Annotated in this window: 9 protein-coding genes; all 9 read left to right on the forward strand. The window is 40.8% G+C overall.

Features of this window, described 5'->3' with window-relative positions; all coding sequences use genetic code 11:
* Positions 1-593 precede the first annotated feature (593 nt).
* Positions 594-6,122 carry a T9SS type A sorting domain-containing protein gene (locus KIH23_RS13185; protein WP_213213973.1) on the forward strand — a complete coding sequence of 1,843 codons (5,529 nt, stop codon included), beginning with the start codon at positions 594-596 and terminating at the stop codon, positions 6,120-6,122.
* A 289-nt stretch (positions 6,123-6,411) separates the two neighbouring features.
* On the forward strand, positions 6,412-8,352 hold the full coding sequence (locus KIH23_RS13190; RefSeq protein ID WP_213213974.1) for a MopE-related protein: 1,941 nt from the start codon (positions 6,412-6,414) through the stop codon (positions 8,350-8,352).
* 525 nt (positions 8,353-8,877) lie between these two features.
* The gene (locus KIH23_RS13195; RefSeq protein WP_213213975.1) at positions 8,878-9,207 is read left to right on the forward strand and encodes a hypothetical protein; all 330 of its coding nucleotides are present in this window, start codon (positions 8,878-8,880) and stop codon (positions 9,205-9,207) included.
* A gap of 351 nt (positions 9,208-9,558) precedes the next feature.
* Entirely contained in the window at positions 9,559-14,448 is a 4,890-nt protein-coding gene (locus tag KIH23_RS13200) for a T9SS sorting signal type C domain-containing protein (RefSeq protein WP_213213976.1), read from the forward strand.
* Between the two features lie 318 nt (positions 14,449-14,766).
* Complete coding sequence (locus tag KIH23_RS13205; RefSeq protein WP_213213977.1) at positions 14,767-19,992, forward strand: T9SS sorting signal type C domain-containing protein; 5,226 nt, start codon at positions 14,767-14,769, stop codon at positions 19,990-19,992.
* A gap of 438 nt (positions 19,993-20,430) precedes the next feature.
* Positions 20,431-25,368 carry a hypothetical protein gene (locus tag KIH23_RS13210; RefSeq protein WP_213213978.1) on the forward strand — a complete coding sequence of 1,646 codons (4,938 nt, stop codon included), beginning with the start codon at positions 20,431-20,433 and terminating at the stop codon, positions 25,366-25,368.
* 517 nt (positions 25,369-25,885) lie between these two features.
* Entirely contained in the window at positions 25,886-26,215 is a 330-nt protein-coding gene (locus KIH23_RS13215; RefSeq protein WP_213213975.1) for a hypothetical protein, read from the forward strand.
* Between the two features lie 370 nt (positions 26,216-26,585).
* Positions 26,586-31,994, forward strand: a complete 5,409-nt coding sequence (locus tag KIH23_RS13220; protein WP_213213979.1) for a GEVED domain-containing protein — start codon at positions 26,586-26,588, stop codon at positions 31,992-31,994.
* Between the two features lie 178 nt (positions 31,995-32,172).
* A partial coding sequence (locus tag KIH23_RS13225) for a beta strand repeat-containing protein (protein WP_213213980.1) occupies positions 32,173-41,446 on the forward strand: 9,274 nt, incomplete at its 3' end.

The raw sequence follows: 41,446 nt of genomic DNA on the forward strand, positions 1-41,446 counted from the left end.
TCAAACAATTTTGCGTTTGGAGTTTTTGCTACAGATTTGAACGGAGATGGATTAGTTGATAGCTCAGATTATGTAATCTGGGAGGCCAACTCAAACAACTTCATTTTTGCGTTCTATCCGTTTTAATAATATTATTCAAAATTCACATAAAAGCCCGCTCATTTGAGCGGGCTTTTATGTTGTTGATAATTAATATATTGCATTGAGCGCTGGTGTTTTTAAAAAAGAGCTCTAGTTCAAAAGCATAAAAAAGCAGATAAAAAGCAAACTCCTGTTTTTTAATCGAGTTTTTGGCGCTTTTATCGGTTTTCTTTTCAAGAGTCATTAAACTGATTCAAATTTGTAAGGTAGATTATCATTTAAAGTTAATACGTTCAACCTAGAATACTAAATCGCCCCTTAACCAAATCACTAAAAAGCAAAAGCGTATGACAAAAATTTACTTTCAAAAACTACAACATTTTAGGTTGCTCTCTCTGACCTAAAATAATTCCCTTAAATAAAATATCCGGCTTCACATGCATGAGCATCGTGACGTTTCATTTTATTGCCCAAAATCAAGCAATCAATAATAATCCCAAAACAAAAAGAGCATGAACACAAAAACTAAATTATTAACACAAAACAGTCAGCTGAAAGAGTTGTTCTTTTTCGGGCTGTTTTTTATGGTGCTGATGAACTTTTCATCGGTGCAGGCACAGACGCTGTTTTCGCAAGATTTCAGTTCGTCTACATCGCTGTCAAACTACATCAACAGTTCGGCGCCAGATGCCGGGCAGTTCAATGCCATTACCACAGCAGGTACGAGCACGGCAACGATTACCTCTGGTGCACTTCGCTTTACACGCGGCAACAGCACCACTAGTTTTACCCGATCAACCAACTTTAGCACGACCCCAACGGCTTTGGTTTATGAGTTTGATTTGACGGTAAGCGGAACACCAAGCGGTAACACGGCAACAACTGCCCGATGGCAAATAGGCAGCGGCTACAATGCTGCAACCAACGGTATTGAGTCTGACGCGAACACATATGCCCAAATGGCCATTGATTTTAGAGGAACTACAAGTTTTAGGTTTAACGATGTTTCAAATGCAAATACGTCAAGCAACTTTACAGTAGGAACTACTTATGCCATTACTTGGGTGATGAATAATTCCGGAGGTACGCTTTCTTATCTTGCTCCAAACGGAAATACTGAAACTATAGCCAATGATCGTATAGATTTTTGGGTGGGAACTACACGCGTATACAACGACGTTGTAGTAGAAACAACAAACGGAACCTTATCGGATATGAAGTTTGCTTATGTCGGAAGTACCGGAAGCATTACCCTAGATAATATTTCCGTAAAAGGAATGGCTACGCCCCAAGTATCCGCTTTTTCAGGAAATACAATTTGCTCAGGCGGAACAGGTCAGTTGACCGTTACAACTAGTGCAGGCGCTGGACCATTCACCGTAGTATACAATGATGGAACTGCCGATAGAACAGCGACCAATGTTACTTCAGGAACAGCTTTTAATGCTTTTGCAAACCCATCAACCACCACCAATTATACTTTGGTGAGCATTGCCGAAGCTTCCGGAACCATGAGAACTTCATCGTTTACCGATGGTTCAGCTACAATTACGGTTAATGCCCCAACGGTAAGTGTAGGCTCAGCTTTAAGCGCCATTTGTATAGGTGGAACTTCATCAGCCTTGGGCGGCTCTGTTGGTGGAACCGCTACAGGCGGAACTTGGAGCGATGGTGGTATCGGAGGAACTTTTAATCCAAATGATACAACACTCAATGCAACTTGGACACCACCGGCCAATTATTCAGGTTCGGCTACTTTAACTTTGACAACCTCAGGAGGTTCATGCGGAACCACTTCGGCTGCCAAAACGCAAGTTGTTAATGCACAACCTACAGCCATTGCCGGAGGTGCACAAACCATATGTTTCGGAAGTACAGCTACCGTGAGCGGAGCATCTTCATCAAACGGAACCATTTCATGGACCGAAAACGGAGCCGGATCAATCACTTCGGGTGCCGGTACACTGACGCCGGTTTATACCCCAGCGGCAGGTGATATTGGCAATACAGTGACTTTAACGATGACAGTATCTAATAGTCCGTGTGCATCAGCAACAGCAACCTATTCTGTTACGGTTAACCCTGCGGCTACAGTTAGTGCCGGCGGTGATCAAACGGTTTGCGCGACAAATCCTAATGTAACATTAGCAGGCTCAATAGGCGGAAGTGCTACTTCAGGAACTTGGTCGGGTGGTTCAGGAACTTTTAGTCCTGATAACAATACCTTAAACGCAGTTTACACACCCTCAGCTACAGAATTAAATTCTGGCGGAAATATAACCCTAACATTAACCACAAATGACCCTGACGGACCTTGTAATGCAGTATCAGATTCGATGATTGTTACCATCAAGTTGGCGCCTACCGCTTCAGCAGGTGGAACACAAACTATTTGCCCCGGAACAGCAGCTACCGTTAGCGGTGCTTCTGCTTCAAACGGAACGATTTCTTGGACAGAAAATGGAGCGGGCTCAATTACCTCTGGAGGTACCGGACTCACACCTACTTATACATCAGCAGCCGGTGATGCCGGTAATACAGTTACTTTAACCATGACCGTTACCAATAGTCCGTGTAGTGTGGCCACAGCAACTTATACCATTGTGGTGAGCCCTGCGGCTCCGGCAGCTCCCGGAAACATTACCGGTGCTACAACGGTTTGTACAGGCGAGACAACAACCTATAGTGTGGCAGCAGTTGCCAACGCTACTACTTATACATGGACGGTTCCTTCTGGATGGACAATTACCGACGGACAAGGAACTACTTCAATTGATGTTGTGGCAGGTTCTGCCGGAACCGGAAATATTTCAGTGGTGGCCAGCAATTCATGCGGAAGCACGAGCCCAACTCAAAGCATCAACATCAATCCAATATCAGGAACCAACAATACCGGATTTACATCCAGCAGTACAAAAACCAGCGGAAACATTACGTGTAATTCTGGTTCATTGCGCGGATACATTAAATTTCCTTTGAGTTCATTGCCTGCAGGGGCTAGCATTAGTTCAGCTACGCTAACTTTGGTGAATAACAATTCGGCCACGGTGAGCGGTGCTACCAATAATGTGCGTGCTTTAGGAAATACTGACCCAACTTCGGCTACAGCCAGTAGTTTATACAATGCCAGCGGAAGCGGGACCAGTTATAGCGCTGCTACATGGAGCAATACCGGTTCGGTTGTATTGACATTAAATTCATCTGCCAGAACTGATATTCAAAATAGAATTTCATCACCGGGATATTTAGCGGTTGGTTTACACCGAGGCGGTACAGCTGATTACAACTTCTTTGGCTTTGGAAACGGAAGTAATTCACCAACGTTGGCTGTTGATTATGTAGCTCCACGCATGTTGACCGTAACGGCCAATTTAAGCGCAACGGTTGATGCAGGAAGTTCTGTTGCTGCGGTTTGCCAAGGCGATACAACAGCTGCTCTTGGTGGTTCATTTGGCGGAAGTGCCACAGCAGCTATTTGGGATGATGCAGGTGCCGGAGGTACTTTTACCAATAATTCAGGTGCAACACCCGGTACAACAACTTATACAGCTGCAAGCAATGCTCCGGCTTCGGTAACTTTGACTTTAACCACTAGTGGTGGTTTGTGTCAAGCAGTTTCGGCCAGTAAAACTTTGGTCGTAAATGCCAACAGAATTGTTGATGCCGGAGGGGCTATTAGTGCAATTTGTCAAGGTGAAACAACAACTGTGTTAGGCGGTTCATTTGGCGGTAGTGCCACTTCAGCTATTTGGAACGATGGCGGAGCAGGAGGAACTTTCAGCAACAATTCTGGTACTACGCCTGAGACTGCTACTTATACGGCTGCGGCTAATGCACCTGCACTTGTCAATTTAACTTTGGTGGCTGCCGGAGGTTCGTGTGGGCCAACCACAGTGAGTAAACTATTGGCGGTTAATCAAAAAGTTGTTCCGGCTTTTGTTCCGGTTAGCCCAATCTGTGTTGGAGCTGTATTGTCAGAGTTGCCAACGGTTTCTGATAACGGCATTTCAGGAACCTGGTCGCCGGCACTTGATAATTTGCAAACTACAACCTATACGTTTACGCCTAACGCCGGCGAATGTGCTTTGCCAACAACCATGCAAATAGTTGTTCATCCTATTGTTACACCTACTTTTAATCAAGTAAATCCGATATGCGAAGGAGCTTCTTTGGCCGCTTTGCCAACGAGTTCTTTAAATGGGGTCAGCGGAAGTTGGTCACCGGCACTAAATAATACAGCAACAACGGTGTATACATTTACGCCAAATGTGGGCGAATGCGCTGTGTCAACCACCATGGAAATCACCGTTTATCCGGCCATTACGCCAACCTTTGATCCGGTGGCAGCAATTTGTTCGGGCGATGTTTTATCGGCTTTGCCAACAACTTCATTAAACGGAATTACCGGTTATTGGACCCCCGAATTAAACAATACCACCACAACAACTTATACTTTTATTCCGGATTCTGGTCAATGTGTGAGTAATATTGCCACTACATTAACAATCGTAGTCAATAACAATACAACTTATTATGCAGATGCTGATAACGACGGTTTTGGCGATGCTGCTGTATCTGTTCAAACTTGTTTGGGTACACCAACAGGCTATGTAACCAATAACACAGATTGCGATGCTGCCAACGGTAGTATCTGGAGAACCGGTATGTTTTATATTGATGCCGATGGTGATGGATACAACAACGGATTTCCGCAAGTTATGTTGTGTTATGGCTCGGCTACTCCGGCGGGTTATACCAAAACCAACATCGGAACTGATTGTGATGATTCACTCGCAACAGTAAACCCTAACGCCTCTGAGGTTATGGGTAACAATATTGATGATAATTGTGATGGAATTATTGATGAGGACATGCCAACTTCATACTTGACTTCATCAAGTTGCGGTGCTACCCTTCAACATATTTCAAATACCCTTTTTGCCTACAATTTGGCAGGACATGTACATCATACCGGTCCGGTTCAAGGATATCGTTTTAAAGTTTCAAATGCCAATGTTGATCGTCAGATTGAAACTTCGGGCAATAGTTTTGGCTTGCTTAATTTGCCGGGCGGAGCTGCTTTTGCCACCACATACACGGTGCGTGTTTCAGTTAAGTTAGGTGGTTTCTGGAGAGCTTATGGCTTGCCGTGTTCGGTAACCACTCCGGCTGTGCCGCATGGTTCTTATGTGACGCTTCCGGCTTGTGGAGCTACGTTAAGCAATATCTCAAATTCAATATTTTGTAATCAAGTGGCAGGAGCTTCTGCGTACAGATTTAGAGTTAGAAATGGTGCCACAGTTGTGGGTACTTATGATAGTCCTGTTAACCGATTCAGTTTGGTAAATCTTGGTGTTTCAAATATTTCATTTGCCACAACCTATACCATTGATGTATTGATTAAAATAGATGGACAATGGCGACCAGACACCGAATACGGAAACGTTTGTACTATTTCAACACCGCCAACACCAGCCTTGTCTAGAGTAATCAACCCTTCTTGTGGAGCAACCATCAATCGCAAATGGACGTCTATTTTTGCCCAACAAGTCATTGGTGCGCAAGGATATAAATTTGTAGTTACTTCAACAGATCCGGTTAGCTCACGTGAATATATTACGCCAAATAGTGTTTTTAGCTTAATGAATTTACCCGGAGGCGCAACATCAGGAGTTACTTATACCATTCGTGTTGATGTGCTTTACAACGGTAGCTATGTTCAAGGGGTACAGACCTGTGATATCACGGTTTCGCCATCGGCAACAGTAGCCAGACAAACCGATCAAATTGTTCAAGAGTTTGATGTAAAAGCTTATCCGAATCCGTTTACAGACAGTTTTAAATTCGATGTAAAATCAACCGACAGTAACTCAATCCAGTTAACGGTATATGATTTATTAGGCAGACAGGTTGAGGCACAAACAACTAGTTTGAATTTGTTGTCTGAATTAAACATCGGTTCAAAATACCCTTCTGGCGTATACAATGTTGTAGTCACGCAAGGAGAAAATGTCAAAACCTTACGACTTGTCAAAAGGTAATTATTGATTATTGGTTTTTAAAAAGCCTTCTCTTTTGGGAAGGCTTTTTTTAACATTTTTTAATGCCTGCTCTTTGGGTTTTTCCAGCTGATGTTGTTAAGACTTGCTATTGTAGGTTATTTTAAATAAAAGAAGAATTTTTTTTCTTGCCTTAGCGTTTTTGAAATTGTTAATAAGTTGCTTTTTTTTGATCATCAATTATGATCTGATAAAAAAATAATCTACTAGATTTGAGTAGGTTAAAATAGTTTTAATCTGTTTAAATCAGGGTTCTGTAACTGTTTCCCCAATGAATTCATCAGTGATGACAAATATTGATAAATTGATTTACTTGTTTGATATCTGCAACAAGTTCAATGACCAAAATAGAAAAAACAATCATTTTCAAAGATTAATTATCTTTCTCATTTTGGGTTTGCCTTTTCTGGTCAAGGCACAAGTTTCGCAAAATTTAGCGGTAAATCTTGCTTGTGTAGTTCCATCATCTATGAGTTATACCGTCAACAGTGCCTTTTATTGCACCGGACTTCCAATTGCCCCCAATATTTTAACGTACAATGGTACCGCGGCCACTTCGTACAATATTAATCCTGATTTGCCCGATGGTTTGAATTTTGACATCTCAAACGGAACCATATCAGGAACACCTACGGCTTCTGTTTCTGGCAACTACACGGTAACCATTATTAACCCTTGTGGTTTTACTGCCAAAACGATTTATATTTCTGTAAGCACCGGAACCAATTATTATGCTGACTCAGACGGCGATGGTTACGGAACCGGCGTTGCTTCAGTATCATGTACCGGACAGCCCGCAGGAACTTCAACCAATGATACTGATTGTGCTCCTTCCGATAGCACAAAGTGGAGAACTGCACTCTTGTTTACAGATGCTGACTCTGACGGATATGACAATGGTATGCCCAGAGTAAATGTATGTTACGGAGCTTCAATTCCCAGTGGATATTTAATTAGTTATATAGGTGCTGATTGTGATGATACCAATCCGAAAATAAATCCCAATGCTGTAGAAATAATGGGCAATGGCAAAGATGATAACTGCGACGGACAAATTGATGAAGTTATGTCAACGACCAAGTTATCAAGTGGAAGTTGCGGGGTTACTTTGGCTAATTTAAGCAACACCCTTTTTGCAAATCAAATAGCGGGAGCTCAGGGATATCGATTTGAGGTAACCAATAACAACAGAGTATCAACTTATGATGCAACCAGTAATCAATTTAATTTACTCAATTTATCACCCGGAGTTAGCTATTCATCAACCAATACCCATAATACGGTTCGAGTTGCTGCTAAATTAGGCGGCTATTGGCGTGCATACGGGCAAACATGTTCAGTCACAACTCCGCCTGTTCCCAATTCAACATCCATAAGTAATCCGGCATGTGGAACAGTTTTGACCAATATATGGAACACCATATTTTGTTATAACATTCCCGGTGCAACGGCCTACCGATTTAGAGTTAAACAAGGTTCTACTTTGGTGGGTACCTTTGACAGCCCGGTCAATAATTTTAATTTGGTCAATTTGGGCGCTGCTAGTTTGAGCTTCGGAGTTACCTATACCATTGATGTTTTATTGCAAATGTATGGCACTTGGTTGCCGGATTCTGATTACGGAACCCCCTGCAATATTATAACACCGCCAACGCCCGGGGTTTCAAGAGTAACGTCGCCCAGTTGTGGCAGTAGCACCAATAATTTGTGGACCAGTATTTTTATCCTACCGGTTGTAGGTGCTCAAGGATATAAATTTGTGCTGAACAATGGTGTTCAATCACGAGAGATTATTTCAACTTCAACTCAGTTCAGTATTCACGATATTCCGGGCGGACCCATGCCGGGAACCAATTATACGATTAGAATTGATGTTTTGTATAATAATAGTTATGTGCCCGGCAGAGAAATCTGTACTTTAAACATTCTGCCCACCGCAACAAGGCTTACTCGGGCTGATTCAGATTTAAGCGATGTTAAGTTGTTTCCGAATCCGTTTGAAGATCATTTTGAACTGCAGATAACCGAAGAAGTTTTAGATCCTATCTATATATATGTATACGATATGTTAGGTAGAGAAATGCAAAACTTAACTGTGTCAAATAATAACGATCACAATATTCATATCGGACAAAATTATCCTTCGGGTGTTTATCAGGTTGTCATGAAGCAGTCTGATCAAGTAAAAACAATTCGAATGATTAAGAGATGATGTTGTAAAACCTTTTAAAAAAGCCTGAAATTAAAATCAGGCTTTTTTTTTGAAATAGATACTGAGTTGCTGTTGTATTTGGTTTTTATTGCAACAGAATTCTGTGACAAAAAATAAGTTTTGTTTTATTTTGTCACAAAAGTTGTGACAAATTTTTTTCTCAAGTCATTTTTGTCACAAGTTCTGTGGCATTTTTTTTTCTTCGATGCATTTTGCCACAGAATACATTATTAAATAGAGAATAGAAATATTACAGCCCAAAACCCCATCTTATTTTATATCATTATTGAATCTAAAGGTAATTTTGCGCTTTTTTTTGTCTTAAAAAGTATAAAAGAGTGCGATTAAGTGCATTAGAATCATAAAAGGGTCTATAAACTGCACGTTTTTTTGGGCGAATGGCACGAGATTTTGATTTTTTGCTGCTTTAACGAGTTTTGGTGTTGTTGACCGAAAATATTTCAGTAGCCGGCGTGTTGGTCATAAGTTTGTCATGTACAAATGAAACAACAAACACACAGAATTATGAAATCAATCATCAACACCATCGCCGCTTCAGTAAACGTGAAAATGTTATTGGTAGTTGCCGTTATGTTGGTTTCATCTTCAAATGCATTTGCACAAACTACCATTGAAGTTCCTGCACAAACTACTGCATCAACTTCAGCAGTTGAGTCAAACAGCAACATGAACATGGTTTCATGGTTTATGATGACCAAACAAACTGCCAACGGTGTAATCACCAAAGAGAACACCGCTAAAAAACAAATGATTACTTCAGGAATTGCTCCAAATCGTTTGTTGATTAAAGTATTGTTGAAAAAAGCTTCACAATACGGTTCAAACATCGCATAGTTTTATTTTTAACATAGTTAGGTTAACTCAGAGAGCCTCCTTCGTCAAGGGAGGCTTTCACTTTTTATTTCAAGACTGTTTGTGCTTAATTTCAGCGAGTTATTTTTTGGACAAGCGCGAGAATCTGTTGTGAAATTTTTGTTTTTTTTGTCTATTTCTTAAAAACATTGTTCTTTTTTTGTTTTTATTCTTGTTAAAAGCAACAGCTGGTCGGGTTTTATGTGGATTTTCATAATTTTAAAAATCTTCATTAAAAATTCTATTGTTTGCTTTAACTTTGCGAGTCCAACCCAACCCTTTCAATTCAACCTTAATCGCATTAATTAAGAGAAAATATTTAAAACCCAAACTATGAAAAAACTATTACAAAAATCAAAGCTAATTGACATGGCTCTGAATGTTCAATGGGTAGTTGTCATGATTCTTCTTATGACTTTTCAAACGACAAACGCACAGTCACCCGTTTATTTTTCAAGTGGAAACTATGCCAATCCGAACAATTGGTCACAAGGAAGTGCAGCATCATTCGGAACCATTGTCGGGACCAATATTCATACGACAACTCCAAATGGTACTGGGAATCAGTATTTTCGTATGTATAGTGCTACATCAGGAGGTACTACTTATGAACCTAATGGTGCTTCGGATATTTTGCTAACTACAGGAGCAGTAACAACGCTTCAAGTAACTGGTTCAGGAAAAGCCTATTATTTGAACATTGCCAATGCTTCAAGTAATGTGGTTTTCAAAACCAGAGGTTCAGGAGCTCCGGGTTCATCTACCATTGTAGCTTATGAAATTCAAGGAGCTATTCAAACAATTACAGGGGTTTCTCAGTCTCCAATTGCGTCTGCGGTCAACTCAATTAGTTCGGTTACAGTTACTGCAACATTAAGCGGGTCGTTGGCTACAGGACAAGGTATTTGGATGCGTTATACCACTAACAATTATTCAACTTCTACAGTAGTACAGCTAACCGGTTCTGGAACTACATATACCGGAACCATTCCTGCACAAGCAGCAGGAGCCAACGTTTCATATTATGTATTTTCATCAGGAACGCCAGCTTCGATTACCGGAGCTGATGCTGACTTAGCCACCATCAACATCAACAACAACGGCGGTAGCAATTACACCTACACCGTTTTGCCTACACAATATACTTGGAACCAAACCGGAACCGCTTCATGGGCCACGGCGGCCAACTGGACACCCACCAGAACTACACCGGCAGCCACCGATGTACTTTTGTTTAACAACGGAGCGACTACAACGGTTAATAGTGTTCCAACAACACAAACCATTGGTGGTTTGTTGATTTCTAACAACACCAATGTGACATTTGCTACTTCGACAGCTGCTGCATTAACTATTGGTAATAATGTAACAGGCGCAGATTTATCTGTAGCTGCCGGTTCATCACTGAATGTTTTGAGTAATGCGGTTCAAAGTATCAACGTAGCTACTGGAGCTACTGGAGCCATTTCTGGTTCAATGACGTTTGCTGGTGTTTCTGTAAATACTGCCCACGTATTGACTGCAGCAGATGCATCAGGGATTACCTTTGCATCAGGCGCATCTTTTACTCAAAACACCTTCAACAATGGAAATGTATTCGGAAATGGCACAGCAAATAGTGTTGTTTTTGCTAACGGATCTACATTTAATCACTTTGCTGGTTCAAATCCTTTTCAGAAAACTCAACCAGCGTCAGTTGTAGTTTTTAATTCAGGAAGCAATTATGTAAATAATCAGGCTAACGGTAATGGATTTTCGTTTTCAGGGAGGACTTACGGAAATATTACATTTTCTGGAACAGGAACTGTAAATGCAACTGGAACTGCTGGGTTAACCGTTTATGATTTGACGATTAATTCAGGTACATTTAATCTAGGTATGACCACAGTTGTCGCAAGTATAAAAGGAAATATTTCGGTGGGTAACGGTGCGGCGTTAGTGATAAATCCGTCATCAACTAATACTAATATAAATGGAACAGGAATTCAGACTATTTCAACCGCAGGTACAGGGAGCATATCTGTTGCCTCTAGTAGTACGCTAACGGTTGTTTCAGGTTCTACTGTAGATATGGGAACTTCATTTATAACTGGAGCAGGAACTTTCACTGTGGCCAGTGGCGGAACACTTAGAACCGCAAATGCAGATGGAATTTACTCCTCAACAGCTACAGGTTCCATCAGAACAACTACAAGAAATTTCAACACGGGTGCCAACTACGTATATAATGGTACAGCCAACCAAACTACCGGTACCGGTTTGCCTGCTACGGTAGCTAGTTTGACCATAAACAATTCAGGAACTTCTCCAGCCAATGTGGTAACTTTAACCAACAACTGTACAACAGCCAGCGTGGTGCTTACTGCGGGTAAATTAGATTTGAATTCTAAAACATTAACTGTGTCATCGGGCGGTACAGTTGCTGCAACCTCAGGTGATTTTACGGCTACGGCTGGTCCGGTAGCTTTTGCAGGAACTGGAACAGTCTCAGGAACTGTTAACTTCCCAACGGTCACTCTGGCGGGTGGAGTTAATTTTGGTTCGGCTTCAAATATTGTCACCTCATTGCAAATTAATTCAGGTGGTTTTGTGAATACTAATGCGCCAACTTATGGTTCTTCTTCTACCTTAATATACAACTCAGGCGGAACTTATGGTCGCGGAACCGAATGGAGCGCTACCAGCGGAGCGGGTTATCCGAACAACGTTCAAATACAAAACGGTACTACGGTAGATTTATCAGCCAACGGTTTTGCTGATAGAGCTATTTCCGGAAACTTAAACTTAGGTGTTGTGGGTGCAGCCAGTGCAGGTTCATTGACCATGGGTGCCACGACCAATAAATTAACGGTGGGCGGAAACTTAGTCATTGGCGGAAATACATCAGGAACCAGTGTTTTAACTTTGTCATCGGCCATTGGTGGTGATATATACTTAAACGGTAACTGGGATACCAAAACCAATGGTTCATATGCTTCTAACACCAGAGCCGTATTCTTTCAAGGTTCAGGAACTTCAACAGTAACTACCATTGGAGCTGCTACTTTTGATTATTTATTTGTAAATAAAACAAGTGGCGGAACGGTGAGTTTGGCCAATGATATGACTGTAAACAACAACTTGACGTTGAATGCACAGTTGGTAACAAACTCTTTTAAATTAATTATTCCTACCGGTAATAATGTTACCGCTAATCCGAGCGGATGGGTAAGAGGTAACCTCCAAAAAAACATCCCAACCGGAACCAATTCAAGAACTTTTGAAATTGGCGACAGTTCAAACTATACTCCGGTAACTTTAGATTATTCTGGAGTAACTGGCGCGGGTAATGTAGTTGCTTATACAACGGCCGGAGATCACGCACAAATTAGTTCTTCAGATATTGATCCTTCTTTTTCAGTAAACAGAACTTATACATTAACCAATTCAGGTGTTACCGGCGGAAGCTATGATGCTACTTTTAACTTTGTGGCCGGTGATGTGGATAGTGGTGCTATTACTGCTGCTTTTGGAGTGAGTAGTTATGTAAATCCAACTTGGACCAGCGCAACGGTAAGCACCAGAACCAGCACTTCTACTAAAGCAACTGGCTTGACCGGTTATGGTGATTTTCAATTAGGCGAAACCGCAACTACTTGGACAGCTGGTGCATCAACCACTGATTGGGCAACTTCGGGCAACTGGTCAAAAGGTGTTCCGAGTGCAAGTATCAATGCGATTATTCCATCAGCTAGTTTGTATCCTGAAATTTCAGCTACGGCTGCTGCCAACAGAATGTCGGTAGCTTCAGGTGCTTCGGTAACTGTAAAATCAGGTTACAACTTAACCGTTACAGATGCCATTGCCAACAGCGGAACTATTACCGTTGAAAACAACGCCAACTTAAAACAAACCAATAATGTTTCAAATACCGGAAGCGGAACTGCTGTTGTAAAACGCAATACTGCTACTTTGATGCGTCAAGATTATGTAATGTGGTCATCACCGGTTGATGGGCAACAATTGCAAGCGTTTTCACCGCAAACATTGTCAACTCGTTTTTATACTTTTGATGGTTCAGCCGGAACAGCCGGTCAATATGTGGCTACTTCAGCAACCGGAAATTTTGCCGATGCAACGGGTTATTTGATTCGTTTGCCGAACAATCATCCGGCTACTCCAACCGTTTGGAATGGTACCTTTACCGGAACCGCTATGCACAATGGTAACTACAGTTTAACCAGCTTAAATAATAATCAGTATTATGCTGTGGGTAATCCGTATCCGTCAACCATTGATGCTGATTTGTTCATTGCCGGAAACAGTTTAGCTGATGCGATGTATTTCTGGAGAAAAACCAACAACAGCGCTAATCCATCATATGCTACTTATACGTTAGCAGGTGGAGTTGGAACACCGGGTTCTGGTGATCCGCTTGGTTTAACGCCAAATGGGGTGATTAATGTTGGTCAAGGTTTTATTGTTAAAACATCTGGGTCAGGAACTTCACTCAACTTTACCAATGGAATGCGTATTACCAACAACGGGAATCTTTTCTTTAGAACCAACGAGATTGAGCGCAACCGCATTTGGTTAAATATGAGTAACACTTCGGGTATTGCTTGTCAAACGATGGTTTCATACATGGAGAATGCTACTTCCGGAGTTGACAACATGATTGATGGTCTTTTCTTGAATGACAGTCAAAACGCATTAACGAGTTTGATCAACGGTGCTGAGTATGCTATTCAAGGACGTGCTTTACCATTTGAATCAACTGATAGTGTTGCTTTAGGATTTAAATCAGAATTGCCGGGTGACTACAGTATAGCACTTGATCATGTAGATGGCTTCTTTATTAATGAGCACAATATCTTCTTGAAAGATAATTTAACGGCTACCGTTCACGATTTAAGAACCGGAGCTTATACATTTACAACTGCAGGCGGAGTTGATAATACTCGTTTTGAATTGGTGTTTGAAAATTTACTCAATGTGAATCCTCATGATTTAGCAGCCAATCAAGTTATTGCCTACACCCACAACAATCAATTGAATATTGATTCTGGAGCTATTAAAATGGCTCAAGTTGAGGTGTTTGATATCAGAGGAAGATTAATTGCTCAGTCTTCTTCTATTAACGCTTCTAAGGCTGTTTTGAATATTCCTTCAACACACCAAGTGTTATTGGTCAAAATTACTTCTGAAAACGGACAATCTGTTACTAAGAAAGTAATGAATTAAATCGCTTTTATTTTTAAACATACAGAAGCCTCTGCCTCAAGCAGAGGCTTTTTTGATGCAATCAAATCAAAGAGGGATACATTTTTATTTTGTAGTCTTTAACTTTAATTAATCTCCTTGATTGTGTATTTTGTCGATTATTTGTGTGTTTTAATCGGATTTTTATTTAAATAAGCATAGGTTTGATGGTTAAAATGGTTTTCATCGTTTTGAGGCTCAAATTGACTTTTATCGGATTTATCGGTCTGTATAACTAATTAATTTGCAAGGCTTAAAATGGTGAACATACCTTTGTTCAATCCTATTGTTAGAAAACTTATGAAAACAAAAGCCAATCTTTTTTTATTTAAAATCACATTATTTTTGCTTGTATTGCTTTCAATGCAAGCTGCTAAAGCCCAAGCTACTTTTAATTCTCAAGCTACCGGTAACTGGTCAGCGTCAGGAAGCTGGACAAGAGTTAGTGGTACAGATGCTGATGGTGTTCCTGATTCAAATGATACCGTAGTTATTGTTTCTGGTCACACCATTACAGTCAACGGAACTTTTGCATGTTCTTCAATTACCGTTGGGCCTGTGAGCAATACCGTTAGTACTTTGAGCTTTAATAGCGGCTCATCATTGACCGTGTCTGGAACCGTTAGTTTAGGAAATTCCGGTAATGCAAACCGCAGAGGTTCAATTGTTATGACCAATGGCGGAACACTTAGTTGTACCGGTTTTGTGTTGAACAATGCAGGAGCCAATACTTTTACCACCGGAACGGGCTTGGTAGTATTGACAGCAACTAATACCTTACCAGCTACAGTTTTTACAGCTTTTAATGATTTGCAGATATCATCGGGAACAACCAAGCTAGGTGCCAACACAACCATCAGCGGAGTTCTTGATTTGACTTCAGGGAATTTAGATGTTAATTCATTTACAGCTTCAGCTGCTGAGTTGACAGGTTCAGGAAATTTAATCAATTCTTCAACGGCAGATATTTTTACTGTAGGTAGCGGTAACACGGACAATTCATACTCTGGGGTTATGTCTGCTACTACAGCGGCCAACTTGGCCATCACCAAAACAGGAACGGGTAAACTTACCATTTCAGGGAATAACACCTATACGGGAACTACAACACTTAGTGGTGGTACGTTAGAAATTGCCGCCGCTGATAGAATTGCCAATGGTTCGCCCATCAACTTCAACGGAGGAACTTTCAGCACTGGGGCCACTACCGGATTCAATGAAACCTTGGGTGTGGCTAGTTTAAATGCCAATTCATCGATTAAATTGGGAACAGGTGTTCATACTTTAACCTTTGCTAACAGTAGTGCTGCCACTTGGGGTACTTTTATACTAACCATTGATGGTTGGTCCGGAACCGGAGGTTCAACCGGAACAGCTTCTGAGGGTAAAATTCAGGTGGGAACCGGTGGTTTGATTGCAGCTCAATTGCTCAAAGTTCAGTTTACTGGTTTTCCGTTAGGAGCTACCATTACTGCTTCTGGTGAATTAGTTCCATCCAAAAATATATTCTATTCTAAAGGAAGTTTAGCTTCGCAAACGGCTGCTAATTGGAACTCTAAACGAGATGGTTCAGGAACCGATGCAACGGCTGCTGATTTTACAGCAGGAACCTTCTTTGTGATTCAAAATGGTCACACCATGACCAATAGTGGTGCTTGGTCTTTATCAGGAACTAGTTCAAAATTGCAAATTGAGAGTGGCGGAACATTAGTGGCTCCTACAGCAGTTACTCTGGCGGGTGCAACTACTTTTCAAATAGATAACGGTGCAACTTATATACACCAAAACACAAGTTCGTGGGCTTCGACCATTTTTGCCGGAACTGAAGTTTTCGGAAACAGCAGTACCATTGAAATCAACAGAACCAATACTACTTTGCCAATCAATAATGCATATGGTAATTTAACCATTAATCTTACAACTGACCCGGGTGCTAACATCAGTTTTGCCAATTTACTCACTACTATAAACGGAAATTTAAGCATTCAAAATACACAAAGCAGAGAAGTCAGGTTGTTAGCCAATACTACAGCTACCCTTAATATTGCCGGTGATTTAACCATTTCTGGCGCCACTTCAAATTTTGTATTTACTTCGGGTTCAGGGATAGCTACTGTTAACGTTGCCGGAAACACCACCATCAGTGGAGGAACCCTGAACTTAAGCGGTGGTTCGGCTAATGGATTGTTAAACTGTACCGGTAACTTTACCCATACCGGCGGAACAGTCACTGAAACCGGAACTGCTACAGGTTGTTTGATCAGCATGGTGGGAAACACAGCCAAAGTAATTGAGAGTACCGGTTTTGCCAATACAGTCAATTTTACGATAACTCCAAACGGTTCAGGAACTGTTGAAGTGGCAACCGGAAAAACATTTGTTGTTGCCGGGACTACAGTTTTTAATATTCTTAGTTCATCTTCGGGTATTGAATTAACGGTAAACGGCACACTAAATAGAACTTCTTCAGGAGCTATTACAGCATCCGGAGATTTGAGTTTTGCTTCAGGCGGAAAATACATTTCAAATTTTGCTACAGCAACCATTCCAACCGCAACTTGGAATGCCAATTCAACTTTGCAAATTGATGCTTCAATTGCCAGCAATGAATTTACAGAAAGCTTTGGTCATGTTGTGATTAATGGAGCGTCAGCCTTTAATATGGTAACAGGTGCAACTAATCCGACCATTCAAGGAAATTTAACCATATCAACAACCGGTACTGTTGGCTTGTCAAACTCGACTACTTCGGCTTCAACATTAACGGTTAATGGTGATTTAATTATTGATACAAACGGTACGTTAATTATTGACAACTCAAACGGTACTTCAAACATATCAAAGAAAATTGTTGTTAATGGTAATTATAACCAAAGCACCGGAACTTTGAATTTCTGTAACTCTACCGGAGCAATTACACCCGCCACGCGGAATGCTCAGTTAGACGTTTATGGTGATTTCTCTCATACCGGAGGATTATTAACAGAAACGGCAAGCGATACAGATATGATCACACGCATCAACTTGCTCGGAACTGCCTCAAAAAACTTTGAAACTACCGGACAAACCGGACTAGTTGAATTAGTCATCAACAAATCAGGCACAATAGGAAATGATTTTGCTTCATTGTCTGCAAGTTCAGCTATTAGTCATAAGCTTACTTTAACCGACGGATTATTGGTCTTAGGAAGCAACCATTTAACCATGGCAGCTGCTGCTACTATTACTTCGCCGGGTTCAACAACCTCTATGATTGTTGCTGACGGTTCGGGGGAGCTCAGAAAAACATATACCGCAACGGGTTCTTTTGTTTATCCGATAGGTGATAACACATCAACACTTGAGTACAGCCCGGTAACTGTAAATGTTACAGCTGCAAGCGGTTTTTCATCTGCTTATGTAGGCGTGAATTTAGAAGACAAAAAACACGATGATAACAGCAGTACGACGCATTATTTGACTCGTTCTTGGAAAGTTTCTCAATCTGGTATTACCGGTTGCACAGCTACCGTTACCGGAACTTATTTGAATACAGTTGCAGATGTTACCGGAACATTGGGTAGCATTAAAGCTGCACAACTCAATGGTTCATTTAATCAAGCAACCAATCCTTGGGTTAAAACCGGGGGAAGTGTTTTATCGGGTACAACCTTAACTTACACGGGTGCTAATATAACGGCAGGACAAGTATCAACTTTTACCGGAATAACTTCGGCTGACCCTACAGTAAGTATCAGTGGCGGAGGAATTTCAATCTGTAAAGATGCTTCAGCTCCAACACTTGTTGCGAATCCTTCTGGAGATGGTGCTTTTACCTACGCATGGTCGGGCGCTATTTCCGGTAGTACAACATCGGCATCAGTATTGGCTGATACAAGTGTATCGGGTGCTAATGCATATACAGTTGTGGTGAAAGATGCAAACGGAATTAGTTCAGCTACCAGCAGTGCTGTGACGGTAACGGTTGGTCCAACTACAACTTGGTCAGGTACTGCATGGGACAACAGTGCTCCTGTTGCAACATCAACTGTTGTTTTTGACGGAGATTATGTTGCATCAAGTAATATTAACGCTTGTAAAATTACAGTCAACAGTGGTGTGGTTAATATTCCTAGTGGTTACAATGTAACTATTGATGGAGCTTTAACAGTAACCGGTGGTAGCTTTACACTTGAGAATAATGCCAATTTGATTCAAAATACAACAACGGCCAATTCTGGTAATATCATTGTTAAAAGAAACAGTTCTGCTTTGCTCAGACAAGATTATACCTTGTGGTCATCACCGGTTTCAGGGCAAAATTTATTGAGTTTTTCACCGCAAACCTTAACGAATCGTTTTTATACTTATGCTACCTCGCCAAGTAATGTTTTTGTTGCGGTGCCAAGCCCGTTAACGACCAACTTTGCTGATGCAAAAGGATATTTAATTCGTATGCCCAACAACTGGACACCATCAATACCAACGGCATATAATGGTTCTTTTACAGGTGTCCCGCACAACGGAACCTACAATGTAACTATGGATGATTTTGGAGCGGGTAATCGATTTAACTTGGTGGGTAATCCATATCCTTCGCCTATTTCTATGTCTACTTTTGTGAGTGAGAACAGCAACATTACCGGAACTTTGTATTTCTGGAGAAAAACCAATAATGCGGCCAGTCCGACCTATTGTTCATGGGCGGGCGGTGTTTTTGTATCGAACGGTGAAGCTCAAGTATTTAATCCAAACGGAATTATTCAAACCGGTCAAGGGTTTTTTGTTGAAGCCAATGGCTCAGGAACTTCGTTAGCGTTTAACAATTCACAGCGAGTATCTAATTTCAACAATCAGTTTTTCAGAAATGCCAGTACTGATGAGCACCATGTAGTATGGCTTAATGCCACTAATGCTTCAGGAGCCTTTTCACAGATGGCTTTAGGATATCATTCAGGAGCAACTGCCGGAATTGATTTATACGATGGTAAATACTTGAACGATGGTCCAATTGCGTTGAATAGTGTGGTTAATCAAGTTGATTACACCATTCAGGGAAGATCTTTTCCGTTGGACCCTTCAGATGTTGTTCCTTTGAGTTTTAACGCAACCACAGCAGGAGATTACACGATTGCTATTGATCATGCTGAAGGTGTTTTTGCTACTACGCAAGACATTTTCTTGAAAGACAACCTAAACAATACCATTCATGATTTAAAAACAGGCGGATATAGTTTTACAACTCCCGCCGGATATGTTAATAATCGTTTTGAAATCGTATATGTGAATTTGCTTAAAACCGATGCACCGGCATTTAATGCCAATTCTATTGTTGCATACAAACAAAATCAGCAATTGATTATTAACTCTGGTAAGGTTTTAATGCGTCAAGTTAAGCTTTATGATTTGCGCGGAAGATTGATTCTTGAAAAGGATAAAATTAATGCCCATGAGATTCAACTCAATACAGGTTCTCAAACGCAAGTATTCATTGCCAAAATTACATCAGATAATGATCAAACTGTAACCCTCAAGGTTGCTAACTAATACACTTCTACTTATTATAAATGAGCCCTGTTTTGACGCAGGGCTTTTTTTTATATCAATGTTTAATTGTAAGTTATAACTTATAATAAAGTTAATAATAATGCATTTCATCGATAAAATTGCGCATTTTATCGGATTTTTCGTTTCGCTTTTTAATTTCGTAATCGATTGTTCAAGTCAAAAGTTGGTTTTTGAATGACAATTGGATATTTAATGTCTACTTGATTTTGTCGGATTTTTTATTTTTTAAAAAACCAAAGAGTTTAGATTAAATATTTGATTTTAAGAAAGTTAAAAATGTTTGTAAGTATTTTAATAACTTTTTTATATGTCTTTCATCGGATTTTTGATTTGAATTTCCTTTGCAGCGGCGAAAGTGTCAATTCGCTGTTCAGAGTAGAGCAACAAAACAAAAAATTAAATCAAACTCAATTACAGATGAAAACAATTTGTGATGACCAGACAATGCGCAATGTTTCATACCTATATATAGGTATGAGTAATTTCCAAAAATGGCTGTTGTGTGTGATGTTACTTTTAGGAGGTACTGTATCAGCAGCTACCATTACCAGTACAACTACTGGTGGGACTTGGTCAACGGGCTCTACTTGGGTAGGAGGCGTTGTTCCCGGAACTGCCGATACGGTTATTATTGCTAGTGGTGCTACTGTTACTTTAACAGCGGCCAGAACAGTTGTCAACGTTACCATTAATACTGGAGGAATATTAAATATTGGCTCGGTCAATGCACTCACTGTGTCTGGGAATTTTGTAAATAACGGAACCTTCAGTGCTACAACCGGTAGGCTCTATTTGACCGGAACAACCGGAAGTTTTACCAATGCCGGAAGTTTTACTATGGGCGCGGGAAGGCTTTACTTAGCAGGAAATTTAACGAGTGCCGGGACACATACTTTAACCGGAACTCAAGTCCGTCTTACCGGAAATGCAACACAAAGCTTAGCTGGTTTCACAACCACAGGTTTGTTCAATATGCAAAAAACTGGTGGGACTGCTACTTTAATCGGAAACGTAAGTTCTGGAGGAATTACTGTCAATGGATCTGGAGGCTCAGTACTTAATTTAGGTTCGGGTCTTACGCATACTACAACCAACGTGGTTACCTTAACGTCAGGAACTATGAACGGTGGTTCAAGTACACTGAACATTAGTGTGATCAGCACCGGAGCATGGGCAGGTACGGGTACTGTGTTTGTAGCCGGAACCGGTAAAGTTGTTTTTAATGCTGCGGGTAATCAAACCCTCTCGGCTACCACAACAAATTTTAATAACCTGACCTTTGCAGGGTCGGGAACCAAAACAGTTACCACAACCCGATGTATTGTTAATGGTATTCTTTCTATGGAAGGAACTTCAACTATGTCAGCAGCGCCAACATACGGTACTGCGGCATCATTGATTTATAATACAGCAACAGCCAGAACTGCCGGTGCAGAGTGGTTGGCTACTTTTGCAGCAAGCGGTGGGGTAACCATATCAAATACCGGGGCTATAACAGCTAATGCTGCTAAAGTATTCAATGCTTCAGTGCCTTTGACCGTTAATGCAGGAGCAACTTTAAATTCCAATAATTTTCAGTTTACATTTGGAGGTAATTTTAATAAATCCGGAACATTCAATGCCGGAAGTTCACCTATTGTAATTGCCAATACAATGGCAGCTCAATCTATATCAGGATTCACTACCACAGGGTTAATGAGTATGACCAAAACAGCAGGAACGGCAACCTTAACGGGTAATGTTTCATGTAATGGAATCACCATCAACGGAACCGGTGGGACACTCAATTTAGGGGCGGCTTTAACACATACAACTTCGGGCGTGGTTACTTTAACGGCCGGAGCTTTGAATGCATCTTCATGTACTTTAAATGTTAATCCGATCAGTGCTACTGCCTGGAACGGAACCGGAACCGTTTTTACAGCCGGAACCAGTACCGTTAATTTTGGCGCTGCCGGAAATCAGACTTTATCGGCATCAGCAACTACTTTCAACAACTTGACTTTTTCAAATTCAGGAATCAAGACATTAACCACGGCCAACTGTACCGTTAGCGGGATTCTTTCTATGGAAGGAACGGCTACCGTATCAGCAACGCCAACCTACGGAGCTTCAGCAACACTTAGATATAACACAACTACAGCAAGAACTGCCGGAGTTGAATGGATTACACCATTTGCCGCTACAGGTGGTGTAAATATTGTCGGCTCTGGTGTGATTACGATGAATGCGGCTAAGGTTTTTAATGCTTCAGTACCGTTGACTATTAATTCAGGAGCTTCGATGGCTACTAATAATTTACAGCTCAATTTGGGAGGAAACTTCACCAATTCAGGAACCTTTACAGCAGGAAGTTCGCCAATTGTTATTGATAATACCATGGCAACTCAAAGTATAGCCGGATTTGCAACCACAGGTTTGGTAACTTTTGGCAAAGCATCCGGAACCGCTACCTTAACCGGAAATATTTCAGGCTCTGGTTTGACTGTAAATGCAACAGCTGGAACATTGAATCTCGGGTCGGCTTTAACGCATACTTTTTCAGGAAATTTAACGCGAACTGCAGGAACCTTAAACTTAGGGTCGAGTACCCTTAGAATTGCGGGTTCTGTGAGTGGAACTGGAGGAACTTTTACCGCGAGCACTGGTACTGTTGAATACAATGGTGCGGCGCAAAGTATTGTTAATTTGGCTTATTACGAATTAAGCTTAAGTGGTTCTGGAACCAAAACTTTTGCAGCAGCGACAACTGTTTCAAATGTCATTGCTATTGCATCTGGAGTTAACGCTAATTTAGGGACTGGATTCACTCATACGTCTAACGGTTTATCTTTTGCGGGTACACTACAAGTTATTGGCTCATGGGGAGGAACCGGATCAGGAGCTGCCAATGTCAATACAACTTATTTTGCTGCTGCAAGCGGACGAATCAATAACAATTGTAGTATTCCAACCATAACTGTTCAGCCTACTACACCAACAGCTACTTGCTCAGGATCGGGTGTTCAAAATATATCAGTAACTGCAAGCGGTTCGGGATTAACTTATTCATGGAGAAGAGGCGGAGTTGCGCTGACCAATGGCGGTGTCATATCAGGACAAGGAACAGCCACCTTAACGCTCACGGCCCCAACTGCTGCTGAAGCCGGAAGTTATGATGTTGTGGTTACAGGTACCTGTTCAACATCGGTAACCTCTACTGCGGTAACAGTAACAGTAAATGCTACACCAGCCCTCACCACACAGCCCTCGGCACAAGCGGTTTGTCAAGCCGGTTCAGGTTCGTTTGCTGTTGCTACTTCGGCCACAAGCCCAACTTACCAATGGCAATATTCAACCAATCCGGTGACTAGCTGGACCAATACCAATGGTTTAACCGGTTTTACCGGACATACGACAGCCACTTTGTCTTTTACCAATATTGCTTTAGCTAGAGACAATACCAACTTTAGATGTGTGGTTACCGGAACCAACACTTGTGCTACAAATTCAAATGTAGCTTTGCTTACCGTTTCACCAACGGCGGCTGTTGGAACCATTACGGGTAATCAATCAATTTGCAGCGGCTATGAGCCCAATGACGATATTACGCTTTCAAGTGCTTCGGGAAATATTCAATGGCAAAGTGCCGATGATGCTGGTTTTACTGTAAATGTAGCCGGTCTTGGTACAAATTCAACCACTTTGACTTCAGCAGAAATAGGTGTTTTAACACAAACCAAATATTTTAGAGCCCAAGTAAGTAGTGGTGCTTGTTCACCGGTATTCTCTTCAGTAGTGGCTGTAACCATCAGCAGTACTACTTGGACTTCAGCAGCCGGCGGATCATGGACCAACGGAGAGCCAACTGCAACAACCGCGGCGATTATTTCATACAACTATGCAACAACACATGATTTGTCAGCATGTACATTAACGGTCAATAATAATGCGGTAGTTACTGTAAACAGTGGTGATAGTATAGTTTTGAATGGCGCTCTCACAGTGGTTTCAGGTTCGTCATTTACTTTGAGCAACAATGCTAATTTGGTTCAAAATGCTGATGTTGCTAACTCGGGTAATATTGTGGTAAACCGATCAACGGCAGCACTCATGCGACAAGATTATGTTTTATGGTCTTCGCCGGTAAGCGGACAGCAATTACAGGCTTTTTCGCCCAATACTTTGTCAAATCGCTTTTATACTTATAATCCGAGTACAAACAATTATGCAGCTGTGGCATCACCGTCAACCACTAACTTTGCCGATGGGCAAGGATATCTGATTCGTTTGCCTAATACACATCCGGCTGCACCAACGGTATGGACCGGAACTTTTACAGGTGTTCCGCATACCGGACCTTATAGCGTTTCGGTCACTTCAGGAACTTATAACGCAGTCGGAAATCCGTATCCATCTACTATTGATGCAGATGCTTTTATTGCCGAAAACAGTCTAACTGAAGCGCTATATTTCTGGAGAAAAACCAATAACGCAGCTACCTCGTCTTATGCTACTTATACTTTGGCAGGTGGTGTTTCAAACTCGGCTGGAGATCCATTGGGATTAATTCCAAATGGCGCCATTCAAGTAGGGCAGGGCTTTATTGCTCAAGCAACTTCGTCAAGTCTAGATTTTACCAATGCCATGAGGATCAACAACAGTGACAATCAGTTTTTACGATTATCATCGGCCAATCGAAGCCGAATTTGGTTGAATTTGACTAATGATGCGGGCTATTTCGGGCAAACTATGGTGTCTTATATGCCAGATGCTACTGTAGATGTTGATGCGGCTATTGATGGTCGATATATCAATGATTGTCAAACGGCCTTGACTTCAATCATTAATAATGAAGAGTTTTCTATTCAAGGCAGACCACTTCCGTTAGCGCTTACAGATGTTGTTCAGCTCGGTTTTAAATGTGTCGATGCCGGTAATTTTAGTATTGCTATTGGTCAAACCGATGGAATGTTTGCTGCTGATGAAGAAAACTTGCCGGTTTATTTAAAAGATAACTTGACCGGAACAATTCACGATCTCAAAGCCGGAGCTTATAGTTTTGCTGCGCAGTCTGGAGTTGACAATACACGTTTTGAATTGGTTTATGAAAATTTACTTTCAACACAAAATCCGGCTTTTAATAATCAATCAGTGATTGTGTACAAACAAAGCAATAATCAATGGGTCATCAATTCAGGAGCTGTTAAAATCAAATCATATCAAGTATATGATGTTCAAGGACGTGTTTTGATCTCACAAGATCATATTTTTGCTTCTGAAGCCAAATTCACTGCCGCTGCAACCCGCGAAGTTTTGATTGTAAAAATTACTTCAGTTGATGGGCAAATCGTTACGCAAAAAATTATGAATTAAGTATACTATATATAGGTATAAAGTCTGCTCGGTGAGCAGACTTTTTTTTTGAAACAAATGTCGGGTTTTGATTGTTTTTTGTGCAACAGATTTCTGTGACAAAAAATAAGTTTTGTTTTATTTTGTCACAAAAGTTGTGACAAATTTTTTTCTCAAGTCATTTTTGTCACAAGTTTTGTGGCATTTTTTTTTCTTCGATGCATTTTGCCACAGAATACATTATTAAATAGAGAATAGAAATATTACAGCCCAAAACCCGATCTTATTTTATATCATTATTGAATCTAAAGGTAATTTTGCGCTTTTTTTTGTTTTAAAAAGTATAAAAGAGTGCGATTAAGTGCATTAGAATCATAAAAGGGTCTATAAACTGCACGTTTTTTTGGGCGAATGGCACGAGATTTTGATTTTTTGCAGCTTTAACGAGTTTTGGTGTTGTTGACCGAAAATATTTCAGTAGCCGGTGTGTTGGTCATAAGTTTGTCATGTACAAATGAAACAACAAACACACAGAATTATGAAATCAATCATCAACACCATCGCCGCTTCAGTAAACGTGAAAATGTTATTGGTAGTTGCCGTTATGTTGGTTTCATCTTCAAATGCATTTGCACAAACTACCATTGAAGTTCCTGCACAAACTACTGCATCAACTTCAGCAGTTGAGTCAAACAGCAACATGAACATGGTTTCATGGTTTATGATGACCAAACAAACTGCCAACGGTGTAATCACCAAAGAGAACACCGCTAAAAAACAAATGATTACTTCAGGAATTGCTCCAAATCGTTTGTTGATTAAAGTATTGTTGAAAAAAGCTTCACAATACGGTTCAAACATCGCATAGTTTTATTTTTAACATAGTTAGGTTAACTCAGAGAGCCTCCTTCGTCAAGGGAGGCTTTCACTTTTTTAGAACAACATTATATATAGGTATAGAGTTTTTATAATTGATTTTAATCCTCATATTATATATAGGTATAAAATTGAACTCAAATTCAATCAAAGTAATTGCAAAAAAATATGTTTGATGTTTGATACTGATTGTGTTAAAATGTTCAAAGCATATTATTTTTTTTAAATTAACATAATGATAATTTTAAAATTTAATTAACTTTGTTTTTGTATGCTAGATATTTTGTTTGCTTTTGACTTTTATTCATGTAAACACTTATCAAACAATACCAACCATCACCCACTAAAAAAACTATTAAGTTATGATTCAAAAACTACATGATTTTCTAACCGCAAAAAACGAAGCAGCCTCAACTTCGGAATTTGGTTTTGTAAAAATCCTGGGGTATGCATGTTTGTTGTTGCTTTCATTTCAGCAAACGATACAAGCGCAAACCGTAAGTGCAGATTATTCATTTTCTGAAACAACATCGGGTGCGGCCTATTCAGCCATAACCGGTGGTTCTGTTGTAGCTGGTTCTACCGCAGATTTTGTTAACCTAACCAATGTCAATGTGTCGATTGGTTTTAACTTTGTTTTTAATAATGTCTCTTACAACTCGGTTACCATTTCCGATAACGGCTTTATAACTTTTGGAGCAACCTCACCGGGAACTACGGTAACTCCTATTTCGGCAGCTACGGCATACAGCGGAGCGATTTCGGCTTATGGAGCCGCACTAGCCGGTTTGGCGGCTGATGGTTGTGAAATACGTTATGAAACCCTTGGAAGCGCAGGAAGTCGTGTTTTTGTGGTTCAATATAAAAATTTAAAAAGACGACCTATTGCTACCTATATAGATGGTTTGATGAATATTCAAATTCGTTTGTACGAAGCAGATATGCATATTGAGACTCAATGGAAAGATTTTACATCAACCAATGCGACCAGTTATACAGGGCAGATTGGTTTGAGAGGAGCTGCGAATACAGATTTTTTGAATAGAACTAATACGGCGCCTTCAGGTGTTACTACTTTTTATCCAAGCGCTGCCGGAACACTTAACACCTCAAACATGCCGACACGTCAGCCTGTAGCTGGAGTTTATGTTGGGCCGCCGGCTAATGTTACACACATCTGGACCCCGATTTGTTTTAACCCAACAGCTTTGGTGACCAATTTGCAAGTTGATAACACCACTGTAAATTTCTACTGGAATAATGCTGCTTTCCATACAGCTGCTTTTACCAATTATGTTTGGGAGGTGAGAAGTTCGGGAACCGCATTTAGTGGTCCGGGTGCAGGCTATTTTGCATCGGGTACTGCTGCCTCGGCTACCATAGGTTCGCCTATGAGTGTTACCGGTTTACTTTCGGGGGTTACTTATACTTTTTATGTGCGATCTAATTGTAAGCCTACTACTGTTTTTATTTCAGGAACTGTTACGCCAAGTTGTTCTACTCCGGTGTTTCCGTACAATGAAACTTTTGAAGGAATTACACCTCCGGCTATACCCAACTGTACTTCTACAGCGGTCACCACCGGTGTTGCCATGAGAACGCAAAACAATACCTCTACTCCTTATTATGGGTTTGCCAATAAAAACCTCATAACTGGTAGTGCTGCTGCACAAGATACTTGGTTTTTTACTCGATTGGTTTCATTGACATCTGGTAATACTTATAAGGTATCATATAAATATGGTGGCTCACGTGAGTTGGCTCAATTTACCCAAAGAATGAAAGTGGCCATGGGGGCAACCAACTCTGCGGCAGGTATGACTACAGTTTTGGCCGATCATGATGCAATTAAGACATCGCCCAACACTTTTACATTTAACTTTGTAGCTACTGCAACAGGTAATTTTTATTTCGGATTTAATGGCTATGCCGCTGCCACACAAGGATATTTACAAATTGATGACATTTCAATTGATGTTTCCAGTTGTGATAGACCAGTTGCTTTAACTTATGGTAGTATCACATCAAATTCTGCTATGGCCAGTTGGACACCGCCGGGAAGCGGTTCTCCAACAGGGGGTTATGAGTATTACTACACTACTTCAGCAACAGCTCCAATTGCAACTACTACCCCAATAGGCAGTACAGCGGCAGGGATTAATATTGTGAGTTTGTCAGGTTTAGCCTCATCAACAACCTATTACTTTTGGGTGCGTTCAGTTTGCGGAACCGATAAGAGTCCATGGTCAAATTTAGGAACTCCTACTTTTACAACAACAGCACCGCCGCCTTCGCCATGTACTCCGGCACCATCAAGTGTTGATAGTTCAGGGATAACCAATATTACTTTTGGAACTATTAATAATACTACTGGAGCCGAAGCGGGTAATTATGGTAATTATTCGAGTATGATTACCAATGTGGCACAAGGAGCTACAGTTAATATGTCGATTAGATATACAACGGGTATTTATTCATATTATACTAGGGTTTGGATTGATTTTAACAATAATGGAAGCTTCTATGATGCAGGTGAAGAGGTTTACTTTAGTGTAACTGAATTGCCTCCTGGTGTAAACAATATTAGTTTTGTAATTCCTGCCGGAGCTCCGTTAGGTGCTCATAGATTAAGAGTAGGAGGTGCTGATATTAATAATTTGTCTGGTACTGGAGCTGGGCAAGGAGCATGTTATACAGGTTCTTTTGGTACTTTTGAAGATTATAGTGTTTATGTAACTGTTCCGCCTCCGCCACTTGCAGTACTCGATGAAAACGGAAATACATCAACTTCGTTCTGTAGCGGAGGTACATCTCCTAAGGTGACCATCACTACTGGTGCTTCGCCTACATTTGATTTGTATACTTGGACCCCTAGTAATGGTGTTACAGCCGCCTCAGGAGGTTACTACTTTAATCCAACCGAAACAACTACCTATACTTTAAGTGCGGTTCAAACCAGTGGGGCATATTCAACCAATACGGCAACTTATACCGTTACAGTTAACCCTTTGCCAACAGTTATTAATATTGCACCTTCGGCTCCTACGGTATGTCAAGGGGCTGTGCAATCACTTACAGCTTCAGGAGGTATTATCGGAGATGTTCCAATTTTTGAGGAGAATTTTAACGGGGCTACCAATACTTTTACTTTAGTACACAACTCTGTAGGAGGCACGCCTGCCCTGGGTTATTGGGAGCTGCACAACAGCCCTTACTCAATTCCGACCGGAAATACTGATGACCCGATGACTATTTCTAGTAATGATGTTTCTCAGTTTTACATGTCTGATAGTGATTTACAAGGAAGTGCTGGTAATACCAATGAAGAGTTAATCTCGCCGGTAATTGATTTAACCGCCAATACAGATGCGAGTTTAAGTTTTTGGCATTATTACAAAGGTTTTTCAAATGGTTCTGCTGTTGTTGAGGTTTCGACCAACGGTGGTGGCTCTTGGACAGCTTTGCCGGGTGCTACTTGGACCACAGGTAGTCAAGGTTCTCCAACCGGGTTTGTCAATGTGGTGTTGAGTCTTTCTGCTTATGCTTACCCAGGCAACCCTAATAATAATTTTAGAGTTCGATTCAAGTATGCATCAAATTATGGTTACAGATGGTGTATTGATAATGTAAAAATTTCCGGTAGTGCATCTGCTACGGTTATTTGGTCACCAGCAACTGATTTGTATACCAATGCAGGGGCTACAGTTCCATATGATGGCGTGACTCCGCTTTCAACTATTTATTGCAAACCGAGTACAGGTTCAAATATTACATACACGGCAACTGCTACCACTTTGGCTCCGGCTCTTTGTGCCAGAAATCAAACGGTGACTGTTACTGTTACACCGTTTTCTGCCGGTACGGCCTCTGGTGATCAAACTATGATTTGTGGTGATACAACATTTGCCTCGAATATTACTTTGGCAGGATATGTTCCGAATAATTTATCGTCAATTGTTCGTTGGGAAATGGCTGATGAGCCAACCTTTGCTTCGCCAACTACTATTGCGGGTTCTGCCAATGTTGATGTAATTACTCCGGCAATGGTTGGAACTATTACCTTGAATACATATATCCGCGCAGTAGTTACAGGATGTAGAACGGGTTATTCAAACACTGTTTCTATCATGTATCCAACAACTACTTGGAACGGTGTTTCATGGGTTCCGGCGCCACCAACCAGTGCTGATCAGGCTGTGGTAGATGCCAATCTTACGATTAGTTCTGATTTGAATGCTTGTACTCTTTTGGTTAAGAATGGCCGAAATGTAACTGTTGCTGCCGGTGTTACCGTGAATGTAGAAAATAAAGTTAGCGTTTTAGGTATTGGTACCTTAGTGTTTAACAATGGGTCAAGTTTGGTGCAAGGTTCTTCAGTAACAACCAATACCAATACCGGAAATATTACTTATAAACGAAATGTAAACATCCGTAAGTTTGATTTTACTTATTGGTCTTCTCCGGTTTATAACCAAAATTTGAATTCTTTTTCAAATCTAACTTTGCCAGATAAGTATTTAACTTTTAACTCAGCGCTTTATATCTGGGAGTCTGCCCCGCCACTCACCACGCCAATGGATGCGGCTAAAGGCTATGCTATTCGCGGCCCACAGACTTATACTACTACACCTGCGTTGTGGACGGGTAATTTTGTTGGGGTTCCTAACAATGGAGACTACGCAACCAATGTGATCAAATCTGCGACGGGTGATTTAAACCTATTAGGTAATCCTTACCCGAGTGCTATTAGTGCTGATGCCTTTATTTTAGGGAATTCTTCAACTTTTGATCCGGGCAGTGGTGTAGGAACTTCATTGTATTTCTGGACACACAATACGCCATTAACCAATAATGCATACAGCGCTTCTGATTATGCAGCTTATAATTTTTCAGGCGGAGTTGGTACCGGTGCAGCTGCCGGTTCTGGTGGTGCTGCACCAAACGGAAAAATCGGTGCGGGTCAAGGGTTTATGGTTAAAGGCGTTAAATTGGGAACTTTCCCAATTGTATTCAAAAACAATATGCGTGTTGGAGGTGTTGGAAGCAATACACAGTTCTACAGACTTAATGGAGTTTCGTCATTGGCAAGTTTAGAGCGCAACAGAATTTGGCTTGATTTGACTAATGATCAAGGAGCGTTTAAACAAACCATGATTGGATATATTGAAAACGCAACCAATAATTTTGACAACGGCTTTGATGCTGAAGTATTAGAAGTTGGGAATCCAGTTAGTTTTTATTCTATTCAAGGCAACAATAAATTAGCAATTCAAGGACGTGCCTTGCCATTTAATAATCAAGATCAGGTAGTTATGGGTTATACAGTGCCGGTTGCTGGTTCATACAAAATTGCTATGCCTACTGCTGATGGTATTTTTGAAGCAGGCGCGGTTGCGGTCTATTTAGAAGATTTGTTGACACATGTAATTCATGACCTAAGAACCGGTGATTACAATTTTGTTTCTGAAGCAGGAAATTTTGAAAATAGATTTATTGTTAAGTTCAATAATTCTGCTTTGAGTCAGTCAGATTTCAATTTTGACAATACAGTTGTTGTATTCAAATCTAATAATGACTTGCATGTTGAAAGCTCAAATGTATTGATCAAAGATGTTCAGATTTTTGATGTTGCCGGTCGCGAGATCACTCAAAAATATAATATTAATGCAATGAAAACCTCTTTTCAAAATCTTAATGTAGCCAACCAAGTATTGATGGTTCAAATTACCGGAGTTAATGGTGAGGTTATAACTAAGAAGGTGATTTTCTAGTTTTTATACTGCAAATTTTAAAAATATTAACAAGACAGAAAGGCTTATGGTTTTTCTGTCTTGTTTTTTTTGTTTTTAATCGATTTTTCGTGTATTTCATCGAGTATGTCAATTTTCTAGTTAAAGTTTTATTAACTATTTTGTACTTTACGCTATTATTTAACCCAATTTTTTAATTATGAATGTAAACTACATTTCTTTGAGTTCTGGTAGGGATACCTGGCTCAAAAATGGAATTGGAGATTTGGTGGGCTTACCGCCGGGCTTCGGTTCAAAATTCCTGAAAGGGAAATGGTTAGTTTCGCTCGTTATGCTTGTGTGTTTGACTTTAGGTCAAAACGCGTGGGCGCAAAGTGCGGCTAACTATACGTTCTCTACCAGTACTGCTGGTTCATTGGCATTAGACAAAGATGGAAATGCCATTGACATGAGTACCGGTACTACTCAACTCTACGGAGCCAATGTCGACACCTACACAAATCCAGGTGCGCAAAACTTCGGTTTTACCTATTATTTTATGGGTACTGGTTACACTCAATGGAACGCCAATCCTGACGGACAAATTCGTTTAGGGAGCACATTGCTTACTGGTCATACCAGTTCTGCTGCTGCTGGTGCTGCTATTTTGTTAGCCAATAACATTGACTCTAAAACAGGTACTACAACCGGTAAAGTACATTATAAGGTACAAGCCGGAACCGGTGGTCAGGTTTTGATTGTTGAGTGGAAAGATATTCTCATCAACTGGAATGCTACAGGTACAACCCTGTCAACATTCCAAGCTCGTGTTTATCAAACCGGTGCTGTAGAATATGTTTATGGTTCAATGTTCAATAGTTCAACTTCTGCAATGTCCACATCAATTGGTTTTGCAACCGGTATAACTGCTGGTGCCATTGGTCAGGTGTTAACTATCAATGCTACGCCAACGTATAGCTCAACAGCTACTAGTTTAACAACTACATCTTTTACGGCTAGTTCAGCAATGGCTAACTTGAACTCTTCAGCTGATGGTAGCAGAAGAGTTTTTTCATTTACTCCGGTAAACACTACTGCTCCTGCTGATCCAACTACTTTAACATTTACAGGTGTTGGTCTCAATGCTACTACGGTTAACTGGGTGGATAATTCAACTAATGAGGTTGGATTTTTAATCACTAGAGCTTTAGATGCCGGTTTTACAACTGGGGTGACTACAACGTCTGTTGCTAGTACTTCTTCTGCTACAACCGGAACTGCTTATAACTCAGTTCAATCTTCTTTGTCGCCGGGTACTACTTATTATTATAAGGTACAGGCAATTGTTGAGGCAGCTGTTAGTGCTGGCTTAACAGGTTCGCAAGCTACAACCGCAGGTGCTACCTATTATTGGGTAGGGGTTTCAGGTTCTACTTGGGGTCTTGCATCAAACTGGAATACTAATCCAGCTGGTGGTGGTTCAACAAGGTCTACAGTTGCAACAACTGACGTTTTGATCGTTGACGGTGCGGGTACAACTCCAGGTGGTTCTTTGATCATCAGTCATGATGTAGCTTCGCCTACTATTGGTCAATTTAAAGTAACAAGCAATACCAACTTAACACTTCAGTCAAGTGCTACAACTACCCGTACAACTACGATTTCTGGTGGTGGTGGTGATGACTTAGTTGTTGAGGCTGGTAGTACCTTGAATTTAAGTAATGCTACTAATGCTGCTGCATTCGCTTTCTCAGGTACAGCCAATACTGGTTTAATTGCTGGTACGTATAATGCTTCAGGAAGTACTGCTAACGTAATTACTACTACTGGTGGTACGGGTACTTTAGTAACTGTAACTGGTACTGTGAACAACAACATTGTGGGTTCTTCAGGATGTATGACAGGTTCAACAGCTACTTTAGCTTTTGCTGCCGGTTCTAACTATTCTCACGGTTCGTTTACTACTACAAATGGTTTTATTCCTTTGGCAACTTGGGATACCACTTCTACAGTAACTATTACTGGTGGTACAACATCAACCGCAATCACTAACCCAACACAAAGTTTCGGTAATTTTGTATATAATTCTACAACTTCAACTGCTACTATGAGTGTATGGACTAGTGGTACTACTGCTGTTGTTAAAGGAAACCTTACTATTACTGCAACCGGTACGGGTATTTTCAGAGCTGTAACTTCTGGTACAGTAACTGTAAATGGTAATATTAACATTAATGGTGGTACTTTCCAAGTAGGTAACGGTACAACTTCTACCAATGGTGTTGTGGCGTTAGGAACTACTACAGTTGCTGCCACAGGTACATTAAGTTTAAATTCTGCAGTGTTTTCTCAAAGAGGGGCTAGCTTAGTAAATAATGGAGTAATGACAGGTACGGCTTCGGCTTCAACTTTGCAATTCTTCTCTCCAACCAACGTGGCTCAAACTTTGTCAGGTTCTGGAACCGTATTGACTAACATCGGTACAATTTCTGTTCAAAACACAAGTGGTTTGACTATAACACATACCAATGCAATACCAACTTTAAGAGTAAACTTATTTAACGGGACTATTACTGGAAGTGATAAAATTACTTTAGGTACCGGAGCTGCTTTAAACACAACGGTTCAGATTGGTTATGCTGGTAATACTTTAGCGGGAGGTTCATTTGATGTGGCTCCTACTTGGAACTTGGGTACAGGAACTCATGCAGTGATATATGCAGCTGAGTTGGCTTCAAGAACTACTGGTCTTGAAATTCCGCCATCTCGAGTATTGGGTTCAATGTCTTCTACCAACGCCAACGGTGTGGTTGTATCAGGAGGTAACTTGGCAACAGGTACTTTAACTTTCGGTACAGGAACAGGTAACATTACTACTGACGCTTCAAATGTATTGACTGTAACTGGTACTACTACCGGAAGCATCGTAAGAACTTCAACTACGGCTTATGTAAATGGTCCTTTGGCTTTAACATTGCCGGCTAGTTTGGTTACGGGTTCTAACTATACTTTCCCAATTGGTAAAAGTGCAATGAACAACTTTGTATTGGTTAATCCAACTACCAATGCAGGTGGTACAGTAACTGTTCAAGCTGAAGCTTTTGATGGTGATTCAGGTGGTACACCTGGTTTGAACATCAGTGCAATCAGTACTACTAAATATTGGGCAGCTAGTATCACAGCTGGTGCTGCTAACTTTACCGATACTTTGATTCAATTGAACGCTGATCCAACAGGAAGAGATGCTATTGCTGCTAGCTCTACTGTAAACGGTGCTTATGATATTCAAGGTGGTGTAACAGTTACTACAACTGCTTCATCTATGGAAACTAGTGCGCCTAAAAACACTACTTTACCAGGTTTCTTCTTGATGGGTAACAAAGCTGCTGCTAGCTTGTCTAACTTAGCTTATACTCCATCAACTACTCAGTGTGTGAGCACTGCAAGAACTGTTACAGTTGATGTAACTCCGGGTGGAGCTGCTGTTACTGGTGTAGTGATTAACTACTCTGTAAATGGTGTTGCTCAAACGGCTATCACAATGACAAACACTACCGGTAACGGAGGTTTTGCACTTGATTCATGGTCAGGAGTAATTCCGGCTGTTACCCCAAGTAACGCTACCGTAACATGGTCAGTTACTGCAACTGATGGTAATGGTTTGGTTAAAACACAGACAGGTACTTCATACCAAGATGATCCGTTGTTTAATGCACCGGCTTCTGCAACTGCTTCAGTTAGCTCATATTGCGGTACTGGGTCTAGTGTATTGACGGCTTCATTATCTGCTACTGTAAACGGAATAATTGGTACAGGTACTACATTAACTTCTGCAACTACTCAGCCAACTGCTTTTTGTAACAGATGGCCTTCGTACAGAATGCAATTAGTGTATACTGCTGCTGAGCTTGCTGCTGCTGGTTTAACTGCCGGTAACATCAATTCAATGGCATTTAACATTACCTCTTTAGGTGATGGTGCTACCAACTCAGGTTTTGTTGTTAAGATCGGTCATACAGCTTTGTCAACTTTGTCAGGTGATTTCCAGGCAACTACAGGTTATACAACTGTTTACCCTTCACAAACATACACCCATACTGCATCAGGATGGCAGACAATTCCTTTCTCAACTCCATTTGTTTGGAACGGAACATCTAACATCATTATTGATATGGTTCACAATGGTGCTGACGCTACAAACAACTCAACTACCTATTATACTGCTACTGCGGGTAATACAGTTGCTTACACTACTACTGCGTCTACCAATGCTGCTAGCTTTAGTACAAACCGTTTAAACATTACTTTGTCAGGAACTACATCGTATCCTATGGATTCAGTAGTTTGGTCAAACGGTGATACAGGTGCTACTACTACAGTTAGCCCAACATCTACAACTTCTTACACCGCTACAATTACTTCTGGTGCTTGTTCAAAAGTTACTCCATCGGTAACGGTAACGGTTAACCCGGTTCCAAGTGCTCCGGTTCAAGATGTTGCTACTCCAACTTGTGGTACAGGAGTTCCTACGGTTTCAGTTACTGATCCGAATGCTTTCACAACACCTACCTTTAAATGGTATGCTGATAACACAACCACAACCGCATTACAAAGCAGTACTTCTGCAACTTATACTTCTAGTATTAGTGCTACTACTGATTTTTACGTTTCAGTGGTTGACCCTTCAACGGGTTGCGAAAGTGCAAGAACATTAATTACTGCGGTAGTTAATACTCCAGACGCAATTGATACAATTGCTAATCAATCAGTTTGTATTGGTGGTGGATTTACTTTAACTGCTACAAGTATTAATCCAGCTTACACCTACACTTGGACTTCAACTGCTGGTAGTGGAATTTCAGGTGCTTTAAGCGGTGCTACACAAACCATTACTCCAACAGTTGCTGGTACTTATACTTATACAGTAACCGGTACTGACGGAATCTGTACTGCGACTACTACTTTTACAGCTACCGTAACACCTTACCCTGTATTAACATCGGCTTCAGCATCACCTGCTGCAGTTTGTGCTAATGGTGTAAGTACTTTGACGGCTACTTATCCAACTTCATTATTGTTCTCAACCAGTACAGGTGCTTCTCTAGACCCGATGACTGGTGCAACAACAGTTTTGACTACAAGTAATGACGATGATGTAACAGTTGCTCCGGCTAATATCGGATTTAACTTCGTATTGAATGGAGTTTCATATTCTCAGTATTCAGTTTCGCCTGACGGATGGATTATGTTGGGCTCAGCTACTGCGTCTAATCAATTTACCAACTCTACTACAAGTACTTCTAATATCCCTAAATTGTATCCTTATTGGGATGATTTAGCTACAGGTACTACAGGTAGTGTTCAAACTTTGGTTACCGGTACAGCTCCAAACAGAATTTTTAAAGTTCAATGGAACGTTACTATTCCACGTAATACAACAGGTGCTGCGAATTCAACATTCCAAGCATGGTTGTATGAAACTACTAACGCTATTGAGTATCGCTACGGTACTATGGGAACACCAAGTTCTGGTACAATCTCATCTGGTTATACCATCAGCGGAACTAACTTTAATAGTATTTCATTTGCTACAGATACAAACAGTACTTCTACTGCAAATGATTCAAACACTATTGCGCCTGCTTCAGGTAAAATGTACACATTTGCTCCACCGGCTGCTCCAGTGATTACTTGGTCACCAATGGATGATTTGTATACTGATGCTGCTGCAACTACACCTTATACTGGTGGTTCTGCTTCTACAGTTTACTCAAAACCAACCGAAACCAGAACTTACTATGCTACTCGCGTAGGAGTTAATGGTTGTGATACAGTTTCTTCTCCTATTGTGGTAACACAAAATGCTGAGGCTGTTAACGCCATTACAGGTGGTGCTACTACAGTTTGTTTGGGTACGCCAACTATTCCTGCTTCAGTTCAGTTTTCTAGCTCTGTAGGTGTTGAGTGGATTTCATCTAACCCTGCTGTAGCAACTATTGATGTTGACGGTATTTTAACTCCGTTAACAGCAGGTTCTACTGTTATTAGTGCACGAATTGTAAACACAATTACAGGTTGTACTTCATATGCTCCGAATACGGTTACGGTTGATGTTTATGCTCCATTGAGTATTACAACTAATCCATCTTCAGTAAACGTTCTTGCATACAACGGAGTTGATCCAACTACTACTACCTTTACTGTAGCTGCTTCTGGTTCTGTTTCAGGATATCAGTGGCAAGTATCACCAACAGGTGCTGAAGGTTCATTCGTAGATGTTTCTGGTCCTGAGTTCTCAGGTGCTACTACAGCTACTTTGACTATTTCAAACGCTACACTTTCAATGACTGGTATGTATTATCGTTGCTTGGTTGCTGGTCAAAGCCCATGTGCTTCGCCGGTAGCTTCAGCAAATGCTTTATTGACGGTGTCTGATATTTCTATTACTGACCCGGTATTTGGTGCTCCAGTTTGTGGTACAGGTGACAGAAATGTTTCTGTAACTGTAACCGGAACTCCAGATGCTATTGTTTGGTTATATAGCGATGACAACGGTTTGAACTATAATATTATTGATGGTAGCCCTATCGGAGATGTTACATTTACAGGAGATGTAAATAGCAATACCCTTGAAATGGTAGGATTATCTTCTGCTAACGATGGTTGGAAACTTATTGCAGTAGCTGTTTTAGGTTCTACTGAAATTACTTCTAACCCTACAACTATTACGGTTAACACACCACAATCAGTAGTTACTACTGGTCCTGGAGCTGTTCAAGACGTAACAGTTTGTGGATTGGCAGCTTCTACTTCTACATTTACTGTATCGGCTACAGGTGCTACTGCATACCAATGGCAGTATTCATCAAACGGTGCTGACTGGGATAATGTTGTTAATGGTTTACCGGCAAACGTTACATATACTGGCGGAAATGGTACAACTTTAACTGTGAATGGTGCTTCTTCAATTGTTGCAGGTGTTCATTATTTCAGATGTAGAGTTAGCGGTCCTGCAGGATGTCCTGACATTGACTCTAACACTGCTGTGTTTACAGTTACTTCACCTACTATTGTTGCTACGCCTTCAACTGCATTAATTTGTAGCCCAAGCGGATCAGCGGTAACCCTTACTGCTAGCGGTGCTGGTGTTGATGGTACATACGTATGGTCACCAACTACTGGTTTAACCGGTACAGGTGATACAGTATCAGCTAATCCTACAGTAACTACTACCTATACTGTAACAGGTACTACAGCTGCCGGTTGTAGCAACACTGCAACAGTGGTAGTAACAGTTGCTCCTGATATGGTTGCTAGCGCAACTGTTTCTGCAACTCCAGCCACAATTTGTTCAGGTACTGATTCTCAATTGGTAGCTAATTCAGGTTTAGATGATGCATTTACACCTTATTGTACCCCAACTGTTACAAGTAGCGATGGATCTGATTTTATCAATAACTTCTCTTTTGCAGGTATTGTTAACAATGGATCTGGTCAATCAGCTGCTCAGTATGGTAACTTTACTTCATTAACTGGTAATGTTACTGCAGGTGTTGTTACTCCTTTAAGTATTCAATCTGGTTCAGGTTCAGGCCAACAATTTGGTGTTTGGATTGATTATGACCAAGATGGTACTTTTGAGGCTAGTGAGTTTAAAGCATTAACTACTTCAGGAACTACAGCGGTTGTAAACAACTCTGTTACTGTTCCGGTAACTGCATATAACGGAACTACTCGTATGAGAGTTGCTGCTAGATGGAGTACAGCTGTGGCTAGTACTATTTCTTGTGCTAACCCAGGATTTGGTGAGTTTGAAGACTATACTGTTGTAATTTCTGGTGGTACTACCAAACCAGTTTACACGTATTCATGGTCTCCAACAACGTTCTTGTCTAATCCAAATATTGCTAATCCGATTGCTACTGCGGTTACTGCTACTACTGAGTATACAGTAACTATTACTAGCTCTTCAGGATGTAGCACAACAAAAACTGTAACTGTTGGTGTTGCTGCTGATCCTGTGATCACTACTAACCCAGTAAGTTTAATGGGTTGCCAAGGACAAACTCTTGCATTTAGTGTTGCAGCTACGGGTGCTAACTTAGTGTATCAATGGCGTAAAGGCGGTGTTGACTTGTTTGGTGAAATTAACCCAACGTTAACTTTATTAAACGTTACTTCTGCTAACGACGGTAGCTATGATGTTGTGGTTACTTCTGCATGTGGTGGCCCTGCTGCTACGAGTACAGCTGCTACTTTAGTTGTTAACCCTATCCCAACTGCTACAGCTCCTTCAGCTCAAACAGCTTGTGCTGGTGTTATAACTTCACCTATTGCCTTGACAGGAACACCTTCTGGTGTAACTTTCAACATTACTGGTGGTTCAGCAATTGGTTTAGCTGATGTAACTGGTGTAACTGAAATCCCTTCATTTACAACTGTTGCAGGTTCAGCAACCATCTCAATTACTCCGGTTGCTAACGGTTGTACAGGTACAGCAGTAACTTTTGTTTACACTGTTAATGCACTTCCTGCAACTCCTACAGCTGGTTCTAATTCACCTGCTTGTACTAGTGGTAACATTGAGTTAACAGCTTCAACTGTTACTTTGAGTGGTTACTCAATGAACTCTAATAGTGGTGTTGCCTTTATTGACATCAATGCTACTGGAACTTCAGTAGGTGTTGTTGGTGATGATACTGAGCACAACATTACTATTCCGGCCTTTACTTTCAATGGCGTGTCTTACACTACTGCAAGAGTAGGTATGAACGGTGCTATTGTATTTGGTTCTACAACCGGTGATGTTGGTGTTTCTAATACAACAATGCCAACAACTTCAATGACTGCTGGAAATGCTTTCTTGGCACCACTTTGGGATGATTTAGATATCCAATCTGGCGCTTCAGTTAAAACGCAAACGGTAGGTAACTTGTTTATCATCCAATATAACACAGTTACTCATGATGCTTTGGCTTCTTTAACTGATTCTGTAACTTTCCAAGTACAATTGAATACTGTTACCGGAGCAATTACTTATGTGTATCCAGATGTTACTTTTGGTAATGCGACCAACGATTTTGGTGCAAGTGCTGCTGTAGGTTTACAATGGAGCACAACAGGAGGTATTACTTATTCTAATAATACTGCTAGCTTGTTAAACGGACAAAGTATTACTTTCACTCCAAACACAGCTACTTATTCTTGGACTGGTCCTAACGGATTTACATCTTCATTACAAAATCCTTCACTTCCTGCAACTGTAGAAGCTGCTGGTACTTATACTGTATATGTAACTAATCCTGCTACCGGATGTTCATCAGCTACATCTTCAACTACAGTTGTGGTTGATACAGCTACTACTTGGTATGCTGATGCTGATACTGACGGATTCGGTAATGCTGCTGTTTCACAAATGGCTTGTACACAACCATCTGGTTATGTTTCAAACAACACTGATTGTGATGACACTAACGCATCTATCTATCAACTTG

The sequence above is a fragment of the Flavobacterium sp. CYK-55 genome (genome assembly GCF_018413465.1).
In the GTDB taxonomy this organism is placed as follows: domain Bacteria; phylum Bacteroidota; class Bacteroidia; order Flavobacteriales; family Flavobacteriaceae; genus Flavobacterium.

Excerpts from the sequence above, each read along its gene's own strand:
- KIH23_RS13185 (WP_213213973.1), top strand. The coding sequence starts at position 594 with ATGAACACAAAAACTAAATTATTAACACAAAACAGTCAGCTGAAAGAG.
- KIH23_RS13190 (WP_213213974.1), top strand. The coding sequence starts at position 6,412 with ATGAATTCATCAGTGATGACAAATATTGATAAATTGATTTACTTGTTT.
- KIH23_RS13195 (WP_213213975.1), top strand. The coding sequence starts at position 8,878 with ATGAAATCAATCATCAACACCATCGCCGCTTCAGTAAACGTGAAAATG.
- KIH23_RS13200 (WP_213213976.1), top strand. The coding sequence starts at position 9,559 with ATGAAAAAACTATTACAAAAATCAAAGCTAATTGACATGGCTCTGAAT.
- KIH23_RS13205 (WP_213213977.1), top strand. The coding sequence starts at position 14,767 with ATGAAAACAAAAGCCAATCTTTTTTTATTTAAAATCACATTATTTTTG.
- KIH23_RS13210 (WP_213213978.1), top strand. The coding sequence starts at position 20,431 with ATGAAAACAATTTGTGATGACCAGACAATGCGCAATGTTTCATACCTA.
- KIH23_RS13215 (WP_213213975.1), top strand. The coding sequence starts at position 25,886 with ATGAAATCAATCATCAACACCATCGCCGCTTCAGTAAACGTGAAAATG.
- KIH23_RS13220 (WP_213213979.1), top strand. The coding sequence starts at position 26,586 with ATGATTCAAAAACTACATGATTTTCTAACCGCAAAAAACGAAGCAGCC.